The 55,758-nt window shown below is 62.4% G+C and carries 53 protein-coding genes (1 of these 53 only partly in view); 32 read left to right on the top strand and 21 right to left on the bottom strand.

Annotated features, from left to right (window positions below):
* Positions 1-204: 204 nt before the first annotated feature.
* Both AC07VU_RS03775 and AC07VU_RS03780 read right to left on the bottom strand, forming a co-directional pair.
* The gene (locus AC07VU_RS03775; RefSeq protein ID WP_102678778.1) at positions 205-1,425 is read right to left on the bottom strand and encodes a CaiB/BaiF CoA transferase family protein; all 1,221 of its coding nucleotides are present in this window, start codon (positions 1,423-1,425) and stop codon (positions 205-207) included.
* A 13-nt stretch (positions 1,426-1,438) separates the two neighbouring features.
* Entirely contained in the window at positions 1,439-2,620 is a 1,182-nt protein-coding gene (locus AC07VU_RS03780) for an acyl-CoA dehydrogenase (RefSeq protein ID WP_007924234.1), read from the bottom strand.
* Positions 2,621-2,777: 157 nt separating this feature from the next.
* On the opposite strand from AC07VU_RS03780, the gene AC07VU_RS03785 reads away from it, so the two are divergent.
* From AC07VU_RS03785 to AC07VU_RS03835, 11 genes are all read left to right on the top strand, one after another.
* The gene (locus AC07VU_RS03785) at positions 2,778-3,677 is read left to right on the top strand and encodes a LysR family transcriptional regulator (protein WP_009046306.1); all 900 of its coding nucleotides are present in this window, start codon (positions 2,778-2,780) and stop codon (positions 3,675-3,677) included.
* A 451-nt stretch (positions 3,678-4,128) separates the two neighbouring features.
* Entirely contained in the window at positions 4,129-5,250 is a 1,122-nt protein-coding gene (locus AC07VU_RS03790) for a Re/Si-specific NAD(P)(+) transhydrogenase subunit alpha (protein WP_274305161.1), read from the top strand.
* Positions 5,251-5,265: 15 nt separating this feature from the next.
* On the top strand, positions 5,266-5,589 hold the full coding sequence (locus AC07VU_RS03795) for an NAD(P) transhydrogenase subunit alpha part 2 (protein ID WP_495029537.1): 324 nt from the start codon (positions 5,266-5,268) through the stop codon (positions 5,587-5,589).
* Complete coding sequence (locus AC07VU_RS03800; RefSeq protein WP_053263268.1) at positions 5,589-7,025, top strand: NAD(P)(+) transhydrogenase (Re/Si-specific) subunit beta; 1,437 nt, start codon at positions 5,589-5,591, stop codon at positions 7,023-7,025. Before AC07VU_RS03795 ends, AC07VU_RS03800 begins: the two co-directional genes overlap by 1 nt.
* A 180-nt stretch (positions 7,026-7,205) precedes the next feature.
* A complete protein-coding gene (gene scpC, locus AC07VU_RS03805; protein ID WP_457275345.1) occupies positions 7,206-8,699 on the top strand; it encodes a succinyl-CoA:acetate CoA-transferase ScpC in 1,494 nt (497 codons plus the stop codon).
* A gap of 319 nt (positions 8,700-9,018) precedes the next feature.
* On the top strand, positions 9,019-9,234 hold the full coding sequence (locus AC07VU_RS03810) for a DUF1127 domain-containing protein (RefSeq protein ID WP_007924247.1): 216 nt from the start codon (positions 9,019-9,021) through the stop codon (positions 9,232-9,234).
* A 277-nt stretch (positions 9,235-9,511) separates the two neighbouring features.
* Complete coding sequence (locus AC07VU_RS03815) at positions 9,512-9,721, top strand: DUF1127 domain-containing protein (protein WP_274305159.1); 210 nt, start codon at positions 9,512-9,514, stop codon at positions 9,719-9,721.
* 163 nt (positions 9,722-9,884) lie between these two features.
* On the top strand, positions 9,885-10,202 hold the full coding sequence (locus AC07VU_RS03820) for a DUF2388 domain-containing protein (RefSeq protein ID WP_007924251.1): 318 nt from the start codon (positions 9,885-9,887) through the stop codon (positions 10,200-10,202).
* Positions 10,203-10,308: 106 nt separating this feature from the next.
* A complete protein-coding gene (locus AC07VU_RS03825) occupies positions 10,309-10,617 on the top strand; it encodes a DUF2388 domain-containing protein (protein WP_274305158.1) in 309 nt (102 codons plus the stop codon).
* 27 nt (positions 10,618-10,644) lie between these two features.
* Complete coding sequence (locus tag AC07VU_RS03830; RefSeq protein WP_007924254.1) at positions 10,645-10,965, top strand: DUF2388 domain-containing protein; 321 nt, start codon at positions 10,645-10,647, stop codon at positions 10,963-10,965.
* Complete coding sequence (locus tag AC07VU_RS03835; protein WP_457275343.1) at positions 10,962-12,923, top strand: DUF7844 domain-containing protein; 1,962 nt, start codon at positions 10,962-10,964, stop codon at positions 12,921-12,923. The genes AC07VU_RS03830 and AC07VU_RS03835 overlap by 4 nt, the downstream gene beginning before the upstream one ends.
* An 80-nt stretch (positions 12,924-13,003) precedes the next feature.
* Here AC07VU_RS03835 and AC07VU_RS03840 read toward each other — a convergent pair whose 3' ends face one another.
* Positions 13,004-13,405 (bottom strand): GFA family protein, encoded by a 402-nt coding sequence (locus AC07VU_RS03840; protein ID WP_495029538.1) that lies wholly within the window; start codon positions 13,403-13,405, stop codon positions 13,004-13,006.
* Between the two features lie 344 nt (positions 13,406-13,749).
* On the opposite strand from AC07VU_RS03840, the gene AC07VU_RS03845 reads away from it, so the two are divergent.
* From AC07VU_RS03845 to AC07VU_RS03885, 9 genes are all read left to right on the top strand, one after another.
* Positions 13,750-15,057: a CitMHS family transporter gene (locus AC07VU_RS03845; protein WP_007924260.1), complete on the top strand. Its 1,308-nt coding sequence runs from the start codon at positions 13,750-13,752 to the stop codon at positions 15,055-15,057.
* Positions 15,058-15,145: 88 nt separating this feature from the next.
* On the top strand, positions 15,146-15,913 hold the full coding sequence (locus AC07VU_RS03850; RefSeq protein ID WP_495029539.1) for a TerC family protein: 768 nt from the start codon (positions 15,146-15,148) through the stop codon (positions 15,911-15,913).
* A 215-nt stretch (positions 15,914-16,128) separates the two neighbouring features.
* On the top strand, positions 16,129-17,787 hold the full coding sequence (locus AC07VU_RS03855; protein ID WP_009041545.1) for a Na/Pi cotransporter family protein: 1,659 nt from the start codon (positions 16,129-16,131) through the stop codon (positions 17,785-17,787).
* Between the two features lie 56 nt (positions 17,788-17,843).
* On the top strand, positions 17,844-19,229 hold the full coding sequence (locus AC07VU_RS03860) for a M16 family metallopeptidase (RefSeq protein ID WP_495029540.1): 1,386 nt from the start codon (positions 17,844-17,846) through the stop codon (positions 19,227-19,229).
* A gap of 61 nt (positions 19,230-19,290) precedes the next feature.
* The gene (locus tag AC07VU_RS03865) at positions 19,291-20,322 is read left to right on the top strand and encodes a DUF5924 family protein (RefSeq protein WP_007924268.1); all 1,032 of its coding nucleotides are present in this window, start codon (positions 19,291-19,293) and stop codon (positions 20,320-20,322) included.
* 69 nt (positions 20,323-20,391) lie between these two features.
* Complete coding sequence (locus AC07VU_RS03870; protein WP_114761148.1) at positions 20,392-21,540, top strand: ABC transporter permease; 1,149 nt, start codon at positions 20,392-20,394, stop codon at positions 21,538-21,540.
* Positions 21,537-22,340: an ABC transporter ATP-binding protein gene (locus tag AC07VU_RS03875; protein ID WP_009041542.1), complete on the top strand. Its 804-nt coding sequence runs from the start codon at positions 21,537-21,539 to the stop codon at positions 22,338-22,340. Before AC07VU_RS03870 ends, AC07VU_RS03875 begins: the two co-directional genes overlap by 4 nt.
* A 1-nt stretch (position 22,341) precedes the next feature.
* The gene (locus tag AC07VU_RS03880; protein WP_495029541.1) at positions 22,342-23,280 is read left to right on the top strand and encodes an MlaD family protein; all 939 of its coding nucleotides are present in this window, start codon (positions 22,342-22,344) and stop codon (positions 23,278-23,280) included.
* A complete protein-coding gene (locus tag AC07VU_RS03885) occupies positions 23,277-23,909 on the top strand; it encodes an ABC-type transport auxiliary lipoprotein family protein (RefSeq protein ID WP_062824096.1) in 633 nt (210 codons plus the stop codon). The genes AC07VU_RS03880 and AC07VU_RS03885 overlap by 4 nt, the downstream gene beginning before the upstream one ends.
* A 79-nt stretch (positions 23,910-23,988) precedes the next feature.
* On the opposite strand, the gene AC07VU_RS03890 is transcribed toward AC07VU_RS03885, so the two are convergent.
* From AC07VU_RS03890 to AC07VU_RS03910, 5 genes are all read right to left on the bottom strand, one after another.
* The gene (locus AC07VU_RS03890) at positions 23,989-25,218 is read right to left on the bottom strand and encodes a nucleoside recognition domain-containing protein (protein ID WP_053263260.1); all 1,230 of its coding nucleotides are present in this window, start codon (positions 25,216-25,218) and stop codon (positions 23,989-23,991) included.
* Between the two features lie 99 nt (positions 25,219-25,317).
* Positions 25,318-26,649 carry a glutamate/aspartate:proton symporter GltP gene (gltP, locus tag AC07VU_RS03895; protein ID WP_007924276.1) on the bottom strand — a complete coding sequence of 444 codons (1,332 nt, stop codon included), beginning with the start codon at positions 26,647-26,649 and terminating at the stop codon, positions 25,318-25,320.
* Between the two features lie 738 nt (positions 26,650-27,387).
* Positions 27,388-27,852, bottom strand: a complete 465-nt coding sequence (locus tag AC07VU_RS03900) for an inhibitor of vertebrate lysozyme family protein (protein WP_495029542.1) — start codon at positions 27,850-27,852, stop codon at positions 27,388-27,390.
* Positions 27,853-27,854: 2 nt separating this feature from the next.
* Positions 27,855-28,019: a DUF1328 domain-containing protein gene (locus tag AC07VU_RS03905; protein WP_003177151.1), complete on the bottom strand. Its 165-nt coding sequence runs from the start codon at positions 28,017-28,019 to the stop codon at positions 27,855-27,857.
* A 71-nt stretch (positions 28,020-28,090) separates the two neighbouring features.
* Positions 28,091-28,378, bottom strand: coding sequence for a hypothetical protein (locus AC07VU_RS03910; RefSeq protein WP_277589936.1), 288 nt, complete (start codon positions 28,376-28,378; stop codon positions 28,091-28,093).
* 449 nt (positions 28,379-28,827) lie between these two features.
* Between AC07VU_RS03910 and algB the strand changes: the two genes are divergently transcribed.
* Complete coding sequence (gene algB, locus AC07VU_RS03915) at positions 28,828-30,174, top strand: sigma-54-dependent response regulator transcription factor AlgB (RefSeq protein WP_007924280.1); 1,347 nt, start codon at positions 28,828-28,830, stop codon at positions 30,172-30,174.
* A gap of 10 nt (positions 30,175-30,184) precedes the next feature.
* Complete coding sequence (locus tag AC07VU_RS03920; protein ID WP_150053032.1) at positions 30,185-31,972, top strand: KinB sensor domain-containing domain; 1,788 nt, start codon at positions 30,185-30,187, stop codon at positions 31,970-31,972.
* A 3-nt stretch (positions 31,973-31,975) separates the two neighbouring features.
* Here AC07VU_RS03920 and AC07VU_RS03925 read toward each other — a convergent pair whose 3' ends face one another.
* From AC07VU_RS03925 to AC07VU_RS03955, 7 genes are all read right to left on the bottom strand, one after another.
* Positions 31,976-33,598 carry an EAL domain-containing protein gene (locus tag AC07VU_RS03925; RefSeq protein WP_457275338.1) on the bottom strand — a complete coding sequence of 541 codons (1,623 nt, stop codon included), beginning with the start codon at positions 33,596-33,598 and terminating at the stop codon, positions 31,976-31,978.
* A gap of 69 nt (positions 33,599-33,667) precedes the next feature.
* Positions 33,668-34,450: an N-acetylmuramoyl-L-alanine amidase gene (locus AC07VU_RS03930; RefSeq protein ID WP_495029543.1), complete on the bottom strand. Its 783-nt coding sequence runs from the start codon at positions 34,448-34,450 to the stop codon at positions 33,668-33,670.
* A gap of 105 nt (positions 34,451-34,555) precedes the next feature.
* A complete protein-coding gene (locus AC07VU_RS03935; RefSeq protein ID WP_457275337.1) occupies positions 34,556-36,700 on the bottom strand; it encodes a GGDEF domain-containing protein in 2,145 nt (714 codons plus the stop codon).
* Positions 36,697-37,575, bottom strand: a complete 879-nt coding sequence (locus AC07VU_RS03940) for an endonuclease/exonuclease/phosphatase family protein (RefSeq protein WP_007924290.1) — start codon at positions 37,573-37,575, stop codon at positions 36,697-36,699. Before AC07VU_RS03940 ends, AC07VU_RS03935 begins: the two co-directional genes overlap by 4 nt.
* 13 nt (positions 37,576-37,588) lie before the next feature.
* Positions 37,589-38,218, bottom strand: a complete 630-nt coding sequence (locus AC07VU_RS03945; protein WP_007924291.1) for a thiol:disulfide interchange protein DsbA/DsbL — start codon at positions 38,216-38,218, stop codon at positions 37,589-37,591.
* Between the two features lie 195 nt (positions 38,219-38,413).
* Positions 38,414-39,019, bottom strand: coding sequence for a c-type cytochrome (locus AC07VU_RS03950; protein WP_009041529.1), 606 nt, complete (start codon positions 39,017-39,019; stop codon positions 38,414-38,416).
* A gap of 45 nt (positions 39,020-39,064) precedes the next feature.
* The gene (locus tag AC07VU_RS03955; protein ID WP_009041528.1) at positions 39,065-39,355 is read right to left on the bottom strand and encodes a c-type cytochrome; all 291 of its coding nucleotides are present in this window, start codon (positions 39,353-39,355) and stop codon (positions 39,065-39,067) included.
* Positions 39,356-39,546: 191 nt separating this feature from the next.
* Between AC07VU_RS03955 and yihA the strand changes: the two genes are divergently transcribed.
* Positions 39,547-40,188 (top strand): ribosome biogenesis GTP-binding protein YihA/YsxC, encoded by a 642-nt coding sequence (yihA, locus tag AC07VU_RS03960; RefSeq protein WP_053263255.1) that lies wholly within the window; start codon positions 39,547-39,549, stop codon positions 40,186-40,188.
* A 423-nt stretch (positions 40,189-40,611) separates the two neighbouring features.
* Here yihA and polA read toward each other — a convergent pair whose 3' ends face one another.
* Positions 40,612-43,410 carry a DNA polymerase I gene (polA, locus tag AC07VU_RS03965; protein WP_274305151.1) on the bottom strand — a complete coding sequence of 933 codons (2,799 nt, stop codon included), beginning with the start codon at positions 43,408-43,410 and terminating at the stop codon, positions 40,612-40,614.
* Positions 43,411-43,484: 74 nt separating this feature from the next.
* Between polA and AC07VU_RS03970 the strand changes: the two genes are divergently transcribed.
* Together AC07VU_RS03970 and AC07VU_RS03975 are read left to right on the top strand one after the other, a co-directional pair.
* Positions 43,485-43,772: a DUF2782 domain-containing protein gene (locus AC07VU_RS03970; RefSeq protein WP_007924295.1), complete on the top strand. Its 288-nt coding sequence runs from the start codon at positions 43,485-43,487 to the stop codon at positions 43,770-43,772.
* 62 nt (positions 43,773-43,834) lie between these two features.
* Positions 43,835-44,785 carry a homoserine kinase gene (locus AC07VU_RS03975; protein ID WP_274305150.1) on the top strand — a complete coding sequence of 317 codons (951 nt, stop codon included), beginning with the start codon at positions 43,835-43,837 and terminating at the stop codon, positions 44,783-44,785.
* Positions 44,786-44,858: 73 nt separating this feature from the next.
* Here the strand turns inward: AC07VU_RS03975 and AC07VU_RS03980 are convergent, their stop codons facing one another.
* The gene (locus tag AC07VU_RS03980) at positions 44,859-45,788 is read right to left on the bottom strand and encodes a zinc ABC transporter substrate-binding protein (protein ID WP_274305149.1); all 930 of its coding nucleotides are present in this window, start codon (positions 45,786-45,788) and stop codon (positions 44,859-44,861) included.
* 57 nt (positions 45,789-45,845) lie between these two features.
* On the opposite strand from AC07VU_RS03980, the gene zur reads away from it, so the two are divergent.
* Genes zur through AC07VU_RS04000 form a run of 4 tightly spaced genes read left to right on the top strand, consistent with a single transcriptional unit; the run spans position 45,846 to position 48,645 of the window.
* Positions 45,846-46,328, top strand: a complete 483-nt coding sequence (gene zur, locus AC07VU_RS03985; RefSeq protein WP_007924301.1) for a zinc uptake transcriptional repressor Zur — start codon at positions 45,846-45,848, stop codon at positions 46,326-46,328.
* The gene (gene znuC, locus AC07VU_RS03990) at positions 46,328-47,113 is read left to right on the top strand and encodes a zinc ABC transporter ATP-binding protein ZnuC (RefSeq protein ID WP_274305148.1); all 786 of its coding nucleotides are present in this window, start codon (positions 46,328-46,330) and stop codon (positions 47,111-47,113) included. Before zur ends, znuC begins: the two co-directional genes overlap by 1 nt.
* Positions 47,106-47,894 carry a zinc ABC transporter permease subunit ZnuB gene (znuB, locus tag AC07VU_RS03995; RefSeq protein WP_007924303.1) on the top strand — a complete coding sequence of 263 codons (789 nt, stop codon included), beginning with the start codon at positions 47,106-47,108 and terminating at the stop codon, positions 47,892-47,894. Before znuC ends, znuB begins: the two co-directional genes overlap by 8 nt.
* A 37-nt stretch (positions 47,895-47,931) precedes the next feature.
* Complete coding sequence (locus AC07VU_RS04000) at positions 47,932-48,645, top strand: PA5502 family lipoprotein (protein WP_274305147.1); 714 nt, start codon at positions 47,932-47,934, stop codon at positions 48,643-48,645.
* A 113-nt stretch (positions 48,646-48,758) separates the two neighbouring features.
* Here AC07VU_RS04000 and katE read toward each other — a convergent pair whose 3' ends face one another.
* On the bottom strand, positions 48,759-50,951 hold the full coding sequence (katE, locus tag AC07VU_RS04005) for a catalase HPII (protein WP_274305146.1): 2,193 nt from the start codon (positions 50,949-50,951) through the stop codon (positions 48,759-48,761).
* Positions 50,952-51,164: 213 nt separating this feature from the next.
* On the opposite strand from katE, the gene AC07VU_RS04010 reads away from it, so the two are divergent.
* From AC07VU_RS04010 to AC07VU_RS04020, 3 genes are read left to right on the top strand one after another with little or no spacing between them, the layout of a single operon-like run.
* The gene (locus AC07VU_RS04010) at positions 51,165-52,172 is read left to right on the top strand and encodes a methionine ABC transporter ATP-binding protein (RefSeq protein WP_007924306.1); all 1,008 of its coding nucleotides are present in this window, start codon (positions 51,165-51,167) and stop codon (positions 52,170-52,172) included.
* Complete coding sequence (locus AC07VU_RS04015; RefSeq protein ID WP_007924307.1) at positions 52,172-52,846, top strand: methionine ABC transporter permease; 675 nt, start codon at positions 52,172-52,174, stop codon at positions 52,844-52,846. Before AC07VU_RS04010 ends, AC07VU_RS04015 begins: the two co-directional genes overlap by 1 nt.
* 55 nt (positions 52,847-52,901) lie before the next feature.
* Positions 52,902-53,675: a MetQ/NlpA family ABC transporter substrate-binding protein gene (locus AC07VU_RS04020; protein WP_007924308.1), complete on the top strand. Its 774-nt coding sequence runs from the start codon at positions 52,902-52,904 to the stop codon at positions 53,673-53,675.
* A gap of 189 nt (positions 53,676-53,864) precedes the next feature.
* Here AC07VU_RS04020 and AC07VU_RS04025 read toward each other — a convergent pair whose 3' ends face one another.
* The 3 genes in view from AC07VU_RS04025 to AC07VU_RS04035 are tightly spaced (each overlapping or abutting the next) and all read right to left on the bottom strand, a layout consistent with a single transcriptional unit that may run on beyond the window.
* The gene (locus AC07VU_RS04025) at positions 53,865-54,500 is read right to left on the bottom strand and encodes an SCO family protein (RefSeq protein ID WP_007924309.1); all 636 of its coding nucleotides are present in this window, start codon (positions 54,498-54,500) and stop codon (positions 53,865-53,867) included.
* Positions 54,497-55,396, bottom strand: a complete 900-nt coding sequence (gene cyoE, locus AC07VU_RS04030; protein WP_007924310.1) for a heme o synthase — start codon at positions 55,394-55,396, stop codon at positions 54,497-54,499. The genes AC07VU_RS04025 and cyoE overlap by 4 nt, the downstream gene beginning before the upstream one ends.
* Positions 55,384-55,758: the 3' portion of a COX15/CtaA family protein gene (locus AC07VU_RS04035; RefSeq protein ID WP_277589930.1), read on the bottom strand. The gene runs 705 nt beyond the window's last position; only the last 375 of its 1,080 coding nucleotides appear in the window; its start codon lies off the right edge, out of view — the gene reads right to left on this strand; the stop codon is at positions 55,384-55,386. The genes cyoE and AC07VU_RS04035 overlap by 13 nt, the downstream gene beginning before the upstream one ends.

The raw sequence follows: 55,758 nt of genomic DNA on the forward strand, positions 1-55,758 counted from the left end.
TGTCGAAAACCGCGTAACTCGTTGAATCTCAAGGAGTTTTCCGTTTCGACTGCGCCGGAAGTGGGGCGAATTATAGACTTCCAGAATCTGCCGTCAACCCCTAATTTGCTTTTACTATGAATAAACCTGAAAACACCCCAAAAGGGGTGTTTTCAGGCCTCTTATATAGAAGGGATCAGATGCTCTCTATATAGAAGAGCGCATTCACACCACGCCCGAGGCTCGCAAGGCATCCACGGACTCGAGCTCAAGCCCCAGCACTCGCTGCAGAACCTGGGCGGTATGCTCTCCTAATAGAGGAGGCGCATGACGGTACTCGACCGGCGTCTCGGAGAGACGGATCGGACTCGCTACCTGAGGCACCAACCCCGCCAACGCATGAGGCAGCTCGATCGCCAACCCGCGTGCTTTGACCTGCGGGTCCTCGAACATCTGCGCCAGGTCGTTGATAGGGCCGCAAGGCACCCCCGCCTGCTCCAACTGGGCAACCCACTCAGCGGTGGTCTTGAACACCGTGGCCTGACGGATCAATGGAATCAGCACCGCCCGATTGGCAACCCGCAGCTTATTAGTCGCAAAGCGCGGATCGTCCGCCCACTGCGGCTGGCCCGCCACCTCGGCAAACTTGCGGAACTGCCCGTCATTCCCCACGGTAAGGATGAAATCGCCATCCGCCGTGGGAAAGTCCTGATAAGGCACGATATTCGGGTGAGCATTACCCAGGCGCTTGGGGGCGACTCCGGTGGTCAGGTAGTTCATCGCCTGGTTGGCCAGGCACGCAACCTGCACATCCAGCAACGCCATATCAATGTGCTGCCCACCGCCGTCATGCTGCCGGTGCGCCAATGCGGCAAGAATCGCCACAGTCGAGTACAACCCCGTCAGGATATCCGTCAATGCCACGCCGACCTTCACCGGCCCGGCGCCCTCATCCCCCTCGGGACGCCCGGTCAGGCTCATCAGCCCGCCCAATCCCTGGATCATGAAGTCGTAGCCGGCACGCTTGGCATAAGGCCCGGTCTGGCCGAAGCCGGTAATGGAGCAATAGATCAGGTTAGGGTTGAGCGCCTTCAGCGACTGATAGTCCAACCCATAGGCCGCCAGACCGCCAACCTTGAAGTTCTCGATCAGAATGTCGGACTTGGCCGCCAACTCGCGCACCAGGCGCTGACCTTCCGGCCGAGTGAAGTCGATAGTCACCGATTGCTTGTTGCGGTTGGCCGACAGGTAATAGGCAGCCTCCGTAGTGTTCTCGCCATAAGCGTCCTTGAGGAAAGGCGGCCCCCAGGCGCGCGTATCGTCACCATTACCCGGACGCTCGACCTTGATCACCTCGGCCCCCAGGTCCGCCAGGATCTGACCGGCCCAAGGCCCGGCCAGCACTCGCGACAAGTCCAGCACCCGCAAATGAGATAACGCGCCCATGGTCGTTCTCCTATCAGTAGAACGCCTGGATGCCGGTCTGCGCGCGCCCCAGGATCAGCGCATGGACGTCATGGGTCCCTTCGTAGGTGTTCACCACTTCCAGGTTGACCAGGTGACGGGCGATGCCGAACTCGTCGGAGATGCCGTTACCGCCCAGCATGTCGCGGGCCATGCGAGCGATGTCCAGCGACTTGCCGCAGGAGTTGCGCTTCATGATCGAGGTGATTTCCACCGCCGCCGTACCTTCATCCTTCATCCGGCCCAGACGCAGGCAGCCTTGAAGGGCGAGGGTGATCTCGGTCTGCATGTCCGCCAGTTTTTTCTGGATCAGTTGGGTAGCCGCCAGCGGGCGGCCGAATTGCTGACGGTCCAACGTGTATTGGCGAGCGGTGTGCCAGCAGAACTCGGCCGCACCCAGGGCGCCCCAGGAAATACCGTAGCGGGCAGAGTTCAGGCAGGTGAACGGACCTTTCAGACCCCGTACATCCGGGAAGATGTTCTCTTCCGGCACAAAGACGTTGTCCATGACGATTTCGCCGGTGATGGAAGCGCGCAGCCCGACCTTACCGTGAATCGCCGGAGCACTCAGACCTTTCCAACCTTTCTCCAGTACGAAGCCGCGGATATCCCCAGCATCGTCCTTGGCCCAGACCACGAACACGTCAGCAATCGGGCTGTTGGTGATCCACATCTTGCTACCAGTCAGGCTGTAACCGCCATCGACCTTACGAGCACGGGAAATCATCGCGCCCGGGTCGGAGCCATGGTTAGGCTCGGTCAGACCAAAGCAGCCGATCCACTCGCCAGAGGCCAGCTTCGGCAAATACTTCTGCTTCTGGGCCTCGGTACCAAATTCATTGATCGGCACCATCACCAGGGAGGACTGCACGCTCATCATCGAGCGGTAGCCGGAATCCACACGCTCCACTTCGCGGGCAATCAAGCCGTAGCAGACATAGTTCAGACCGCTGCCACCGTACTGCTCGGGGATGGTGGCACCCAGCAGGCCAACTTCGCCCATTTCGCGGAAGATCGCCGGGTCGGTCTTTTCATGACGGAAAGCTTCGAGCACACGCGGCGCCAGCTTGCCTTGAGCGAATTGCTCGGCACTGTCGCGCACCATGCGCTCCTCTTCAGTGAGCTGTTGATCCAGCAGAAGGGGATCGATCCAGTTGAAGCTTGCTTTACCGCCCATAAGTGAGTCCTCGTGAAGTAGGTCAACGTTCGTGGACTGATCCTAGGCCGGCTTTGCGGGCGCAGCAAACGAGGATTTCGCATACTGTTGTGCTAATTTCTCACTCCGTAACAGCCGCAAGCGGCTTTTAGCGATTCCATTAGTGAGATTGCCGTACATGCGCAGAAAGATCCCCAGCACTGCCGCCCTCATCAGCTTCGAAGCCGCCGCACGTCACGAGAGCTTTACCAAGGCGGCGCAGGAGCTTTCGCTGACACAAGGTGCAATTTGCCGACAGATCGCCAGCCTGGAAGAGTTTCTCGGGGTCGAGCTGTTCCGCCGGTCCCGACGCGGCGTCAAGCTAACCGAAGCCGGGCTCTCCTACAGCCGCCGCGTGGCGACTCAACTGGACGCGGTGGAACGCGACACGCTGTCCGTCATGGGCCAGCAGGGCGCCAACGTCATCGAGCTGGCGGTGGTCCCGACCTTTGGCACCCAATGGCTGCTGCCCCGACTCAAGGATTTTCAGCAGCGACACCCGGAAGTCACGGTCAACCTGACCAACCGCACCCGGCCTTTCCTGTTCGCCGATACCGACTTCGACGCCGCGATTTACTTTGGCGATGCCGACTGGTCGGGCACCCAATCCCATCGCCTGATGGGAGAAAACCCTATGCCGGTATGCAGCCCCGCAACCCTGGGCAACCGCACCCGGCTAAGCGCCGAAGAAATCGCCGAGTTGCCGCTGCTGCAACAGACCACGCGCCCCTATGCCTGGCGGCAATGGTTCAACTCACAGCACCTGAATATCCCGCGAGACATGACAGGCCCGCGTTACGAACTATTCTCCATGCTGGCGCAGGCCGCCATGCACGACATGGGCATCGCCCTGATCCCGCCATTCCTTATTCAACGGGAGCTGAGGGAAAAGCGCCTGGTGATCGCCAACCCCGAAGCACTAGCGAGCATCAAGGCGTATTACCTGATGATTCCCGAGCGCAAGGTGGAATCAGCGTCTTTACGGGCTTTTCGCGATTGGCTGGTGGAGCAGGCACAAAGCTACAGCCTTGAGAAATAGCGGGGCAGGGCAGCAAGCTGACTTAGTAGTCAGGAAAAATCAAACACTACAGATATAACTAAATGTCGCATTTAGGCAGGCTGTATCGATAAGCGGAACAACCGTCCTATAAGTGCCTAACCACGCGGCTTGTAGGGCTTTTTGAGGGCCATAAACGCCCATTCACATGAGCAATGTGAAAAATGTTTTATTTTCCGTCGAAATCCTTACAAGGCACGGCTTACAAGGGATTGAGCCCTACCCTTGCGACATTCGGTCACGGGGTGACTTGTAGTTAATTTTCCGTCACCCCTCATAATCCCTTGAAGGGCGTAATGTTCGCCTGCAAAATGCCGCGCCCCGCCTTGATTCTGGCGGGATCGTGCTGATCGGCCGCCCCAGCTGCACCATCCGTAGTGCGCTGGCCTTCTAAAAAAGATCGAAAGCAATAAGATCACGCAGGAGATTTGACGTGCACATTGGTGTTCCTCTCGAGACCCAAACGGGTGAAACACGGGTTGCAGCAACCCCGGAAACCATCAAGAAACTGATCGGCCAGGGTCATAAAGTCACTGTGCAGAGCGGCGCCGGCATCAACGCCAGTGTTGTCGACAGTGCCTATGAAGCGGCAGGTGCAACCATTGGCAGCGCCAACGATGCATTCGGCGCGGAGCTGATTCTCAAGGTCGTGGCTCCCAGCGACAGCGAACTGGCCCTGATCAAGAGTGGCACCGTCCTGGTGGGCATGCTCAATCCGTTCAGCAATGAAACCATTGCCAAGATGGCCGAGCGCGGCATCACCGCCTTCGCCCTGGAAGCAGCGCCGCGTACCTCGCGGGCTCAGAGCCTGGATGTGCTGTCCTCGCAAGCCAACATCGCCGGTTACAAGGCGGTGCTGTTGGCTGCCCACTATTACCCGCGCTTCATGCCGATGCTGATGACCGCCGCGGGCACCGTGAAAGCCGCTCGCGTACTGATTCTCGGTGCCGGCGTTGCCGGCCTGCAGGCCATCGCCACCGCCAAGCGCCTGGGCGCCGTGATCGAGGCCTCGGACGTCCGTCCGGCGGTCAAGGAACAGATCGAATCCCTGGGGGCCAAGTTCGTCGACGTGCCTTACGAGACCGATGAGGAGCGTGAATGCGCCGTCGGTGTCGGTGGCTACGCACGCCCGATGCCTGCCAGCTGGATGCAGCGCCAGGCCCAGGCCGTGCACGAACGCGCCAAGCAGGCCGACATCGTGATCACCACCGCCCTGATTCCAGGCCGCAAGGCGCCAGTACTGCTGAGCGCCGAAACCGTGGCCCAGATGAAGCCGGGATCGGTGGTCGTCGACCTCGCCGCGGCCCAGGGCGGCAACTGCCCGCTGACCGTGGCGGATCAGGTGGTGGTCGAGAATGGCGTGACCATCGTCGGCCCGACCAACCTGGCCGGCGCTGTCGCTGCCGACGCCTCGGCGCTGTACGCCCGCAACCTGCTGGACTTCCTGAAGCTCGTCTTCACCAAAGAAGGTCAGTTCGAGGTCAACCTAGAAGACGACATCGTCGCCGCGTGCCTGATGTGCCGCGACAGCCAAGTCATCCGTAAAAACGCCTAAGCAGGGATTCAGACGATGGAAGAGCTTATCTCCCCCGGTATCTACAACCTGATCATCTTCGTGCTGGCGATTTATGTCGGTTATCACGTGGTCTGGAACGTTACACCCGCACTGCACACGCCGCTGATGGCGGTGACCAACGCCATTTCGGCGATCGTGATCGTCGGCGCCATGCTGGCCGCCACCCTGACCGTGACGCCGCTGGGCAAGACCATGGGCACGCTGGCCGTGGCCTTGGCCGCGGTCAACGTATTCGGCGGTTTTCTGGTAACCCGCCGCATGCTTGAGATGTTCAAGAAAAAAGCCCCGAAAGCCGTGAAAGAAGAGGCGCCCAAGTAATGAGCATGAATCTGGTAACGACGCTCTACCTGATCGCGTCGATCTGCTTTATCCAGGCCCTCAAAGGCCTGTCGCACCCGACCTCCTCGCGCCGCGGCAACCTGTTCGGCATGCTCGGCATGGCCCTGGCGATCGTCACCACCGTCGGCCTGGTATTCAAGCTCGGCGCGGAGCTGGCGACCGTTGGCATCGGCTACGTGATCGTCGGCCTGCTGATCGGCGGCACCGCCGGTTCGATCATGGCCAAGCGCGTGGAAATGACCAAGATGCCGGAGCTGGTGGCCTTCATGCACAGCATGATCGGTCTGGCTGCGGTGTTCATTGCCATCGCCGCCGTGGTCGAGCCGCAGTCCCTGGGCATCGTCAAGCAACTGGGTGATGCAATTCCGGCCGGTAACCGCCTGGAGCTGTTCCTCGGTGCGGCCATCGGTGCCATCACCTTCTCCGGTTCGGTGATCGCCTTCGGCAAGCTGTCGGGCAAGTACAAGTTCCGCCTGTTCCAGGGCGCACCGGTACAGTTCGGCGGCCAACACAAGCTGAACCTGGTTCTCGGCCTGGCGACCCTGGGCCTGGGCGTGACCTTCATGCTCACCGGCAACCTCGGCGCCTTCGCCCTGATGCTGGTCCTGGCCTTCGTGCTGGGCGTGCTGATCATCATCCCGATCGGCGGTGCCGACATGCCGGTGGTGGTGTCGATGCTCAACAGCTACTCGGGCTGGGCAGCGGCGGGGATCGGCTTCTCGCTGAACAACTCGATGCTGATCATCGCCGGCTCCCTGGTGGGCTCGTCCGGTGCGATCCTGTCGTACATCATGTGCAAGGCGATGAACCGTTCGTTCTTCAACGTACTGCTTGGCGGCTTCGGCAACACTGCCGACGCTGGCGGCCCGGCGGGCGCGCAAGAGGCCCGCCCGGTGAAGTCCGGCTCGGCCGACGACGCCACCTTCCTGCTGACCAACGCCGACACCGTGATCATCGTTCCGGGTTACGGCCTGGCAGTCGCCCGGGCACAGCACGCACTGAAGGAGCTGACCGAGAAACTGGTACACCGCGGCGTGACCGTGAAGTACGCGATCCACCCGGTAGCAGGGCGCATGCCCGGCCACATGAACGTGCTGCTGGCCGAGGCCGAAGTGCCGTACGACCAGGTGTTCGAAATGGAAGACATCAACTCCGAGTTCGGCCAGGCCGACGTGGTGCTGGTGCTCGGCGCCAACGACGTGGTCAACCCGGCGGCGAAGAACGATCCGAAATCGCCGATCGCCGGCATGCCGATTCTCGAAGCGTTCAAGGCCAAGACCGTCATCGTCAACAAGCGTTCGATGGCCAGCGGCTATGCCGGCCTGGACAACGAACTGTTCTATCTGGACAAGACCATGATGGTGTTCGGCGACGCCAAGAAAGTCATCGAAGACATGGTCAAAGCCGTCGAATAAAACCTGCTCCAGCGCAACACCCAAGACCTCAGCCTTTAGTAGGCTGGGGTTTTTTATTTCCCGCACAAACCCGACAAAAGGCTCTAAATCGCGGCCTTTCATTCGACCTTGGTAGCGGGACGAATTTTTTTGAAATCACTAGACTGCGCATCTTGCTTCCGCTGCCCGAGATAACAATCCATGTACCGTGATCGTATCCGCTTGCCTTCGTTGTTGGATAAGGTGATGAGCGCCGCCGACGCTGCCGCTCTGATTCAGGACGGCATGACCGTCGGCATGAGCGGTTTCACCCGCGCCGGCGAAGCCAAGGCCGTGCCCCATGCGTTGGCCGAGCGCGCCAAGGTAACCCCACTGAAAATCAGCCTGATGACCGGCGCCAGCCTGGGCAATGACCTCGACAAGCAACTCACCGAGGCCGGTGTCCTGGCTCGACGCATGCCGTTCCAGGTCGACAGCACCCTGCGCAAGGCGATCAATGCCGGCGAGGTGATGTTCATCGACCAGCACCTGTCGGAAACCGTGGAACAGTTGCGCAACCAGCAGCTCAAGCTGCCGGACATCGCCGTCATCGAAGCCGTGGCGATCACCGAGCAGGGCCATATCGTGCCGACCACCTCGGTGGGCAACTCCGCCAGTTTCGCAATCTTCGCCAAGCACGTGATCGTCGAGATCAACCTGGCGCACAACCCGAACCTGGAAGGCCTGCACGACATCTATATCCCGACCTACCGGCCGACCCGCACGCCCATCCCGCTGGTGAAGGTCGACGACCGTATCGGCAGCACCGCCATCCCGATCCCGGCGGAGAAGATCGTCGCTATCGTCATCACCAACCAGGCGGACTCGCCATCCACCGTCTCGCCCCCTGACAGCGAAACCCAGGGCATCGCCAATCACCTGATCAACTTCTTCAAGCAGGAAGTGGACGCTGGCCGCATGAGCAACAAGCTCGGCCCGCTGCAGGCAGGCATCGGCAATATCGCCAACGCGGTGATGTGCGGCCTGATCGAATCGCCGTTCGAAGATCTGACCATGTACTCCGAAGTGCTGCAGGACTCGACTTTCGACCTGATCGACGCCGGAAAGCTGAGCTTCGCCTCAGGCAGCTCGATCACCCTGTCGAGCCGCCGCAACGCCGATGTGTTCGGCAACCTGGAGCGCTACAAGGACAAGCTGGTACTGCGCCCGCAGGAGATCTCCAACCACCCGGAAGTGGTGCGTCGCCTGGGCATCATCGGCATCAACACCGCCCTGGAGTTCGACATCTACGGCAACGTCAACTCCACCCACGTCTGCGGCACGCGGATGATGAACGGCATCGGTGGTTCGGGTGACTTCGCGCGCAACGCGCACCTGGCGATCTTCGTCACCAAGTCCATTGCCAAAGGCGGGGCGATTTCCAGCGTGGTGCCGATGGTCAGTCACGTCGACCACACCGAGCACGACGTCGACATCCTGGTGACCGAGATCGGCCTGGCCGACCTGCGTGGTCTGGCGCCACGGGAGCGGGCACGGGTAATCATCGACAACTGTGTACACCCGGACTATCGCCAGGCGCTGAATGACTACTTCACCGCCGCCTGCGCCCTGGGCGGTCACACGCCGCACATCCTGCGCGATGCCCTGCGCTGGCACATGAACCTGGAAGAAACCGGGCGCATGCTCGCTGTGTGATGGGTACAGTCGATGGCTGACGCAAGCACAGTTGCGTCAGCTCATCGATAACCCTTAAACACTTGTCAAAAACTGTACTGCTGTACCGGTCTTTTACCCCCTCAAAACCCTACCTTTTTCAAGAAAACATCCGGAATCGCACCTAAATGGTGCCGACAGGTACAGTTGCATCATTTCCGAACAGTACAGCACCTATAAACAGTTAACTGGTCCCTCACAATACAGATGAACTGTATCTAGAGAGACTGGCGCGAGAGGAGGATCATGGGCACCAGTTAAACCACTACCTAATCCCGCCACAAGCGGAAGGATGCACACCATGGAACGTACACTCAGTTCCGAACTGTTCTTCGAAGACAAAGCTGCAAAAACCCAGGCTTCCCTGCCTCTGCGCGTTCTCGCCAACCTGATGCTGTGGCAGCGCCGCATCTCCAGCCGCCACCAACTGGCTCGCCTGGATTCGCGTCTGCTGGCTGACGCAGGTATCAGCGAAGCTCAACGCTACGAAGAGCTGAGCAAGCCGTTCTGGCGCTAAGTTAGCGTCGCTGGCTCTGACCCATCGGGTCCACCGCCAGCACCCCGAATTGAAAAAACAAAACCCGTCGCGGGCAACCGCGACGGGTTTTGTCGTTTAAGGCCTGACAATGCCGGAAGCCGCCGGTACAGAAAGGGCATGGCCCGACAGATACAGTTTAAATATAAATTAAACTGAACCAGTACAATTTCATGCCGGTGTATCTGTATGCGTGCCTGCATGAATAGCAACATGGTGTCCCAAGTCCCTGACTTCGGCCTGCCGAAAGGACCGCACCATGAACCACATACCAGGACGTATCGCACCTCTCAGCTTTTCCCATCCTCAGATAAGCGTGTGGAAACGCTTGTACCGCGCCTTGTACCAGATGCAGCAGAACGCCCGAACACGTCGGGTGCTGGCGGGGCTCAACGATCAGCAATTATCCGATGTAGGTATCAGCCACAGCGATCGCATGGCCGAACTGGATAAGCCCTTCTGGCGCTAGTTCGCACCAGGACAGCAGAAGAGGGCTATTCGAACAGATGGGGTGGGCCTAATATCCGGTAGCGTGTAGCGATTTTCCTGAAGGGGCGTCTGATTCATCTGCCCCACAGTGACTACCTGGTGCCCACTCAGCACCACCCTATCTGTTATCAAGGAGTTTACCTATGTCCCGTCTTCGCCTGCTCAGCGCTGCTGCCTTGCTGGCCTTGGCCTCCAACGCCCACGCCTCCAGCTTTATCGTTACCACCGATGCGGTAGTTGGCGCACTCAAGGCCACTTCCGATGCGACTTCCGACGTCACATCCTCGTTCCGTGACAACAAAATCGTGCGCGCCGCTCGTGACGACGCCGCCAGTTTTGTCGCTACCGAAGGCGCCATTCGCGGTGTGAAGCTGGAAAGCGCGTTTGACCACATCCGCCAGCAGTTGCCACAACTGAGCGCTACTGACGCCCAGCTCGCTCAGGCCATCCTGACGATCTGACTTCCGCTCCGGTGACGGGTGCGCCAACGCACCCGAAACCCTGGGCGCTGGCTCTCGCCCGGGCATTGCGCTAGCCTTGCCGCTGGTTTTTCAGCTGTCGAGACTCATGCGTTTTTTCAGATCCTTGCTTACCGTCCCTTCGTTGATTGCCCTGTGTTGGACTGGCTCGGCCGCTGCTTTTGACCTGAGCACGCAAGGCCTGGTCATCACGGGCTACGCCACCAGCAAAGTGACCTCCGCGCCTTTCGACAACAAACGCGTACTGGCGGCCCAGGATGATGCCGCGGCGTTCATTGCCACTGACGGCCACCTGCGCGGAGCCCGGCTGGAATCAGCCCTGAAATACCTGCGTAAAACCCAGCCACAACTTCATGTCGGCGACCTTGAACTGGCGCAGGCAATTCTCGTCCAATAACTATCCCTGTCATCCCGGAGTCGTTCCATGCGTAGCCCGCTGATTGCTGCCACCCTTGGCCTGTTGCTGTTGGCTGATGTGGCCCAGGCGCAAACCCTGGTAGCCACCAGTAACATCATCGTTCGAGCCTTTGGTCGTACCATCGATTTCACCTCGGACACCACCACCTCCATCCGCGACTCGAAAATCGTACGTGCCGCCCATGACGACGCCGCCAGCTTCGTCGCCAGCGACGGCGATATTCGTGGCGCCCAACTGGAAGCCGCCTTCGATACCTTGCGTAACCGTGTGCCGCAAGCCCGCGGCGCCAGTGATCAGGTGCTCGCCGAAGCCATCCTCGCACTGTGAGGCCGCTCGCCGCCTGGCTGCTGGGCGCAGCGCTGTTACTCCTGGGCAACAGCGCTCAGGCCGGTCTGCAACTGCGGCTCAAGACCGAAGGCTTGAGCCCGGAGCAGCAGCACGCCAGCCAGGTGCTGCTGGATGAAGCGATGCAAGCGCTGCCGCCGCGCTTCATCGAACAACTGGACCGTCGCATCGATGTCGGCTGGACCGACGACATGCCTCACAACGCCTACGGCCAGGCATCGTTGGTCGACGAACTCGACCTGAATCGCAAACTGCTGGCCAGCCTCACCGACGGCAGCGCGGCCACCCAGAAAACCCATCGTCCCCATGGCACCGTGCGCCGGGAAATGCTCGCCACCGTGCTGCATGAACTCACCCATATTTATGACCGTTCGCGCCTGTGGTCGGGTGCCGAACGCACGCTGATCCAGCGCTGCAGTCGCCAGAACAGCGCCTCGGGCCTGATCGGGCTGCCGGACCAGTGCCGCGGCCAGACCGCGCGCCGCTTCACCCTCAGCGACGACCCGCGCCTGCTCGACCTCGCCGGCTGGCCGCAATACGTCGGCCGCCGCGGCGAACGCGAGCAGTACAACCGCCAGGTCGCTCGCAGCCCGGATATCTACGAAACGACCAACCCCAAAGAGTTCGTCGCGGTGAACATGGAGTACTTCCTCCTGGACCCGAGCTACGCCTGCCGCCGACCGGCACTGTACCGTTATTACCAGGAACACTTCGGCTGGGCGCCGAAGGCCAAGGACACCTGCGCCCAGTCCTTCGCCTTCCTCAACGCCGGCAACGACTTCGCCAAGCAGCCGCTAGGCAAGGTCGACCCGGAGCGGGTCTATGCCGTGGATTACCTGCTGGCCGAAGCCAACCAGAACTGGGTCAGCCGCTGGGGGCACAGCATGTTGCGCCTGGTGATCTGCGCACCTGGCCGGCCGCGCGGGCCGGATTGCCGACTGGACCTCGAGCAGCACCTGGTGCTGTCCTACCGCGCCTTTGTCGGTGACGTGCAGCTGTCGAGCTGGGACGGCCTGGTCGGCAAATACCCGTCCCGCCTGTTTATCCTGCCATTGGCCCAGGTCATCGATGAATACACCAAGACCGAGCTGCGCAGCCTGGCTTCGGTGCCGCTGAACCTGTCGCGCAACGAGATCGAAGAAGTGGTCGAGCGTGCCGCCGAGATGCACTGGAGCTACGACGGCAACTATTACTTCCTGTCCAACAACTGCGCCGTGGAAAGCCTGAAGCTGCTGCGCAGCGGCAGCAACAATGCCCAGCTCACCGGGCTCGACAGCATCATGCCCAACGGCCTGCTGGAAGTGCTCAAGGGCCGCGGCCTGGCCGACACCAGCGTATTGGACGATCCTCGCGAAGCCTTGCGCCTGGGGTATCGCTTCGACTCCTTCCGCGACCGCTACCAGGCGATGTTCGAGGTGTTGAAAAAGCACCTGCCGATCAAACAGAACAGCGTCGAAGACTGGCTGTCCCTGAGTGCCGCGCAGCGTCGCCAGTGGTTCGACCAGGCGGACCTGCGCACCAGCGCCGCCTTGCTGCTGCTCGAACAGGCGAGCTTCCGGCGCCAGTTGCTGCTGGCCCAGGATGAGGTCAAGCAGCGTTATCTGGGGGCTCGCGAGCTGCAGAACGGCGGCATGGACAAGGCCAACAAGACTCTGCAGGAAATCCTCGCCAACAGTGGCTTCCTCAGTCGCCCGGCCGAACTGCTCGGTAGCAGCGGTTATGGCTTGCCGCAGCCGAGCGAATGGCAACGCCTGGAAGCGGAAAGCAGCCTGCGCCAGAAACAGCTGCAAGCCCTGACCGGCGATCTGGACAAGGAGGTGCGCGCATTGCTGGAGCCGAGCCGCGCTGCCGAAATCGCCGCCAACGAGGCCAACCTGAAACAGCTCGGCGAACATCTGCGGGCCCTGCACAAAGCCGCGGGCGGGCTGGAACTGCCCTGACGTCAAAAGCTTCGCAGGCAAGCCTCGCTCCTACGAGAATGCGCAGGAACGAGGCTTGCCCGCGAAGCGATCCCACAACCTTACAACGTCTCCTCGGCCTCTCCCGGCAACTGCTCATCCAGGTGCAGCCAGGGCAAACGGCTGTCGGTCCAGATATGCCGCTCGGCCGGCGCCAGCTCCGGATGGTCCAGGGTGGCGATGGTCACATCGATGCTGTCTGGGCTCAATTGGGTGACCAGCGCCAGATGCGCCCCGCAGTTCGAGCAGAAATACCGCGCACAACCGGGCGAAGAGTCGTAGCGGGCTGGCGTCCCGGCCAGCCATTGGAAAGCCTGGCGGGGCAGGGTGATCCAGGTAGTCACCAGGCCGCCGCTGACCCGTCGGCAGATCGAACAATGGCAATGGGCAATATCGCGCAGCGGCCCGCTGAACTGATAACGCAGCTGGCCGCAGTGGCAACCGCCGGTGTGCAACAGGCTCATACGAGGACCTCCCATCGAATGGCAGCGGAAAACTCCGTCAGCAGGCCGATCTGGTTGTTTTTTAACCGCACGTCGGCTTGCGACGCATCTGATCATTGCTTTCTACAACGAAAGGTAGCTGAAAGCTTCCGCGATTAGGATCGCCTCCACTGCCGGCAACAGACCGGTTGGCCAATGGGCGTTTTTGCGCCTCCAGGCCCAATTAACAACAACAATGGTGATTCTGATGTCCGTTCGTACCCGCCTTTTCGTCCCGCTTCCTCCAGCCCGTCCCGCGCTTCCCGTTCTGCGCTGACCCCATCCGGTTCGCCATTCCCTAGCCGCGCTACGCCTGGAGTATTCCCATGCTGACTTTCCTTGGCTTCGCCATGGTCATCACCTTCATGTTCCTGATCATGACCAAGCGCCTGTCCGCGCTGATCGCCCTGATCATCGTTCCAATCCTGTTCGCGCTGTTCGGCGGCTTTGCCCCGAAGATCGGCCCGATGATGCTCGAAGGCATCACCAAGCTGGCACCGACCGGCGTGATGCTGATGTTCGCCATCCTGTATTTCGCCTTGATGATCGACTCCGGCCTGTTCGACCCGGCCGTGCGCAAGATCCTCAAGCTGGTCAAGGGTGACCCGCTCAAAGTCTCGGTCGGTACCGCCGTGCTCGCGCTGGTGGTGTCTCTGGACGGCGACGGCGCCACCACCTACATGATCTGCGTGGCGGCCATGCTGCCGCTGTACAGCCGCATCGGCATGAGCCCGCGGATCATGGCCGGCCTGATCATCCTGGCCGGCGGTGTGATGAACATGACTCCCTGGGGTGGCCCGACCGCCCGTGCCGCCAGTGCGCTGCATGTCGACCCGTCGGACATCTTCGTGCCGATGATCCCGGCGATGCTGGCCGGCGTGGTGGCAATCCTGGCGATCGCCTACATGTACGGTAAGCGCGAACGTGCGCGCCTGGGCGAACTGCACCTGCAGGGCGACGAGATCGACCACAGCGAAATCAGCGTTTCGCAGTTCCCGGATGCTCGTCGTCCGAAGCTGATCTGGTTCAACGGCGCCCTGACCTTCGCCCTGATGTGCGCACTGATCGCCGGCCTGTTGCCGCTGCCTGTGCTGTTCATGGTGGCCTTCAGTATCGCGATGATCGTCAACTACCCGTGCCTGCAACAGCAGAAGGATCGCGTCGCGGCCCATGCCGGCAGCGTGCTGGCGGTGGTCGGGCTGATCTTCGCCGCCGGTATCTTCACCGGCATCCTGTCCGGTACCGGCATGGTCGATGCCATGTCCAAGAGCCTGCTGGCGGTGATTCCGGATGCACTGGGCCCGTACCTGGCGGTGATCACCGCGCTGGTGAGCATGCCGTTCACCTTCTTCATGTCCAACGACGCCTTCTATTACGGTGTGTTGCCAGTCCTCGCCGAGGCCGCCAGTCACTACGGCATCACCGCGGTGGAAATGGCACGTGCCTCGATCGTCGGCCAACCCGTCCACTTGCTGAGCCCGCTGGTACCATCCACCTACCTGCTGGTAGCCCTGGCCGGTATCGAGTTCGGCGATCACCAGCGCTTCACCCTCAAGTGGGCAGTGCTGGTTTGCCTGTGCATAATGTTCGCCGCCTTGCTGATGGGGATTTTTCCGCTGTTCAGCACTCTATAAAAAGCAATTGACTCACCGCGCCGGCCGCTAGACTTCGTTCTCGGAAATCTCGACTGGCGCGGTACAACACTCGCTCAAAGGAATACACATGGAATGGCTGACCAACCCGGAAATCTGGGTTGCCTTCTTTACCCTGACCGCCCTGGAAATCGTCCTGGGTATCGATAACATCATCATGATCTCGATCCTGGTCAGCCGCATGCCCAAGCACATGCAGGCACGGACCCGGATTTTCGGTCTGGCGCTGGCCATGATCACGCGGATCCTCCTGTTGCTGTCGATCACCTGGGTCATGCGCCTGACCGCCGACCTGTTCGTGGTCTTCGGCCAGGGTATTTCCGGGCGTGACCTGATCCTGTTCTTCGGTGGCCTGTTCCTGCTCTGGAAGAGCTCCCAGGAGATGTACCACGCCCTGGAAGGCGAGGACGAAACCGCGGAAGAGCCAGGCGGCAAGGGCGGCAACTTCCTCTACACCATCATCCAGATCGCGATCATCGACATCGTGTTCTCCCTGGACTCGGTGATCACCGCCGTCGGCATGGTCTCCCATGTACCGGTCATGGTCGCGGCGATCATCGTCGCGGTGCTGGTGATGATGCTGGCTTCGGGCACCATCAGCGAGTTCATCGACAAGCACCCGTCGCTGAAAATGCTGGCGCTGTCGTTCCTGCTGGTGGTCGGTACCGTACTGATCGCCGAGGCGTTCGAAGTGCACGTGCCAAAAGGCTACGTCTACTTCGCCATGGCCTTCTCGCTGGCGGTGGAGGCGATCAACATCAAGATGCGCACTGCCATCGCGAAAAAGAAAAAGCAGCAGGAGCCGGTGAAACTGCGTAAGGACATCCCGGGTCAATAACCCGAGAGCGCAGCAGGAAAAGGGGCTTTCGAGCCCCTTTTTCACGCCCGCGAAAAGACGTTTTTTTCATGACAGTTTTGTTTCAATCGCCGCATCAGCTATGCGATGCTGGCGCACAGACCGTTAGCCAACTACAGCTTAAGTACAGAACGTAGAACAACGCGCGGCACCGTTAACTTGCCCCTCTGGGGCGCTATTCACCACAGGGGGCCGTTATGCTCACCCTGCTCAATTTGCTGTCCGCCGTGGCCTTGCTGATCTGGGGCACGCATATCGTCCGCACCGGCATCCTGCGGGTCTATGGCTCGAACCTGCGCCACCTGATCGGCCAGAACATGGCCAAGCGTCCGTTGGCTTTCATCGCCGGGATCCTGGTCACCGCCATGGTCCAGAGCAGCAACGCCACGGCGATGCTGGTCACCTCGTTCGTCGGCCAGGGGCTGATGGCCCTGACACCCGCCCTGGCGACCATGCTCGGCGCCGACGTCGGCACCGCGCTGATGGCCCGGGTGCTGACCTTCGACCTGTCCTGGCTGTCGCCGCTGCTGATCTTTCTCGGGGTGATCTTCTTCCTGTCGCGCAAACAGACCCGCGCCGGCCAGCTCGGGCGGGTAGGGATCGGCCTGGGGCTGATCATCCTGGCCCTGCAATTGATCGTCGAGGCCGCCGCGCCCATCACCCATGCCCAGGGCGTGAAAGTCCTGTTCGCCTCGCTGACCGGCGACATCCTGCTCGACGCCTTGATGGGCGCGTTGTTCGCCATGATTTCCTACTCCAGCCTGGCGGCCGTGCTGCTCACCGCGACCCTGGCCGGAGCCGGCGTGATCAGCCTGCCGGTGGCCATCGGCCTGGTGATCGGCGCCAACATCGGCAGCGGGGTGCTGGCCTTTCTCAGCACCAACATGCAGAACGCCGCCGGCCGCCAGGTGGCGCTGGGCAGCCTGCTGTACAAGCTGATCGGCCTGGTGCTGATCATTCCGGTGCTCGACCCGCTCGCCCACTGGATGGACAGCCTGGACTTCAGCCCGCAAGAAGTGGTGATCGGTTTCCACTTGCTCTACAACACCCTGCGTTGCCTGGTACTGCTACCGACGGTCGGGCCGATGGCCAAGGTCTGCACCTGGTTGCTGCCGGAACGCCCGGAAACCAATGGCCGGGCCAAGCCTCGCCACCTCGATCCGACCGCCCTGGCCACCCCCAGCCTGGCCCTGGCCAACGCGGCGCGGGAAACCCTGCGCATCGGCGACCTGGTCGAAACCATGCTCGAAGCCGTGCGCGATGTGCTGCACGGCAAGCAGACCGCGATCACCCAGGAAATGCGCAACCTCAACGACGATGTCGAAGTGCTCTATAACGCGATCAAACTCTACCTGGCGCAGATGCCCCGGGAAGACCTGGGCGAACAGGACAGCCGGCGCTGGGCCGAGATCATCGAACTGGCGATCAACCTGAAACTGGCCAGCGACCTGATCGAACGCATGTTGCGCAAGGTCCAGCAGCAGAAGACCGCGCAGCGTCGCTCCTTTTCCGAAGTCGGCCTGGAAGAACTGGCCGGCCTGCATGAACAGTTGATCGCCAACCTGCGCCTGGGGCTTTCGGTATTTCTCAGCGCCGATCCGGAAAGTGCCCGGCAGCTGCTGCGGGAAAAGCGCCGCTTTCGCGCTCAGGAACGTCGCCTGGCCCATGCCCATGTCAGCCGTCTGCAACGTAAAATCGTCCAGAGCATCGAGACCAGCTCGCTGCATCTGGAACTGATCGCCGATATGAAGCGCTTGAATTCGCTGTTCTGCGGCAGCGCCTACGTGGTGCTGGGTTCCTCCGAAACTGGCGCGCTCGCCGTGGACGATATGGCTGACATCACCCATTCACCCTGAACGTCCACAGTTACCCGAAGTCTGTAGAACTTACGCCCGTCGTAAGGAAGCCCGTTATGCGTTGCCTGTTATTCGCCTGTCTGCTGCTCGGATCAGCCCATTCGTTTGCCCTGGATCGCTTCCAGGTCGAGGGCTACATGCTGCCCAACGGCCTGCAGTTGCTGCTCAAGCCGGGCAACGTGCGCGGTCACGTGGCGATTCGCCTGGTGGTCGGGGTAGGGCTGGACGACTTCGGCTGCGCCGACAAGGAACTGCCGCATGTGCTCGAACATCTGCTATTCAGCGGCATCGACGCCAGCGGCGAGGGTGGGCTGGAGGAACGCATGCAAGCCCTGGGCGGCGAGTGGAATGCCTACACCAGCAATGCCGACACCACGTTCGTCATCGAGGCTCCGGCGAAAAACCAGCGCAAGGTGCTGGACCTGCTGCTGGCCCTCTTGACCCGTACCGAGCTCGACGACAACGCATTGCAAACGGCGAAACGGGTGGTCGAGCGCGAGGACGGCGGGCATTACTCGCACCTGCAACGCTGGCTGGACCGCCAGGACCTGGGCCACACCGCCAGCAATCAGCTGGCGGTGGAGCTGGGCCTGAAGTGCGCCGAACGGGCCGAGGTCGATCAACTGACCCTGGAACAGCTGGAGCAGCTGCGCAAGAACTGGTACGCGCCGAACAACATGACCCTGATCGTCGTCGGCGACCTTGATCGCCTGCTGCCGGCCTACCTGGAACGCAGCTACGGGGCGCTGGAACCGGTGGAGCCCAGCGAGCACCAGGGCCTGCCGGACATTCAACAAACGGCCGCCGCCGAGCGCAGCCTGATCCACGGCTGGGTCGGCGACAGCGCCAAGCTGCACTGGCTGTTCCCCGAGCCGACCCTCGACCGGCAGCACGATGAAACCTTCGATCTGCTCAAGGATTACCTGGACTGGGCGCTGTATCAGAAACTGCGCCTGCAGCATGAGCTGTCCTACGGGCCGAACAGCGAACGCGAGGTGTTCGGCGGCGTCGGCTTTCTCAGCCTGAATGCCGACCTGGAGCGCGCGGACGTGTCCCAGGCCCGGCAAGCGATCGACGAGCTCAAGGCGCAGTTGCTCAAGGACGGCCTGGAGCCGGCGACCTTCGCCCGTCTGCAACAGGCCGCCATTGCTCGCCAGGCCTGGGCGGTACAGGGCAATAGCGCCCTGGCGGACTACTACTGGGGCGCCTTGAGCGACTACGCGGACGGGCGTTTCAGCGATCCGGCCAAGCGCCTGCAAGCCGTCAGCCTGAAGCAGGCCAACCAGGCCATGCGCCAACTGCTGGAACAGCCCGGCTACCTGCGGATCGAAAAACCGCTGCTGAGCTATGCGGCCTTGAGCGGGCTGATCCTCGGCGCACTGCTATTGATTGTTCTGGCGCTGTTCGGCGGGCGGGCTTATCGCAAACGAATCCGTGCCTGATGCGTCTTTTGTCATGCTAAACCGTTATTCTGTCGGGGATTTTTTCTAGTGTGATCGCCGAATGCCAAACCTGACTCATTACATGCAGCGCATCCTGGAACTGATGAAGCGCTACCCAGGGGTCATTGCGCTCGGCGGTTTCATTTCCGGTGTCGGCAGTTTCATCCTGGTGGACCGCCAACAGGGCCTGGCCACCTGGATCGCCGTGATCATGCTGGTGAGCTGGATCTGGCTGATGCTGGAAAACAGCCTGACCCAGCTGTTCACCAAGATCTTCAAGCGGGAAATCCCCCAGCCGCTGCTGCGTTACGCAACGCAGATGATTCACCAGGAAAGCCTGTTTTTCGTCCTGCCGTTCTTCTTCATCACCACTGCCTGGAACAGCGGGCAGCTGGTATTTACCGGCCTGCTGGGCGCCTCGGCGCTGGTCTCGATCATCGACCCGCTGTACTACAAATGGCTGGCCCCACGCCGCTGGCTGTTCCTCGCCCTGCACACCCTGACGCTGTTCGCCGCCTTGCTGACCGCGCTGCCGATCATCCTGCACCTGACCACCGCGCAGAGCTTCAAGCTGGCCCTGGGCATCGCCATGCTGCTGTCGTTCCCCAGCCTCGCGTCGATCTTCCCGATCCGCAACCTGCGCGGCGCGCTGATGCTGCTGGGCATGACCCTGGCCATCGGCGGCACTGGCTGGCTGCTGCGCTCCTGGGTTCCGCCGGCGACCTTGTGGATCGCCGAGGAAGCCATCAGCACCCAGTTGCAGGACCGCACCCCCGGCGCCAGCCTCAAGGAGGTCAGCGCCAACGACGTGCGCAGCGCCGGGCTGTATGCCTACACCGCGATCAATGCGCCGCGTGGGCTGGACGAGCGTATTTATCACGTCTGGCAATTCAACGGTAAAGAGGTCGACCGGGTGGCCCTGGACATCCACGGCGGGCGCAAGGAGGGCTACCGCGCCTGGTCGCACAAGCAGAACTTCCCCGGTGATCCGACCGGCAGCTGGCAGGTCCGGGTGCTGACCGAAGACGGGCAGGTGATCGGCGTGCTGCGCTTCAAGATCACCGGCACCAACGGGCAAGACTCAGCACCTTAGTACAAGGCAAAGTCGTCTCGATCGTGGTATTACGTAGCACTGCGTAAAAACCATGCAAGCACGGAGCTTATGACTCAGAGCACGACGGCCGGCAGTGCCCAACTGGATACGTCGAGTTCCCCCTCGCGGTTGCGAGTCGCGGGGGACTGGACGCTCGTCCATTACACCGAGCTCAAGCACCTCTGCGAAAAGCTCACCGGACAGTACGACACCAGCACTCACATCGACCTCAACGGTCTCGGCGCCCTGGATACCGCGGGCGCCTCGCTGTTGGTCGAGCTGCTGGGCTCCGAGCGTCTCGGCCAGTCCACCGAACACCCCGATTGCACCTTGTCTTCGGCCGACCGCGCGCTGCTGCAGACCGTCTACTGCTCGCTGACCGACTTCTGCGTACCGCTCAAGGAGCCGGAAATATCGGTCGGCATCCAGTTGCTGACCCGGATCGGCAAGGCGGTCGACGCCATCTGGCAGGACAGCCTGAAGCTGCTGGGCTTCGTCGGCCTGATCCTCGAAACCCTGGCCCGCGGCCTGCTGCGCCCCAAGCGCTGGCGCATCACGCCGATGGTCGCGCATATCGAGCAGACCGGCCTCGACGCCGCGCCCATCGTCGCCTTGCTGACCTTTCTGGTGGGCGCCGTGGTGGCCTTCCTCGGCGCCACGGTGCTGCAGAGTTTCGGCGCCAGCATCTTTACCGTGGACCTGGTGGCGTTCTCCTTCCTGCGTGAGTTCGGTGTGCTGCTCACCGCGATCCTCATGGCCGGGCGGACCGCGAGCGCCTTCACCGCGCAGATCGGCTCGATGAAGGCCAACGAGGAAATCGACGCCATCCGCACCCTGGGCCTGGACCCGATGGAGCTGCTGGTGCTGCCCCGGGTCCTGGCGCTGCTGGTGGCGCTGCCGATGCTGACCTTCCTGGCGATGCTCTCGGGGATTGTCGGCGGCGGGGTGGTCTGTGCGCTGTCACTGGATATCTCGCCGGCGATGTTCCTCGCCTTGCTGCAATCGGACATCGGCGTGCAGCACTTCCTGGTGGGCATGGTCAAGGCGCCGATCTTCGCCTTCCTGATCGCCGCCATCGGCTGCCTGGAAGGTTTCAAGGTCAGCGGCAGCGCCGAATCCGTGGGCGCCCACACCACCTCCAGCGTGGTGCAATCGATCTTCGTGGTGATCGTCCTCGATGCCGTCGCCGCGCTGTTCTTCATGGAGATGGGCTGGTGAACCGTTCAACCCGTCCGCCCGCCGAGGCGGTGATCGAAGTCCGTGGCCTGTGCAATCGCTTCGGCCCGCAGAGCGTGCACGAAAACCTCGACCTGGACCTGTACAAGGGCGAGATCCTCGCGGTGGTCGGCGGTTCGGGCAGCGGCAAGTCGGTGCTGCTGCGCAGCATCATCGGCCTGCGCCAGCCCAGCGCAGGTTCGGTGCGGGTCTTCGGCCAGAACCTGCCGAGCCTGGCGGAACATGAGCGCTCGCTGATCGAACGGCGCTTCGGCGTGCTGTTCCAGAAGGGCGCGCTGTTCTCGTCGCTGACCGTGACCGAAAACGTCGCCCTGCCGCTGATCGAGCATGCCGGCCTGAGCCGCGCCGATGCCGAGCACCTGGCGGCGGTGAAACTGGCGCTGGCCGGGTTGCCGTTGTCGGCGGCCGACAAATACCCGGCCTCGCTGTCCGGCGGCATGATCAAGCGCGCCGCCCTGGCCCGGGCGCTGGCCCTGGACCCGGACATCCTGTTTCTCGACGAACCCACCGCCGGCCTCGACCCGATCGGCGCCGCGGCTTTCGACCAATTGATCCTGACCCTGCGTGACGCCCTGGGCCTGAGCGTGTTCCTGGTTACCCATGACCTGGACACGCTGTACACCATCACCGACCGGGTGGCGGTGCTGGCACAGAAAAAGGTGCTGGTGGCGGATGCCATCGACCAGGTCGCCGAGACCGACGACGCCTGGATTCACGAATACTTCCATGGCCCTCGCGGCCGCGCGGCGTATCAGGCCGCTACACAGCTCAACGAGGTATGACATGGAAACCCGAGCCCATCATGTACTGATCGGCCTGTTCACCGTGATTGTGGTGGTCGGCGCCCTGCTGTTCGGCCTGTGGCTGGCCAAGTCCAGCGTCGACACGGAGTTCAAGGACTACGAGATCATCTTCAACGAGGCCGTCAGCGGCCTGTCCAAAGGCAGCGCCGTGCAGTACAGCGGGATCAAGGTCGGCGATGTGGTCAGCCTGCGCCTGGACCCGAACGACCCGCGCCGGGTCCTGGCGCGGATCCGCCTGAGCGGCGAAACCCCGATCAAGGAAGATACCCAGGCCAAGCTGACCCTGACCGGCATCACCGGGACCTCGATCATCCAGCTCAGCGGCGGTACTCCACAAAGCCAGCCGCTTCTGGGCAAGGACGGCAAACTGCCGGTGATCGTCGCTTCGCCATCGCCGATCGCCCGCCTGCTGAACAACAGCGAAGACCTGATGACCAGCGTCAACCTGCTGCTGCACAACGCCAACAGCATGTTCTCGCCAGAGAACGTCGAGCGCATCGGCAACACCCTCGAACACCTGGAACAGACCACCGGAGCCATCGCCGAACAGCGCGGCGACGTGCGCGTGGCCATGCAGCAACTGGCGTCCATCGGCAAGCAGGCCAGCGCCACCCTGGAACAGACCACCGCACTGATGCGCAACGCCAACGGCCTGCTCAACGAGCAGGGCAAGCAGATGTTCGGCAGCGCCGAGCTGGCCATGCAATCGCTGGAACAGAGCAGCGCCACCATCAACAAACTGCTGACCGACAACCAGGACTCGCTGAACAGCGGCATCCAGGGCCTCAATGGCCTGGCGCCGGCCGTGCGCGAGCTGCGCGATACCCTGAGCTCGCTGCGGGCCATTTCGCGTCGCCTGGAAGCCAACCCCAGCGGCTACCTGCTGGGCAGTGACAAGAACAAGGAGTTCACGCCATGAAGCGTGCCTATCGCCCATTCGGCCGGCTGGCCCTGGCCGCCGGATTCGCCTTGAGCGGCGCCTGCTCGATCCTGCCCCAGGCCGACCCGGTGGATATCTATCGCCTGCCCACGGCCCAGAGCGCCACAGCCCGGCCTCAGGGCCACGCGCAGCCCTGGTCCCTGCGCCTGACCAAACCCCTGGCGAGCGACGCCTTGAACAGCGCGAGAATCGCTGTGATCCCCCAAGGCGATGTGATCAGCAGCTACAAGGACGCGCGCTGGAGCGATCCGGCGCCGGTGCTGCTGCGCAATCGGCTGCTGGACGGATTCCTCGCCGATGGCCGGGTGCAGTTGCTGGGCACCGACGACAGCGATGTGCAGACCGATCTCGAACTGGGCGGCAACCTGCAGGCATTCCAGAGCGAATACCAGGGCAAGGCAGTGGCGGTGGTGATCCGCCTGGATGCGCGCCTGGTGCGCGGCTACGACCAGAAGATCCTGGCCAGCCAGCGCTTCGAAGTGCGCCAGCCGCTGAACGATACCAAGGTGCCGGCGGTGGTCGCCGGGTTTGGCCAGGCCGGGGACGCCTTGAACCGGCAGGTGGTGGAGTGGACGGTGAAGCAGGGCAGCCAGCTGGTCAGGCGCTGATGGCCTCATCGCGGGCAAGCCTCGCGCCTACAGGATGGTCCTGGTAGGCGCGAGGCTTGCCCGCGAGTCGTTCCGAGCCTTAACCGAAGAACCAGTAGCACACCGCAATCGCCGCCACCACGCCGGCCAGCTCGGCCAGCAAGGCGCAGCCGACGGCATGGCGCGCCCGCTGGATACCGACCGAGCCGAAGTACACCGCCAGCACATAGAAAGTGGTCTCGGTACTGCCCTGGATCGTCGCCGCGGCCAACGCCGGGAAACTGTCCACGCCCTGGGTCTGCATGGTTTCGATCAACATGGCCCGCGCGGCGCTGCCGGAGAAGGGCTTGACCAGGGCCGTCGGCAGGGCATCGACGAAGCGTGTGTCCCAGCCAGCCCATTCCACCAGATACCGGATGCCGTCCAGGCCGAAGTCCAGGGCGCCGGAAGCGCGCAGCACGCCCACCGCGCAGAGCATGGCCACCAGATACGGCAGCAGGTTCTTGGCGACGTCGAAACCTTCCTTGGCGCCCTCGACGAAGGCCTCGTAGACCTTGACCTTGCGCAGCGCGCCAATCACCAGGAACAACATGATCAGGCCGAACAGGGTCAGGTTGCCCAGGATCGACGACAGCGACGCCAGCGCGGTGGCCGACAGCGTGGCGAGCAAGGCCATGAAGCCGCCCAGGGCCAGGGCGCCGGGAATCAGGTAGGCCAGCACCACTGGGTCCCACAGGCGCAAGCGCTGCATCACCGCGACCGACAGCAGGCCGACCAGGGTCGAGGCGCTGGTGGCCAGCAGGATCGGCAGGAACACCAGGGTCGGGTCGGCGGCGCCTTGCTGGGCGCGGTACATGAAGATGGTCACTGGCAGCAGGGTCAGGGACGAGGCGTTCAGCACCAGGAACAGGATCTGCGCGTTGCTCGCCGTGGTCGCGTTGGGGTTGAGGTCCTGCAAGGCGCGCATGGCCTTGAGGCCGATCGGCGTGGCGGCGTTGTCCAGCCCCAGGCCATTGGCCGCGAAGTTCAGGGTGATCAGGCCGATGGCCGGGTGCCCGGGCGGCACTTCCGGCATCAGGCGGGTGAACAGCGGGCCCAGGGCCTTGGCCAGCCAGTCGACGATCCCGGCCTTTTCGGCGATCCGCAAAAAGCCCAGCCACAAGGTCAGGGTGCCGAACAGCAGCACCATCACTTCCACCGACAGCTTGGCCATGGCGAAGATGCTTTCCACCATCGCCGCGAAGATCCCGGCGTTACCGCCGACCAGCCACTGCGCCAGCGCTGAAACGGCCGCCACGATGAAGAAGCCAAGCCACAGGCCATTGAGCATCAGTTATTCCCCCAGAAGATGCGGCGAATGATAGCGGTGCGGACAGAAACGACAAACCCCGGATTGACCGGGGTTTGTCGATGATGACGGCTACAGCTGTCAGCCTTTGGTGACTTCACCGGCCGGTAGCGGCTCCTTGCTGCGCCAGTGCGGCAGGGAATTCCAGTAGCGCTGGCCCTTGGCGTCGTCGTACATGCCTTCCCAACGCGCGATGACCAGGACCGCCAGGGCGTTGCCGATCACGTTCAGCGCGGTACGGGCCATGTCCATGATGCGGTCGACACCGGCGATGAAGGCCAGGCCTTCCAGCGGAATGCCCACGCTGCCCAGGGTCGCCAGCAGCACCACGAAGGACACGCCCGGTACGCCGGCGATGCCTTTGGAGGTGACCATCAGGGTCAGGACCAGCAGCAGTTGCTGGCTGATCGACAGGTCGATGCCGTACAGCTGGGCAATGAAAATCGCCGCGATGCTCTGGTACAGGGTCGAACCGTCGAGGTTGAACGAGTAACCGGTCGGTACCACGAAGCTGCAGATGGCTTTCGGTGCACCGTAGGCTTCCATCTTCTCGATCACTCGCGGCAGCACGGTTTCCGAACTGGCGGTGGAGTAGGCCAGCACCAGCTCATCCTTGAAGATGCGCATCAGCTTGATCACCGAGAAGCCGAACAGGCGAGCGATCAGGCCCAGGACCACGAAGGCGAAGAAGGCGATGGCCACATAAACCAGGATCACCAGCTTGGCCAGCGGCAGCAGGGAGGCGAAACCGAAGTTGGCCACGGTCACCGCGATCAGGGCGAATACGCCGATCGGCGCGTAGTTCATGATCATGTGGGTGACTTTGAACATGCTTTCCGAGACGCCCTGGAACATCTTCACCAGCGGCTCGCGCAGGTCGGCCTGCAGGCTCGACAGACCGAGGCCGAACAGCACCGAGAAGAAGATGATCGGCAGCATCTCGCCGCGAGCCATGGCCGCGAAGATGTTCGATGGGATCAGGTTGAGGATGGTTTCGATGAACGCGTGTTCATGCTGTACCTCGGCGGCGGTCGCCTGGTACTTGGAAATATCCACGGTACCCAGGGTGCTCATGTCGATGCCGGCGCCCGGGTGGAACACGTTGGCCAGCACCAGGCCGACCAGGATCGCGATGGTGGTGACGATTTCGAAGTAGATGATGGTCTTCAGGCCAATACGCCCGAGTTTCTTCGCGTCGCCCACGCCGGCGATACCGACGATCAGCGAGGAGATCACGATCGGGATCACGATCATCTTGATCAAGCGGATAAAGATATCGCCCGCAGGTTGCAGGACGTTGCTGATCCACCAGGCTTTTTCGGCACTGAAATGGTTGAGCAGCGCACCAATTGCAATCCCCAGCACCAGACCGATGAGGATCTGCCAGGCGAGGCTTAGTTTTGCCTTCTTCATATCATTACCCTTACTTCAGTTGGACTCGGGCTAATGCGCGAACTGGAACGCTCAATGGCGGAAAAGTCTGTGCATCGGCCCCCGTATAAGGTCGCCCCGAGCGAGCATTTACGGCTCTCTGCAGGCGAAAAAAGGCGCAACTATTCCGACGCAAGGGGGGCGCGTCTAATGCCGTAAACGCCTACCCTATGCCGAATCGGCATGAGTTTTTCTAAACGAAACGGGCGTCCCAACCGGTTCGAATGCGACATTTCGGCCTGACCATCTGCCGTGAAACGGCCATTTCAGGCGGCATTCAGCGTTTTTGAGTGGGTTCGAAATGACCTTCGAAAGAAGGGAAAGTTCTTACGTTAGAACCAGAAATCTCATCTGGAAAAAGCCAAAAGTTTCTCGATGTACGGTCGCAAGGAAACACCGTGAAACGGTTAGGCCACACATATGGGAATGGTTGCCGCGCCCCCCGCCTGAAAAAGCAGGCCACCGCTCTGCCACAAAGGTTTGTGGCATTCAAACACGACGCAAGTCGTCAAGCCTGAGCGCTTGGCGAACTTGCGCCGCAGTTTTTCCTGACCCGGCCCTCGCGGAGGCACTCCCTGTACCCCTAGGTCACTCCGATCCGGTTTCGATCAGAACGTCCCGGCCCCCTGGTCATGCGTGGCCCCTCCTCAGGGCGGTGCAACAGAAAGCAAGGCCCGGGTGGGCGCCTGCTTTCCATGGTCGAACCTTCGAACAGCCAACTCAGTACCAGTTCGGGTCCTTTTTCAGCTGTTCCTTGAGCAAGCCCTGCATGCCAGCGTCCGGCTTGCCGAGAAAGCGGTATTCGGCATGGCGGGTCGGCGACTTGTCAGCGGGCAGGCCCGCCGGCACTTCGACCAACATGGCGTAGGCGTCTTTCTTGTCGAAACTGAACGCCACGATCAGGCGCTGGTTGCGACAGGTATCGCGGGTTTCGCAAAGCGGACCGACCAGGTACTTGTCACCGTCTTCTTCCACCGCATTCATCTGCTGCGCGTCACCGGACAGGTTCATCACCCATTCCGGCAGGCGCTCTTCCTTTTCGACGACTTCCTGCCAGGTTTCACGGTATTGCGGGTCACTGTTCAACAACTCGTTGACCCGGGTCTGACCGTCGTTGGCCGCCATCGCCGTGGCCGCGCCGCCCAGCAACAGGACGGCGGCCAATGTTTTCAAAGAAACGCTCATGTTCAACCTCGACCACGACGGCCAAAGAAGAAGGAAGCGATGAACATCACCAGGAAAACGACAAAGAGAATCTTGGCGATACCCGTGGCGGTGCCCGCGATACCACCAAAGCCCAGTACCGCAGCGATGATGGCAATGATCAGGAATGTGATTGCCCAGCTCAACATGGTCATTCTCCTTACGCTTCTATTTAGAGGTACTGCCTAGCCGGCCCGCCGTTGCGCACCGACTGTCCTGCCTAGAACACCCAGCGCTCCTGATAAGCCGTGTCGGTAGCAGGCTGAGCCTGGTCGACATCCATCAGAAGCATCGGGGCGGAATCGGCAAACCGAGTGCTGACTGCACTGAAGTGGGTTTGAGTGGGATGAGAAACCGGCAACCTCACAGCTTCTTGCTGCTGGCCTTGCTCCCAACGTGAAAACTGCTGACCGCCAATCAAAGTCACCAGCAATGCCAGGCTGGCGAACAATCCCTGCTGCAGATGCAGGGACGAAACAGACAATGGGGCGAGACGTTGGCGTTTCATCCGGAAGCTCCTCCCATGGGGGTCATTGTTCTCAACGCTTGTTGCTGTGCCTGCGGCTTGTTCAACCGAGCCTGATCAGGTTGTTGCAGCCTGCATGCCAGCTTTCATTTTTAGAAAAAACCAAATAAAAACAATGGCTTGTAATCAAATCGGGAGGTTTTCAATACGCCATCCTGCACGATGCCGCCCTGGATACCGTGCGAATTGCACGATCGGCCCGGTACTTGAGGAAAAAAGCGCAGCTGAAAATGCATGGAGTACAGTGGCGAAATCGGGAAAGGACTGCGGGCAAGACCTGAAATCAGTAAAAAACCTATTGTTTTCAATCGATTAGTAATAGCCCCCGGAGATAACTAATCTGCACGCCTGGAAATCGATCAGAATTAACCATGCAACTTGCCCGATTTTTCCGGGACTAAATAAGATCACTCACTTCAGGAGCCTCGGACATGGAATCAGCACCGGAAAATCAAGGCCGCATTCTTCTGGTAGATGATGAGTCCGCGATCCTTCGTACCTTCCGTTACTGCCTGGAAGACGAGGGCTACACCGTCGCCACGGCCAATAGCGCCGCTCAGGCCGATGCCTTGCTGCAACGCCAGGTGTTCGACCTGTGTTTCCTCGACCTGCGCCTGGGCGAGGACAACGGCCTGGACGTACTGGCCCAGATGCGCATCCAGGCCCCCTGGATGCGGGTGGTCATCGTCACCGCCCATTCGGCCGTCGACACCGCGGTGGACGCCATCCAGGCCGGCGCCGCCGACTATCTGGTCAAGCCCTGCAGCCCCGATCAACTGCGCCTGGCGACCGCCAAGCAGCTGGAAGTCCGCCAGCTCTCGGCACGCCTGGAGGCCCTCGAAGGCGAAGTACGCAAACCCAAGGACGGCCTGGACTCGCACAGTCCGGCGATGAAAGTGGTGCTGGAAACCGCCCGCCAGGTCGCCGGCACCGACGCCAACATCCTGATCCTCGGCGAGTCCGGCACCGGCAAGGGCGAGCTGGCCCGGGCCATTCATGGCTGGAGCAAGCGCGCCAGGAAATCCTGCGTCACCATCAACTGCCCGTCGCTGAACGCCGAACTGATGGAGAGCGAGCTGTTCGGTCACAGCCGCGGGGCCTTTACCGGCGCCAGCGAAAGCACCCTTGGCCGGGTCAACCAGGCTGACGGCGGCACGCTGTTCCTCGACGAGATCGGCGACTTCCCGCTGACCCTGCAACCCAAGTTGCTGCGGTTCATCCAGGACAAGGAATACGAGCGGGTCGGCGACCCGGTGACCCGCCGCGCCGACGTGCGTATCCTCGCCGCGACCAACCTCAACCTCGAGGACATGGTGCGCGACGGACGCTTCCGTGAAGACCTGCTGTACCGCCTGAACGTGATCACCCTGCACCTGCCGCCGCTGCGCGAACGCAGCGAAGACATCCTGACCCTGGCCGACCGTTTCCTGGCGCGTTTCGTCAAGGAATACGCCCGTCCCGCCCGCGGCTTCAGCGACGAGGCACGCGAAGCGCTGCTCAATTACCGCTGGCCGGGCAATATCCGCGAGCTGCGCAACGTGGTGGAACGCGCCAGCATCATCTGTCCCCAGGAAAAGGTGGAGATCAGCCACCTGGGCATGGCCGAGCAACCGACCAACAACACCCCGCGCATCGGCGCTGCCTTGAGCCTGGACGAGCTGGAGAAAGCCCATATCGGCGCCGTGCTGGCCACCAGCGATACCCTCGACCAGGCCGCCAAGACGCTCGGCATCGATGCCTCGACGCTGTACCGCAAACGCAAACAGTACAACCTGTGAGCCGCCCCTCATGAAGTTAGCGATGAAACTGCGCACGAGACTGTTTCTGAGCATCTCGGCGCTGATCACCGTGGCGCTGCTCGGCCTGCTGCTCGGGCTGGTCAGCGTGATGCAGATGGCCAAGACCCAGGAAGCGCTGATCCGCGACAACTTCATTACCCTGGACCTGGGGCTCAAGCTGCGACAGACCCTGGGCGACCAACTGCTCATCATGCTCAACCACAACCCTGACCGGACGGCGCTGGACGACTCCAGGCAGGAATACCTGGCCCTGCTCGAGCAGGGCATCGAGCATGAACGGCAAAACAATGTGCATAACGGCTTCACCCAGGCACGCGACGACTACCAGCGTTTCTTCGAAGCCTTCGAGCGCGCCGACGGGAGCTCGGCAGGGGTCAATGGCAATACCGAACTGACCCACCGCTTCAATACCCTGCGCAATGGCTTGATCGGCGAACACAAGCAGGCCCTGGACAACATCAATGACATCGAACACCAGGCCCGCAATCGCGCCTTGCTGATCGCCGGCCTGCTTGGCCTGGTCGGGCTGGCCGTGCTGATCATCGGCTTCATCACCGCCCACGGCATCGCCCGGCGCTTTGGCGGCCCCATCGAAGCGCTGGCCAAGGCCGCCGACAATATCGGCCAGGGCAACTTCGACGTGACCCTGCCCCTGTCTGCGGCTGCCGAGATGAACTTGCTGACCCGGCGCTTCGGGATCATGGCCCAAGCCCTGCGCGAGCATCAGGCCACCAATGTCGACGAACTGCTCGCCGGCCAGCAGCGCCTGCAATCGGTGCTCGACAGCATCGACGACGGTTTGCTGATGATCGACCGCCAGGGCCACCTGGAACACCTCAACCCGGTAGCCCAACGTCAGCTGGGCTGGGACGAGGAACGCCTCGGACAAGGGCTGGGCAGTGCCCTGCAGCGACCGGAACTGGACGAGCAACTGCAACTGGTATTGCGCGGCGGCACCCTGGAACGGGCGCCGGAAGACCTCAGCGTCGAGGTCGATGGCGAATCGCGCCTGCTGACCTACAGCCTGACCCCGGTCAGCCATCCCCAGGGGCATATCCTCGGCGCGGTGATGGTGCTGCACGACGTCACCGAGCAGCGAGCCTTCGAGCGTGTGCGCAGCGAGTTCGTATTGCGTGCCTCCCATGAATTGCGCACCCCGGTCACCGGCATGCACATGGCGTTCGGCCTGTTGCAGGAACGCCTGCGCTTCCCAGAAGAGTCCCGCGAAGCCGACCTGCTGAACACCGTCAACGAAGAAATGCAGCGCCTGATGCAACTGATCAACGACCTGCTGAACTTCTCGCGTTATCAAAACGGCCTGCAGAAACTCACCCTGGCGCCTTGCACCCTGGAAGAGCTGCTGGAGCAGGCGCGCAACCGCTTCATCGGCGCAGCCACGGCGCAGGGCATCGAGCTGCGGGTGGAGCTCCAGGCGCCGTTGCCGCGGCTGCACGCTGACCGCATGCAACTGGAGCGGGTGCTGGACAACCTGATCGACAATGCCCTGCGGCATACCGCCAAGGGTGGCTTGATCCGCTTGCAGGCCCGTAGGCATGGCGAGCGGGTCATCATCAGCGTCGAAGACAACGGCGAAGGCATCGCCTACGGGCAACAGGGGCGGATTTTCGAACCCTTCGTCCAGGTCGGACGCAAGAAAGGCGGGGCCGGCCTGGGCCTGGCGCTGTGCAAGGAAATCGTGCAACTGCACGGCGGGCGCATGGGCGTCTATTCACGGCCCGGGCAGGGAACCCAGTTCTATCTGGCCTTGCCCCTCTAGGGGCTAGGCCCCGTCATCCAGGCGCCGCGGCCCCAGGCGGCGCCCGCGGGAAATCAGGTCGATGAACTGCACCGCGCTCAGCGCATGGGCGAACAGCCAGCCCTGGCCAAAACGCACGCCCTCGCTGCTCAGCAGCAACGCCTGATCCTCGAACTCGATGCCCTCGGCAATCACCTTGAGCTGCAGGGCATGGGCCATGCGAATGATGTGCGGGGCGACGCCGCTGCTGGCGGCGTCATGCCCCAGGGCATCAATGAACGCCTTGTCGATCTTCAGGTAATCCACCGGCAGGGTCTGCAGGTATGCCAGGCTGCAATAACCCGTGCCGAAGTCGTCAATCAGCACCTGATGGCCAACATCCCGCAAGGCTTGCAGGTTATGCCGAGCGACCACCACATCGATCAGCCCGCGCTCGGTGACTTCGAAAGCGATCTGCCGCGCCGCCACCCGATGCAGCGCCAACAGGCGCGCCATCACTTTGCCGATCCGCGGCACCATGACATCGCAGGCCGCCAGGTTGACCGAGATATACAACTGCGGGTTGGCCCGCAACAAATGCCCCAACTGTTCGAGCAGGCGTTGCAGGACAAAATCAGTGATCGGGCGGATCTGCCCGGTGTTCTCCGCCATGGGAATGAACAGGTCCGGGCTGGTCAGGGTGCCGTCCGGACGACGCCAGCGCAGCAGGGCCTCGGCGCCGACGCACTGGCGCGTTCGCAGATCGAAGATAGGTTGATACAGCACCTGCAGCTCGCCGCGGCGCAGCGCCCCCTGCAATTCGGCACCCAGGGATTGGCGCTGCCCGGCCAGTTGAAAGGCCAGGCCGCCGATAAAGACCGCCAGCACCAGGCTGCTGGGCAGCAGCCACCACCACCCCTCGAAGATTTCTCGCCGCATGTTGCTGCGGGGGGTGACGAGCACCATCTGATACTCCGGATTGCTGGTGGGCATCCGGTAGATCAATTGGTCCTGGGTCACCAGCAACGGGTTGCGTCCCATGGGCGGCCACGGTTCGGTCGGCGGCCAGCCCAGCGCCGGCCCCAGCACCGGGATGGCCCGCGAGCCATGGTCGAGAACCACCATCAGGCTGCTGTTGGCGGGCAGGTCGACCATGTCGGTCAGGTGCCCGCGAGACGTCGCCACGCGAAAGTTACCGCGCCCGAGCATCAGCGCCGCGCGGTTTTCATTGGGTTCGGTAGAAGTGTTCAGCCAGTAGCTGTAGGTCGGGCCGCGGATATCCGGCGGTCGCATCACGGCCAGGTTGTCCTGAAGCGGCCAGTTGGTGCAGGCCTGGGCGGCATCGATATAGGCCGCTTCATAAATGAAGCGGTAACTGAAGCTGATCTGCTGCAGGGTCACGACCATCTCGGGGCTGCATTCGCGCAGGGGCTGCGCCTCGAGTACGTCCAGGCCTTCACGCAACTGACCGAACAGTTGCTCCAGGCGTTCGAGAAAACGCTGGCCCTGGGCATTCATCTGCTCGCTTTCGCGCAGTTGCGCCTCGTGCATCGCAATGCCCAGGCTCGCCGCCAGCAGCAGGGCCGCACTCAACACAGCCGCACACATCGCCAACAGCCAGGGGCGATAGAACCAACTGCGTAGGGGTTCGCGAGCGGCCAGCATCATTGGATATCCGAGGGTTACCAATGAGTTATAGCTACTGATTGAGAAAAAACCCTGACCGTCGGGCGGGCGTCAGTATTTTGTCTGGTTGAGCACCTGCAGGATCGCAGCGCTTTCTGCATCCGGCTGGCCGTCGAAACGCGACGGCCGGTAATGCATCTGGAACGCGGCCAGCACGTGACGGGTCGCCACATCCAGTTCGCCAGTCTGCGGCGTCTCATAACCCAGGCGCGCCAGGCCTTGCTGGAACCAGGCGATGCTCGGCAACTGCGCGGCAAAGAATGCCTGCTGGCGCGCCACCGCCTGGGCGTTCGGCCACCGGCCCAACCCGGCTTCGGCCAGACGCTTCCAGGGGAACAGCGGACCCGGGTCGAGCTTGCGCAGGGGAGCGATATCACTGTGGCCAATGATGTGCTGTGGCGCGATGTTGTTGCGCTTGCTGATGTCCTTGAGCAGCACGATCAGGCTCTGGACCTGCGCTTCGCTGTAGGGATACCAGACACGCCCGGTGGGCAGGTCGCGAAAGCCCGGGTTGACGATCTCGATCCCGATGGAACTGGAGTTCAGCCAGGTACGGCCTTGCCACTGGCTCTCGCCGGCGTGCCAGGCGCGGTATTGCTCGTCCACCAGTTTGTAGATGGTCGCCGCCTTATTGTCGCCGATCAGGTAGTGGCTGCTGACCTGGCCATGGGTCAGCAGTTGCAGGGAGCGCTCCATCGAGGCCGAGGTGTAATGCACCACCACGAACTGCACTCGCTCATCGAAGTTGACCGAAGGATGGCTGGTATCGAAACGCGGACCGCTGGCGCAACCGGCCAGCAATAGAAGGGACAAAGCGAGGACAAGAACTTTCATGGCGGAAGGCAGTACGCTGGAGAAAATAATGCAACAGTGTAACGTACTGCCTTTGCGGAAAACCGGCGAAAACACCGGTTTATACAAAATGGAACAAATTATGCGTCAGCCCAGTTCCACCCGGTTGCGCCCCGCCTCCTTGGCCCGATAGAGCGCCTGATCGGCTCTCTTGAGCACCAGGTCGCTGCGTTCTCCCGGCTTGAAGGCACTCATGCCGATGGACATGGTGATGGTCACCCGCTCGCCCTTGAAGTGAAACGGACAGGCTTCGATGGCCGCCCGCAAGGTTTCCGCCAGGCGCGCCCCGACCGGCCAGGTGGTATCGGGTATCAGCAGGACGAACTCTTCACCGCCGAAACGGGCGATGAAATCGTTGCCGCGCAGGCGCTTGCGCAGCACGCCGGCGATGATCTTCAGCACCTTGTCGCCGGCTAGGTGACCGTAGTTGTCGTTGATGCGCTTGAAGTGGTCGAGGTCGAGCATCGCCAGCAACAAGGTGTTGCCGTGCTGCTGCCACTGCGCCACTTCATGCTCCAGACGCTCGCTCCAGGCCGCCCGATTGGGCAGGCCGGTGAGGGGATCGATCAGCGCTTTCTGCCGCTGTTCTTCCAGGTGCTCGCGGTAGCCCTGGGCTTCCTGCTCCATGCTCGACACCCGCTCGGCCAGGCTTTGCAGGCGCGCAGCCACTTCCTTTTCGCGTTCGTCACGCTGCTTCTGGTGATGGTCCATGGTGCCAAGCAGGCCTTCCAGGTGGCTTTCCAGCACCTGCTTGAGGTCGTCCAGATCCGCCGCTTCCTGAACGCTGCTTTGCAGGCCATCGACCTGCTCGCGAATCTGCGTGTCCATCTCCCGCGCCGCCGAACTGCTGTCGGCATGGCCCTCGCTGGCGGCCTGCAGGTTGCTCTGGAAGGATTCCAGGCGCTCGTTGAGTCGCTTGAGATACGCCTCGAACTCATGCTGGCCGCTGTCGGTGATCGCCAGCATCAATACCGCCAGATCGTCGAGGATCGGCAGCAATTCGTACCAGTTCAACCCATGTTGCAAGCGATCGCGCATGGACTCGGCTTGCGGCCGATGACGTTCTGGCAAGCTCAGGTCATCCAGAAGGCCGAGCAGGGTATGTTCGATGTGCTTGGCCACCGAACTGTAGGAGGGTTCAGGCGTGTCGGGCAGGGCATACAGCACATCCTGCTCGGCCTGCTGCGGGTCGATCGCCGCCAGCGCCTCGGCCATGGCCGCCGGCAACGGCAAGCGATCGAGCAGCACAGGCGCCGGGGCTGTCTCGGCGAGTGCGGCAACGATCAATTCGTCCGGGTTGGAAAGAGCAACCGCAGCTTCGACAGTCGAAGGCTGCACGGCCGGCGGCACTTCAATGGATTCAGCCGCGGCTGGCGACGGCGATTCCTGTGAATCCAGCAGCGGCGGGGCCGGCTCGACGGCGATGGTTTTCTCCGACTCCAGCACCGGCGGTACAAAGGCTTCGACCTGGGCAGCCGTGGTTACCTCGGGCAGTGCTTGCGGTTGTGGCTCGGGCGGCTGGCTGACAGCAGCGAGCTCCTCGACCACAGGCGCAGGGGCTTCGGACGGCCGTGCGGGCGCGACTTCGACACGAGGCGGGGGCGTTTCAACCGCAGCGCTTTCAGCCGTTGCCAGTGGCTGTACCGCAACCGGGCTCGCCACCACCGCAGGCATTTCGGCCGTGGACAGGGCAGGCGCGTCGTCAGCGTCACGACCACCAAACAGACGCTGCAGCAACCCTGGGCGGGGCAGCTCCGCGGGGTTCTCCAGCTGGCTCAGCGCCTTGCCTTGCAGGCCGCTCAGTTCACCCAGCAACAGTGGAATTTCCCGGGCTTGGCCGACGCGACCATCCAGTTGCTTGGCGAAGTTTTTCAGCGGACGACTCACCTCGCGAGGCAACGGCAGCTTCTGCAACTGGCTGACCAGCGAGGTCAGGGCCGTGCTCATTTGCTCGATGCGGGTCTCGCGGCGCTGCTCGGAGTCCAGCACGGCTTTTTCCAGGCGCGGCAACAGGGCCGCCAAGGCCGCGTCCATATCGTCGGTGCGTACCACCTCGCGCATTTCCTTCATGCACTGATCGACAGCGCGATCAGTACCTTCGGCCGCCAGCGTGCTGCGCACCAGGCCACGGCGAAGCAGGTCGAGGCGGGCATTCCAGCGTCGCTCGAGTTTTTCCTGTTGTTCGATACTTTTGAGGTACTTCTCTTTCCAGCGCTGGGCGTCGTCGCTCATTCATGGGTTCCGCGAGGGGCAGGACTCAGCGCGGGCAATGCATCGGCCGTGAGCGAACCCGGCAGACGAATCTCTACCGCGACCGGCAGGTGATCGGAAATCGGTTGGGCCAGGACTTCGACCCGCTCCAGCGTCAGGCTGGGGCTGAGCAAAATATGATCAAGACAGCGTTGTGGGCGCCAGCTGGGGAAAGTCGCTTCCAGTTGCGGCGCCAGCAGACCGAGATCGCGCAACGGCGAATGTTCCAGCAGATCGCTGGCGTGGGTATTCATGTCGCCCATCAGCACCTGATGCTTGTAGCCGCCGATCATCTCGCGGATATAGGCCAGTTGCCGGGTACGCGTACGGGCGCCCAGGGCCAGGTGCATCATCACCACCACCAACGCCTCGGGACCATCGCCGAAGCGCACGAGGATCGCACCACGCCCCTTGGGGCCGGGCAGCGGATGATCTTCGATCGCCCAGGGACGCAGGCGGCTGAGCACGCCATTGCTGTGCTGGGCCAGGCGGCCAAGGTTGCGATTGAGCTGTTGGTACCAGTAGGGGAAGGCGCCGAGTTGGGCCAGGTGCTCGACCTGGTTGACGTAGCCCGAACGCAGGCTGCCGCCATCGGCTTCCTGCAGGGCGACCAGATCGAAGTCGCCCAGCAGATCGCCGATCTTTTGCAGGTTGTCGGCGCGCCCGTTGTGCGGCAGCAGGTGCTGCCAGCCACGGGTCAGGTAATGCCGATAACGTTCGGTACTGATACCGACCTGGATATTGAAACTGAGTAGCCGCAGACGGCTGTCTGCCGGCAGGCCGGAGGACGCCACATGGTGCTCGTTGACCCGCGGATCATGCAGGCCAACGATACGTTCCGTACCCCAACGTCGCATGGCAGGAGCTCGCTTACTTGGCCGCCCGCTCTTTGGCGATCAGCTGGTCGGCGACGCTCAGGGCACCTTCAGGACCACCGGCGGTGCCCAGGTCGAAGCGGTACTTGCCGTTGACGACCATGGTCGGTACGCCAGAGATCTGATAGGCCTGGGCCTTCTTCTTCGCGTCCTCGACCTTGCCTTTGACGGCGAACGAATTGTAGGTGCTCAGGAATTTGTCCTTGTCGACGCCTTCGCCGGCCAGGAACTCGGCCATCTCTTCAGGAGTGGCGAGTTTCTTGCCGCCATGGATGGCTTCGAATACCGCTTTGTGGACCTTGTGCTCGACACCCATGGCTTCCAGGGTGATGAACAGTTGACCGTGAACGTTCCAGATACCGCCGAACATGGCAGGGATGCGCACGAAGTTGACGTCGGCCGGCAGTTTTTCAGCCCATGGGTTGATGGTCGGCTCGAAGGCGTAGCAGTGTGGGCAGCCATACCAGAACAGCTCGACCACTTCGATCTTGCCAGGCACCGCAACCGGAACGGCGCTGCTCAGCTCTACATATTGTTTACCGGCTTCAAGGGGCTCGGCGGCTTGAGCAGTCATGCCAAACAGGCTGGCGGTGACGAGAGCGGCGCTGAGAATCAGATTACGCATGCTTTACTCCTGAACAAGTAAGGTCGCCTCGCGCGGCCTGTTCGCAGACAGGTCATGGCAGGGCTTGAGTTCGCTAGTGTAGCGGCAGACGCCATAAAAAAGGGCGGCCTGAGCCACCCTTTATGCTTTCATCGACAGATTAATCGATCATTAACGTTGCGCAAGATAGACCCTTTCGCAACATGATCGCCGGCCTCAGTGCAGGCCCTGGATATAGCTGGATACCGCTTCGATGTCCTTGTTGCTCAGCTTGGCGGCGATGCTGCGCATGATCATGGTGTCGCCGTCGTTGGTGCGGTTGCCTTCGCGGAAGTCGGTCAACTGCTTGGCTACGTACTGAGCATGCTGGCCACCCAGGTGCGGGAAGCCGGCAGCGGCGTTACCCGTGCCATTTGGCGAGTGGCAACCGGTGCAGGAAGGCATGCCTTGATCCAGCTTGCCGCCACGGAACAACTCTTCACCGCGAGCCACGACTTTCGGGTCTGCCGCGCCGACGCTGCCTTTCTGGCTGGCGAAGTAGGCGGAGAGGTCGGCCAGGTCCTGGTCGCTCAGGTTGGTCAGCAGGCCGGTCATTTCCAACACCTGGCGCTTGCCGGACTTGATGTCGTGCAACTGCTTGTTCAGGTAACGCTCACCCTGACCCGCCAGCTTTGGAAAGTTAGGCGCCATGCTGTTCCCATCCGGACCATGGCAAGCACCACATACAGCGGCTTTCGCCTGACCGGCAGCAGCGTCGCCTGCAGCATGGGCGACACCTGTGATGCCCAAGGTCAACAGCAGACTCACGAGTAATTTGTTCATCAGCTAATCCAACTACGGCTAAGGGTTAAGAGTTATGGACCGGGATCACTCGCTCATCCAAAGGATGATGGCTCGGTAATCCTCGGCACTGCAGTCCATGCACAAACCACGCGGCGGCATCGCCTTGAAACCCTGGGTCACGTGTTGCACCAGCGTCTCCATACCTTGCGCCAGCCTCGGCGCCCAAGCTCCCTGGTCCCCCTTGCGGGGAGCCGTTGGTAGTTGGCCGGAATGACAAGCCCCACAAACACGGTTGTACACAGCTTCCGGATCCTGTGTAGCCTGAGCGCTGTAAAGCGGTATCAGGACGCCGGCAGCCAGCAGCCATTTCGTCATAAAACGACCTTTTCAGGGTTGAGAGCGTGCTGCGTTCTAATGCGCAATCAAGGTCTATCGCTCTCGTGAACTTCATCCTACGCTGGGACAAAGCGCACACAAAATCTGCGGCATTATATACTGGCGCTACTGAAACGGAAACGACACCGCTCGCCGCGTCCATTCTCGGCACCGCCCCTATCGGAAATCCCATGCAACTCAAAAATCCCATTCTTGGTCTGTGCCAACAGTCCACTTTCATGCTCAGCGCCGCCAAAGTCGATCAATGCCCCGACGACGAAGGCTTCGAAGTGGCCTTCGCCGGGCGTTCCAACGCTGGCAAATCCAGCGCCCTGAATACCCTGACCCATGCCAGCCTGGCACGCACCTCGAAAACTCCGGGCCGTACGCAGCTGTTGAACTTCTTCAAGCTAGACGACGATCGCCGTCTGGTCGACCTGCCGGGTTACGGTTACGCGAAAGTGCCGATCCCGCTCAAGCAACACTGGCAGCGTCACCTGGAAGCCTACCTGGGCAGCCGCGAGAGTCTGAAAGGGTTGATTCTGATGATGGACATCCGCCATCCGATGACCGACTTCGACCTGCTGATGCTCGACTGGGCCGTCGCCAGCGGCATGCCGATGCACATCCTGCTGACCAAGGCCGACAAACTGACCTACGGCGCGGCCAAGAACACCCTGCTCAAGGTGCAGTCGCAAATCCGTAAGGGCTGGGGCGACAACGTCACCATCCAGCTGTTTTCGGCACCAAAACGCATGGGCCTGGAAGAGGCCTACACTGTACTGGCGGGCTGGATGGAACTGGCGGACAAAGGCGCCGAAACCGAGACCTGAAAGACATACGCAAAACTGCCTGTGGTGTGATCAGGCAAGGCAAAAACTGGCGGAAACGGCTGGAGTCGCATTCGACTTTAGGGACCTAAATGAGCATTTCCCGCCAGTTTTTAACGCAGCATGATCGCGCCACAGGCAGTTTTGGGGCAAAAAAAACCCCGGACTTCGTATGGGGAGGGGAAGTTCGGGGTCCAAGTTCCGGACCGCTAGGGCGGGGTCCAGATATCTGCCAACACTTAACACAACATAGGAGCATCGAAGGGCTTCACCAGCCATTCAGTTACTCTGAGTGGGCTTTCACTGATTAAGTTCCGGGAGGTTTCAAAAACTATTGGCAATAGTCGATGAAATTTTCCGCACTAATAGCTCTTCGCTAGCCTTCGCCGCGGCACTATGCCGCGGCCAAAGTACTGCCTTCTCGCCTCAGTGCGCCTCATCCCAGTTACTGCCCACCCCGACTTCGACCAGCAGCGGCACATCCAGGATCGCGGCATTGCTCATGTAGCCGCGAATCTCCTCGCTCACCTTGTCCACCAGGTCTTCGCGCACTTCCAGCACCAGTTCGTCGTGCACTTGCAGGATGACCTTGGCATCCAGGCCTGAGGCCGTCAGCCAGTTGTCTACCGCCACCATGGCCTTCTTGATGATGTCGGCCGCCGTGCCCTGCATCGGTGCGTTGATCGCCGTACGTTCGGCACCGGCGCGTTCCTGCGGCTTGTTGGAGTTGATCTCCGGCAAGTACAGGCGGCGGCCGAACAGGGTTTCCACATAACCCTGTTCCGCGGCCTGGGCGCGGGTGCGGTCCATGTATTCGCGCACGCCGGGGTAGCGGGCGAAGTAGGTGTCGATATAGGCCTTGGCAGTCTTGGTATCGACGCCGATGTCCTTGCCGAGCTTCTGCGCGCCCATGCCATAGATCAGGCCGAAGTTGATCGCCTTGGCACTGCGGCGCTGATCGGAACTGACGTCCTTGAGCTCGACCTTGAACACTTCGGCCGCGGTGGCCGCGTGCACGTCGAGGTTGTTGCGGAAGGCATTCAGCAGCCCTTCGTCGCGGGACAGGTGCGCCATGATCCGCAGTTCGATCTGCGAATAGTCCGCCGCCAGCAGCTTGTAGCCAGGCGGCGCGATGAAGGCCTGGCGGATGCGCCGGCCTTCGGCGGTACGCACCGGGATGTTCTGCAGGTTCGGATCGCTGGAAGACAAACGCCCGGTAGACGCGACTGCCTGGTGATAGGAGGTGTGGATTCGCCCGGTACGCGGGTTGATCTGCTCCGGCAGGCGGTCGGTGTAGGTGCTCTTGAGCTTGCTCATGGAGCGATACTGCATCAGCACCTTGGGCAGTGGGTAGTCATCCTCGGCCAGCTTGGCCAGCACTTCTTCAGCGGTGGACGGCTGGCCTTTGGCAGTCTTCTTCAGCACCGGCAGGCCGAGCTTGTCGTAGAGGATGACTCCCAGTTGTTTGGGCGAACCCAGGTTGAATTCTTCGCCAGCGATCTCGAAGGCTTCACGCTCCAGCGCCACCATCTTGTCGCCCAGTTCGATGCTCTGCACGCCCAGCAGGTCGGCGTCCACCAAGGCACCCTGGCGCTCGATCCGTGCCAGTACCGGCACCACGGGCATTTCGATATCGCTGAGCACGCTGGCCAGGCTCGGAATCGCGGCCAGTTTTTCATGCAAGACCTGATGCAGACGCAGGGTCACATCGGCGTCCTCCGCCGCATAAGGTCCGGCCTGCTCAAGAGCAATCTGGTCGAAGGTCAGCTGCTTGGCGCCCTTGCCGGCGATGTCCTGGAAACTCACGGTGGTGTGGCCCAGGTATTTCTCCGCCAGGCTGTCCATGTCATGCCGGGTGGCGGTGGAGTTGAGCACGTAGGACTCGAGCATGGTGTCGAAGGCGACACCACGCACCGTGATGCCGTTGGCCTGATCGCCGCCGATGGCGCAGTTGGCCAGGATATTCATGTCGAACTTGGCGTGCTGGCCGACCTTGAGTTTGTTCGGGTCTTCGAGAATCGGCTTCAGGGCCCGCAGGACGGTGTCGCGATCCAGCTGCTCCGGCGCGCCGATATAAGAGTGGGTCAGCGGAATATAAGCCGCTTCGTTGGCCTGCACGGCGAAGGACAACCCCACGAGCTGCGCCTGCTGGGCATCGATACCGGTGGTTTCGGTATCGAAGGCGAACAGCTTGGCGTTCTTCAGCTTTTCCAGCCAGACATCGAAACGCGCCTGATCGAGGATGGTTTCGTACTGAGCTTCGACAACCACCGGCACTTCGATCTCGACCTGAGTCAACAAGTCGGCCATCGGCTCAGAGGCGGCGACACTCAGTTCCAGACGCTTGGCATCGCGCTGCAGCTCGTCGAGCCAGCTCTTGAACTCCAGCAGGCTGTACAGCTCGACCAGTTTGTCGCGGTCCGGTTCGCCCAGGTGCAGGTCGTCCAGGCCGATATCCAGCGGCACATCGACCTTGATCGTCGCCAGCTGATAGGAGAGGAAAGCCATCTCCTTGTGCTCCTCGAGCTTGGCCGGCAGGGTCTTGGCCCCGCGAATCGGCAGGCTCGGGACGATATCGAGCTGGGCATACAGCTCGTTCAGGCCACCGTTGACCCCCACCAGCAGGCCGGAAGCAGTCTTCGGGCCGATGCCCGGCACACCCGGGATGTTGTCGGAGGAGTCGCCCATCAGCGCCAGGTAATCGATGATCTGCTCGGGAGCGACGCCGAATTTCTCCTTCACGCCCTCCACGTCCATGCTGCTACCGGACATGGTGTTAACCAGCGTAATGTGCCCGTCCACCAGTTGCGCCATGTCCTTGTCGCCGGTGGAGATCACCACCGGCCGGTCGGCCGCCGCGCTGCTGCGGGCCAGGGTGCCGATCACGTCGTCCGCCTCGACGCCCTCGACGCACAGCAGCGGAAAGCCCAGGGCGATCACGCTGGCGTGCAGCGGTTCGATCTGCACCCGCATGTCGTCGGGCATGCTCGGGCGATTGGCCTTGTAGGCGGCGTACATATCATCGCGGAAGGTCCCGCCCTTGGCGTCGAACACCACGGCGAACGGGCTGTCCGGGTACTGCTTGCGCAGACTCTTGAGCATGTTCAGCACGCCCTTGACCGCACCGGTCGGCATGCCTTTGGAAGTGGTCAGCGGGGGCAGCGCGTGGAAGGCGCGGTACAGGTAGGACGAACCGTCCACCAGGACGAGGGGGGCTTGGCTCATGAGCAGGATCAACCTTTTCGGCGGGTCCGGCGCTAGAATAGCGGGACCGTTGACGACAAAGGGACAAGGTTATCATGCGCACACTAAATCGCTTGCTGCTGGCCAGCCTGATTGCAATCGCGCCGATGGCCGTGATTGCGGCGGAGGATGCGCCATCGGCGGATCCGGAAGTAACCATTCGCACGGAAGGCGACAAGACCATCCAGGAGTACCGCCAGAACGGTTTCCTGTACGCCATCAAGGTCACACCGAAGGTCGGCAAACCCTACTTTCTGGTGCGCGCCGACGGCTCCGATGGCAATTTCATTCGTTCTGACCAGCCGGATATGCTGATTCCGGCGTGGAAAATTTTCGAGTGGTAAACCACTCCTAACTTCAACCGGCGCTGGCTCGACAGCGGCGCCCGTACTGGCAGTTTTTAACCATGTCTGTGTTTACTCCCCTGGCTCGGCCCGAGCTGGAAACCTTTCTCGCCCCTTACGGGCTCGGCCGCCTGCTTGACTTCCAGGGGATTGCCGCTGGTAGCGAAAACACCAACTTCTTCATCAGCCTGGAACAGGGCGAGTTCGTCCTGACCCTGGTCGAGCGTGGCCCGGTCCAGGAAATGCCGTTCTTCATCGAACTGCTGGACGTGCTGCACGACGCCGACCTACCGGTGCCTTACGCCCTGCGCACCACCGACGGCGTGGCCCTGCGCGAGCTGGCCGGCAAGCCGGCGCTGCTACAGCCGCGCCTGGCCGGCAAGCACATCAAGGAAGCCAATGCCCAGCATTGCGCGCAGGTCGGCGAGCTGCTGGCTCACCTGCACCTGGCGACCAAGGACAACATGATCAAGCGCAAGACCGATCGTGGCCTGGACTGGATGCAGGAAGAAGGCTCGCAGATGCTGTCCCATCTCGACCCGCAGGCGCGGGACTTGCTGCAGCGGGCCCTGGATGAAATCGACGAGCAGAAGGTGAAGATCCTCGCGCTGCCTCGGGCCAACATCCACGCCGACCTGTTCCGCGACAACGCGATGTTCGAAGGCACGCACCTGACCGGGCTGATCGACTTCTACAACGCCTGCTCCGGGCCGATGCTGTATGACGTGGCGATTGCCCTGAACGACTGGTGTTCCGACGCCGACGGCCTGCTCGACGGCTCGCGCGCCCGGGCCCTGCTGGGCGCCTACGCGGCCCTGCGCCCGTTCACCACCGCCGAGGCCGAGCTGTGGCCAACCCTGTTGCGGGTGGCCTGCGTGCGCTTCTGGCTGTCACGCCTGATCGCCGCCGAGTCCTTCGCCGGACAGGACGTGCTGATTCACGACCCGATGGAGTTCCAACTGCGCCTGGCCCAGCGCCAGCAGGTCAGCACGCCATTGCCGTTCGCCATCTGAAAGCATCGCGGGCAAGCCCGCCCCTACGTTCTCTTGTAGGAGCGAGGCTTGCCCGCGATAGCGTCAGCCGTCTTTACAACGACTCCAGGCAACCCGCCAGATCGTTGCCCAGCTTCTCCAGCACCTGCTCATAACCCCGCGCCGTGGCCGGGGTGTAGCCGCCCAGCGCATCGAGTTCCGCCAGCTTCACCGGCAAACCCGCCACCAGGGTTTCGGCCAGGCGCGGGCGCAATGGCGGCTCGCTGAACACACAGGTCTTGCCGACCTGCTGCAAGCGCGCGCGCATTGCCGCTACGTGCTGCGCGCCCGGCTGCACTTCGGCCGCCACGCTGAACACGCCCGCATGCTTGAGCCCATAAGCGTCTTCGAAGTAATCGAAGGCTTCATGGAAGACGAAATAAGGCTTGCCGACGATTGGCGCCAGGCGGGCTTTCAAACGGGCATCCAGGGCATCCAGGCGCTGGTCGAAGGCCTTGGCGTTGCTCTGGTAACGCGCGGCGTTGGCCGGGTCCGCGGCGCTCAGGTCGGCCGCCATGCGGTCGGCGATGACCCGCGCGTTGACCGGCGACAGCCACAGGTGCGCATCGAGGCTGCCTGGACGATGATCGTGGTCATGTTCGTCGGCTTCTTCAGCATGCGAGTGGTTATCTTCGGCGAAATGACGGAGTTTCAGACCTGGCAGGTCCTGCACCGCCAGCGCTGGCAGCGTGCGGCCCTTGAGGACCCGCGGCAGGAAGCTCTCCATGTCCGGGCCGATCCAGTACAGCAACTCCACCGACTGCACCTTGCGCACATCGGAAGGACGCAGCGCATAGTTGTGCGGCGATGCGCCCGGCGGCAGCAGGACCTCGGGCACGGCGATGCCGTCCTGGACGGCGGCGGCGATCAATTGCAGGGGTTTGATGCTGGTCAGGACCCGGACTTCGGCCTGGGCCGAGCTGATCACGAACAAACTGGCGGTAAAAGCGACAAAAAGGGCAAAAAGTCGAGACACGATGACCACTCGAAGAGGCAAGAACGGGTAACATAATAACGTCTCTCACCATTATCGTCGCCGCTCATGCCTAAAACCCCCCTTGCCAGTCGCCCCCACGACCACTCTCACTGCGTACACAGCGCACTGTCCGAGGCCGATGCCCTGTGCGCCCGCCAAGGCCTGCGCCTGACCGCCCTGCGTCGGCGGGTGCTGGAACTGGTCTGGCAAAGCCACAAGCCGCTGGGTGCCTACGACATCCTCGCCGTGCTCAGCGAACAGGACGGTCGCCGCGCCGCGCCGCCAACCGTGTACCGCGCCCTGGATTTCCTCCTGGAAAACGGCTTGGTGCACCGCATCGCCTCGCTCAACGCCTTCGTCGGCTGCAATCACCCGGAACACGCGCACCAGGGCCAGTTCCTGATCTGCCGCGTCTGCCACGCCGCCATCGAGCTTGAACAGAAATCCATCAGCGACGCGATCATCAGCAGCGCGCGCGATGTCGGCTTCGTCGTCGAAGGCCAGACCGTCGAAGTGGTCGGCCTCTGCTCGGGTTGCCAGGGGGCTTGATGAGCAATGCCTTGATTCGCCTCGACCAGGTCGCGGTGACCTTTGCCGGGCAGACCGTGCTGGACAACATCCAGCTCAGTGTCGAGCCTGGGCAGATCGTCACGCTGATCGGCCCCAACGGCGCCGGTAAGACCACCCTGGTGCGCGCCGTGCTCGGCCTGCTCAAGCCAGACAGCGGCAGCGTCTGGCGCAAGCCGAAGCTGCGGGTCGGCTATATGCCGCAGAAGCTGCACGTCGACCCGACATTACCGCTGTCGGTGCTGCGCTTCCTGCGCCTGGTGCCGGGCGTGGACCGCGCGACAGCCCTGGCTGCACTGAACGAAGTCGGCGCCGAACAGGTGATCGACAGCCCGGTGCAGAGCATTTCCGGCGGCGAGATGCAGCGTGTACTGCTGGCCCGTGCCCTGCTGCGCGAGCCGGAATTGCTGGTACTGGACGAGCCGGTACAAGGCGTGGACGTCGCCGGCCAGGCCGAGCTGTACAGCCTGATCACCCGCTTGCGCGACCGCCACGGTTGCGGCGTGCTGATGGTCTCCCACGACCTGCACCTGGTGATGAGCACCACCGACCAGGTGGTCTGCCTCAATCGCCACGTGTGCTGCTCCGGCCACCCGGAACAGGTCAGCGGCGACCCGGCCTTCGTCGAGCTGTTCGGCCAGAATGCGCCAAGCCTGGCGATCTATCACCACCATCACGACCACGCCCACGACCTGCACGGTTCGGTGGTCACCGGGGCCGCGGCCAGCCACGTTCATGTTCACGGAGATAGCTGCAAGCATGGCTGATTTTCTGTTGTACGCCCTGCTCGCAGGCCTGGCGCTGGCGCTGGTGGCAGGTCCCCTCGGATCGTTCGTGGTCTGGCGGCGCATGGCCTATTTCGGCGACACCCTGTCCCATGCCGCTTTGCTCGGCGTGGCCCTGGGCTTTCTGCTGGATGTCAGCCCGGCAGTGGCGGTGACCGTCGGCTGCCTGTTGCTGGCGGTGCTGCTGGTCACCCTGCAACAGCGCCAGCCGCTGGCTTCCGATACGTTGCTGGGGATTCTCGCCCCCAGCACCCTCTCCCTCGGGCTGGTGGTACTAAGCTTCATGCATGACGTGCGGATCGACCTGATGGCCTATCTGTTCGGCGACCTGCTGGCGATCAGCCCCGGCGACCTGGCGTGGATTCTTGGCGGCAGCGCCGCGGTCCTGCTGCTATTGGTAGCCCTGTGGCGGCCGTTGCTGGCGATCACCGTGCACGAGGAGCTGGCCAGGGTCGAAGGCTTGCCGGTGGCGTCGCTGCGCCTGGCACTGATGCTGTTGATCGCGGTGGTGATCGCGGTGGCGATGAAGATCGTCGGGGTCTTGCTGATCACTTCGCTGCTGATCATCCCGGCGGCTGCGGCCCAACGTCACGCCCGTTCCCCGGAGCAGATGGCGCTGGGCGCGAGCCTGCTGGGCATACTCGCGGTCTGTGGTGGGCTGGCGTTGTCGTGGTTCAAGGACACCCCCGCAGGGCCGTCGATCGTGGTCACGGCGGCCGCATTGTTTCTGCTGAGTTTTGTCCTGCCCCGTCGAGGGGTGTAGACTTGCTCGCTTTTTGCGCAATTAGAGAGTCGCAGGAATGAAGCCGTTCGCCTCCCGTTATCTGCTCCTTGTCGCATTTTCCATGCTGCTGGGCGCCTGCCAGAGCACGCCGCCGGCTGAAGTGCCCGACGCCCGCGCCACGGCCATCGCACAGCTGCAGCAAAATATCGCCAGCAGCGAACTGGCCACCGCCGAAGACCAGTTGAGCGCCTTGCAGGCCCAGTCGCCCAACGACCCGCAGCTCGAGCAATACCAGCGCCAGTTGGCCGAAGCCTACCTGCAGCGCAGCCAGATCGTGTTGCAAAAGGGTGATGTCAACGCCGCCGCTACGGCCCTGAGCCGCGCCCGCGCGCTGATGCCCAAGGCACCGGCCCTGACCGGCGGCGTCGATGGCGCCATCACCCAGGCCCGTAAAGCCGAGCTGGAAAAAGCCGAAGCCGCGCTCAAGGCCGCTGAAGCCCGGCCGCCAGCCAAGCTGATCGACCCGGCCGCCGAGAGCACCACCATTGCGCTGAACCTCAGCGATATCAAGCAACTGCGTCGGCAACTCGATGCGATCGCCGCCGATGTGGTGAATTACCAGTGCGACGTGAGCATCCAGGCGCCACGCACCGAAGATTACCCTTGGCTGAAGACCCTGCTGAGCAAGCGAGTGAAAAAGCTCAACGGCGAGTTCGACCTGCAGATCGAGCGGCAGATCCTGCGCCACATCCCGGCACAGATGGTGCTGACGCCACGCAAACCCCAATAACGCCACCTCTGTAGGAGCGAGCGGGCGGCGATCCGACTTGCCCGCGATCAACGCTAACGCGGTACCAAACCCTTTCGCACGCAAGCTGTGCTCCTACAGAAGCGTCAGCAGCATCAGGCCGGAATCGCCTTGGCCTTCGGCTCCCGCTCCCAGACCCGGTGATGGGCAATCGCGTTGAAGAACGCCTTCAACGCCTTGGCATCCCCGCCGACGATCAACCCCGCATCCACTTCCAGCTTGAGTACATCCAGCAACTGCTTGGCCTCGCCCTGCAAGGCAATCGCCTTGAGGTGCTTGTAGGCTTCGAGCAGGTAATGCAGGGCCACTCCATCGCCGCTCAAGGCCTGTATCGACTTGGCGCCACCCGGCACGAACACCGCGTCGAACGCCACTGACGGCAGCCCTTCCATGGAAGCGTCCACCGGCAGGGTCTTGCCATCCGCCGTGGTCACGGGCGCCGAGGTCGGGCCCAGCAACCTGGCGTGGGCGCCTTCGGCTTGCAGGGCCTTTTTCAAGGCGTCGATCGCCATGCCGTCGACCCCGTTCGCCGCCAGGATCGCCACTTTGCGGGTCTTGATATCCCCCGACAGCAGGTTGGCCTGGCTCAGGGCCGGCGAGTGATCGGGGGTCAGTTCAGGCACCTCGACAGTGCCCGCCTTGGGCACCGGCAAGCCCAGGTTCTGTGCGACCCGCCTGGCCAGTTCGAGATCGATATTGGCCAGGATCTCGTTGACCTGCCGCGCGCGGATCCACTCGCGCTCGACCTTGCCCAGCTCGAAGCTGTAGGCGGCGATGATGTGTTCCTGCTCATGCGTGCTCATGCTCTTGAAGAACAGTCGCGCCTGGGAGAAGTGGTCGCTGAAGGACGGGCTGCGCTGACGGATCTTGTGCGCGTCGATGCGTTCGCTGTAGCTCTCGAAACCGCCATCCTCGGCCGCGGGCGGCGTCTCTTTCGGCCAGCCGCCATCGATGGAGTTGGGCTCGTAGGAGGCCCGCCCCTTGTCGATGGTGGTGCGGTGCATGGCATCGCGCTGGCCGTTGTGGAAGGGCGCCAGCGGGCGGTTGATCGGCAGTTCATGGAAGTTCGGCCCGCCAAGTCGGCTGATCTGCGTATCGGTGTAGGAGAACAGCCGGCCCTGCAGCAGCGGATCGTTGGAGAAGTCGATGCCCGGCACGATATGCCCCGGGCAGAAGGCAACCTGCTCGGTCTCGGCGAAGAAGTTGTCCGGGTTGCGGTTGAGCACCATCTTGCCCAGGGGCGTGATCGGCACCAGCTCCTCGGGTATCAACTTGGTCGGGTCGAGGATGTCGAAATCGAACTTGTGCTCGTTTTCCTCGACTATCACCTGCACACCCAGTTCCCACTCCGGGTAATCGCCGCTCTCGATCGACTCCCACAGGTCGCGGCGATGGAAGTCGGTGTCCTTGCCCGCCAGCTTTTGCGCCTCGTCCCAGACCAGGGAACAGGTGCCCACTGTCGGCCGCCAGTGGAATTTGACGAAGCTGGAGGTGCCTTCGGCATTGATGAAACGAAAGGTGTGCACGCCAAAGCCCTGCATGCTGCGCAGGCTTTTCGGAATCGCCCGGTCGGACATGGCCCAGATCACCATGTGCGCCGATTCCGGCTGCAGCGACACGAAGTCCCAGAAGGTGTCGTGGGCCGAGCCACCGGTGGGGATCTCGTTGTGCGGCTCGGGTTTGACCGCATGGACGAAGTCGGGAAACTTGATCGCGTCCTGGATGAAGAACACCGGCATGTTGTTGCCCACCAGGTCGAAGTTGCCTTCGTCGGTGAAGAACTTCACGGCAAAACCGCGCACGTCGCGCACGGTGTCGCCAGAGCCGCGCGGCCCCTGCACCGTGGAGAAACGCACGAACACCGGGGTCTTCTTGCCCGGATCACGCAGGAAGCCAGCCTTGGTCAGGGCCGAATGATTCTCGTAGGCCTGGAAGTAACCATGGGCGCCGACACCACGGGCATGGACGATACGCTCCGGGATCCGCTCATGGTCGAAGTGCGTGATCTTCTCCCGCATGATGAAGTCTTCCAGCAGCGAGGGCCCGCGGGCGCCGGCCTTCAGGGTGTTCTGGTTATCGGCGACCTTGACCCCCTGGTTCGTGCGCAACGCCTGTTCGGTGGCGTCGGAGCGGAAGGTCTCCAGGCTGTGCAGCTTGCTGTTGGTGTTGCCGCGATCCAGGGTATCGGTCCCGGCCAGCTGGCTTTTCGGTGCGCTTGGCTTCTTGCTGCTCATCAGGCAAAACTCCTCGTTGGCGAAGTCCCGGCGGGGCGGGGCTTCATCGGGCAAAATCGCCAGGCACGGCACCTGGCTTTTTTCGAGTGGCTTATTGAGTGACTGATGAGGTTTGGCGCCGTTCCTTTTTTATGACCTTTGATCGCGTTATTGCCAAATCGAAGGATGAATACAAAATAAATGCTAAGAACCTCTATACGGACAGGCTAAAATGCGCGCCCGGCTAACCGCTGATCCTTTTCTAACGCGCCCCACAAGGTTCGCTACGTGATCGAGTTTCAAAACGTCCATAAAACCTACCGGGTCGCCGGTAAGGATATTCCCGCCCTGCATCCGACCAGCCTGAAGGTCGAGAACGGCCAGGTATTCGGCCTGATCGGCCATTCCGGCGCGGGCAAAAGTACCCTGCTGCGCCTGATCAACCGCCTGGAAAACCCCAGCGGCGGCAAGATCGTCGTCGACGACGAGGAAGTCACCGCCCTGGACGCCAACGGCCTGCGTCGCTTCCGCCAGCAGGTCGGGATGATCTTCCAGCACTTCAACCTGCTGGCCTCCAAGACCGTGGCCGACAACGTCGCGCTGCCGCTGACCCTGGCCGGCGAGCTGTCGCGCAGCGCAATCGACCAGCGCGTGGCCGAGTTGCTGGCCCGCGTCGGTCTGTCCGATCACGCCAAGAAATACCCAGCCCAGCTGTCCGGCGGGCAGAAGCAGCGCGTCGGCATCGCCCGCGCCCTGGCGACCAAGCCGAAGATCCTGCTGTGCGACGAAGCCACCAGCGCCCTGGACCCGCAGACCACCGCGTCGGTCCTGCAACTGCTGGCCGAGATCAACCGTGAACTGAAGCTGACCATCGTGCTGATCACCCATGAAATGGACGTGATCCGTCGCGTCTGCGACCAAGTGGCGGTGATGGATGCCGGGGTGATCGTCGAGCAGGGGTCGGTGGCCGAGGTGTTCCTGCATCCCAAGCACCCGACCACCAAGCGTTTCGTCCAGGAAGACGAGCAGATCGACGAAAGCGAACAGCGCGACGACTTCGCCCACGTGCCAGGGCGCATCGTGCGCCTGACTTTCCAGGGCGACGCCACCTACGCGCCGCTGCTGGGCACCGTGGCCCGCGAAACCGGGGTGGACTACAGCATCCTCGCCGGCCGCATCGACCGCATCAAAGACGTCCCTTACGGGCAACTGACCCTGGCTATCACCGGCGGTGACATGGAGGCGGCCTTCGCCCACTTCACCGCGGCGGATGTCCACATGGAGGTGCTGCGCTAATGGAACTGCTGACAAGTTTCTTCGCCAATATCGACTGGTACGAAATCTGGCTGGCCACCGGCGACACCCTGCTGATGCTCGGTGGCTCGCTGCTGTTCACCGTGCTGCTGGGCCTGCCCCTGGGCGTGCTGCTGTTCCTCTGCAGCCCGCGCCAGCTGCTGGAGCAGAAGAGCCTCTACGCCCTGCTGTCGCTGCTGGTGAACATCCTGCGCTCGCTGCCGTTCATCATCCTGCTGATCGTGATGATCCCGTTCACCGTGCTGATCACCGGTACTTCCCTGGGTGTCGCCGGGGCGATCCCGCCCCTGGTGGTCGGCGCCACGCCGTTCTTCGCTCGCCTGGTGGAGACCGCCCTGCGCGAAGTGGACCGCGGCATCATCGAAGCCACCCAGTCCATGGGCGCGACCACCCGGCAGATCATCACCAACGCCCTGCTGCCGGAAGCCCGTCCGGGTATTTTCGCGGCAATTACCGTGACAGCGATTACCCTTGTTTCCTACACCGCCATGGCGGGTGTGGTAGGCGCGGGCGGTCTCGGCGACCTGGCGATCCGCTTCGGTTACCAGCGCTTCCAGACCGATGTGATGGTGGTCACCGTGGTGCTGTTGCTGGTGCTGGTTCAAGTTCTGCAAACCGTCGGCGACAAGCTGGTGGTGCACTTTTCCCGAAAATAAGTCGGCCCTGGCCGGCAGGCGTCCGGCACCGGGCGCCTCACAAGGAGCTAGCTGGATGAAAAAACTACTCGTCGCTTTCGCCGCCGTTGCCGCGTTCTCCGCGCACGCCGCTGACACCCTGACTGTGGCCGCCACTCCGGTGCCTCACGCCGAGATCCTCGAATTCGTGAAGCCGGCGCTGGCCAAGGAAGGCGTGGACCTGAAGGTCAAGGTCTTCACCGACTACATCCAGCCGAACGTGCAGGTCGCGGAAAAGCGCCTGGACGCCAACTTCTTCCAGCACCAGCCGTACCTGGATGAGTTCAACAAGGCCAAGGGCACCCACCTGGTAAGCGTTGCCGGCGTGCACCTGGAGCCGCTGGGCGCCTACTCCAACAAGTTCAAGAAGCTCGAAGAGCTGCCGGGCGGCGCCAACGTGGTGATCCCCAACGACGCCACCAACGGCGGCCGTGCCTTGCTGCTGCTGGCCAAGGCCGGCCTGATCAAGCTCAAGGATTCCAACAACATCCTGTCCACGGTCAAAGACATCACCGAGAACAGCAAGGACCTGAAATTCCGTGAGCTGGAAGCCGCGACCATCCCGCGCGTGCTGACCCAGGTCGACCTGGCGCTGATCAACACCAACTACGCCCTGGAAGCCAAGCTGGACCCGTCCAAGGACGCCCTGGTGATCGAAGGCAAGGACTCGCCTTACGTGAACATCCTGGTGGCCCGTCCTGACGACAAGGACTCGGACGCCATGAAGAAACTGGTTGCCGCCCTGCACAGCCCCGAAGTAAAGCAATTCATTCTCGAGAAGTACAAAGGCGCCGTGGTACCGGCGTTCTGATCGGTTGCAGAAACACAAACGGGGCGCCTTGAGGCGCCCCGTTTCGTTTCAGTTGCCTGCCGAGTTCCCTGTAGCCGCTGCCGCAGGCTGCGATCGGCTCCGCAGGAGACGTGCTCTTGAGGCCCTCGGAAGGCGCTACGCGCCTTATCGCAGCCTGCGACAGCGGCTACAGGATTCAGGCGTCCCGGGTTACTTGCGCTGCAACATCACCGGCAGCTGGGCCACCAGTTTCTGGTTGTTCAGCGGCGCGCGGATGAAGCCGCGCTGGGTGCCGTCCGGGCCGATCACCGCGAGGTTGCCGCTGTGGTCGACGGTGTAGTTGGGCTTGCTGGTATCGGCCGGAATGAACGGGATGCTCACCGCGTTGGCGAGCTTCTGCACGTCCGCCACCGAGGTCGCGGTCAGGCCCTTGAAGTCCTTGTCGAAGTAGCCCAGGTACTGTTTCAACTGCTGCGGCGTGTCGCGGTTCGGGTCGACGCTGACCAGCACCACCTGCAGGTTATCCACCGCCTCCTTGGGCAACTCGCTCTTGATCTGGCGCAGCTGGGCGAGGGTAGTCGGGCAGATGTCCGGGCAGAAGGTGTAGCCGAAGAACAGCAGGCTCCACTTGCCCTTGAGCTCATTGAGCACCACCGGCTGGCCTTCCTGGTCGGTCATCTTCACATCCGGCAGGGTGCGGCTCTGGGGCAGCAGGATGATCCCGGCGTCGATCAACGCGGTCGGATCCCCCTGGTTCTTGCCGGTCAGCACTTTGTTGACGGTGAGCCCCAGCACCAGGGCCACCAGCGCCACGAGAATAAAGACGGTTTTCTGAGTTCGAGTCATAGGTTCAACAATAGGTAGTGGTCTACGAGCAGCGCGATAAACAGCAGGAACAAGTAATAAATAGAGTACTTGAAGGTGTTGATCGCCGCGTGCGGCCGACTGCCACGGTACAGCACCCAGGCCCATTGCAGAAAGCGCGCGCCCAGGCCCAGGGCACAAATCAGGTAAAGCATGCCGCTCATGTGGATCGCATAAGGCAGCAGGCTGACCGCCAGCAAGGCGCAGGTGTAGAGCAGGATATGCACCTTGGTGTAGTGCTCGCCGTGGGTCACCGGCAGCATCGGGATATCGGCCTTGGCGTATTCCTCCTTGCGGTGAATGGCCAGCGCCCAGAAGTGCGGCGGGGTCCAGGCGAAGATGATCAGCACCAGCAGCAGCGGTTCGGCGGTCACATGGCCGGTGGCCGCGACCCAGCCCAACAGCGGCGGCGCGGCCCCGGCCAGGCCGCCGATCACGATGTTCTGCGGGGTCGCCCGCTTGAGGAAACCGGTGTAGATCACCGCATAACCGAGCAACGACGCCAGGGTCAGCCAGGCGGTCAGCGGGTTGGTGAACGCCAGCAGCAAGGCTTGCCCGGCGATGGCCAGCAGCAGGGCGAAACCCAGCGCCGCCGCCGGCGACACCCGGCCTTCGGCCAGCGGCCGTTTGTGGGTGCGCGCCATAACTGCATCGATCCGCCGGTCCACCACATGGTTCACCGCCGCCGCCGCGCCGGCGCACAGGGCGATACCCAGGTTGCCAAACACCAGCACCGTCCACGGCACCCCGGCGCGAGTGGCGAGGAACATGCCCACCAGCGAGGTGATGAGCATCAGCACCACCACCTTGGGTTTGGTCAGCTCCAGGTAGTCACGCCAGATCGCCTGGCGGTGACGCTCGCCGATCAGAGTCGCCATGGCATCTCTCCTTTTATGGTTATGGGCCCGGCAGCGTGTTTGCGCGGGCTCAGCCGCCAGCCCAGCGGCAGGTGCGAGCGGGCGCGGACCAGGCTGGTGCGGGCGTGATAATTGACCAGCACCAGGGTCAGCAGCAGCGCCGCGCCGCCGGCGTTATGCGCCACGGCCACCGGCAGCGGCAGGTGGAACAGCACATTGCTCATCCCAAGGCCGATCTGCGCCGCCAGCGCCACCAGCACCAGCCCGGCGAGGCGGGTCATGCCCACATGCTTGAGTTGCCAGGCCAGGCCGAGCAACACCAGGGTCACCAGCAACGCGCCGATGCGATGGGTCAGGTGGATGGCCGTGCGCGCGTCGCTGTC

This window comes from Pseudomonas sp. GW821-FHT02B10 (genome assembly GCF_059421865.1).

What these genes read in the sequence shown, in the direction of transcription:
- AC07VU_RS03795 (WP_495029537.1), top strand. Translation starts at nt 5,266, where the DNA reads ATGGAAGAGCTTATCTCCCCCGGTATCTACAACCTGATCATCTTCGTG.
- AC07VU_RS03840 (WP_495029538.1), bottom strand. Translation starts at nt 13,405, where the DNA reads ATGAGCCTGTTGCACACCGGCGGTTGCCACTGCGGCCAGCTGCGTTAT.
- AC07VU_RS03920 (WP_150053032.1), top strand. Translation starts at nt 30,185, where the DNA reads ATGAAGTTAGCGATGAAACTGCGCACGAGACTGTTTCTGAGCATCTCG.
- AC07VU_RS03940 (WP_007924290.1), bottom strand. Translation starts at nt 37,575, where the DNA reads ATGCGACGTTGGGGTACGGAACGTATCGTTGGCCTGCATGATCCGCGG.
- AC07VU_RS03975 (WP_274305150.1), top strand. Translation starts at nt 43,835, where the DNA reads ATGTCTGTGTTTACTCCCCTGGCTCGGCCCGAGCTGGAAACCTTTCTC.
- AC07VU_RS03910 (WP_277589936.1), bottom strand. Translation starts at nt 28,378, where the DNA reads ATGAAACGCCAACGTCTCGCCCCATTGTCTGTTTCGTCCCTGCATCTG.
- AC07VU_RS03825 (WP_274305158.1), top strand. Translation starts at nt 10,309, where the DNA reads ATGCGTTTTTTCAGATCCTTGCTTACCGTCCCTTCGTTGATTGCCCTG.
- AC07VU_RS03845 (WP_007924260.1), top strand. Translation starts at nt 13,750, where the DNA reads ATGCTGACTTTCCTTGGCTTCGCCATGGTCATCACCTTCATGTTCCTG.
- AC07VU_RS03905 (WP_003177151.1), bottom strand. Translation starts at nt 28,019, where the DNA reads ATGTTGAGCTGGGCAATCACATTCCTGATCATTGCCATCATCGCTGCG.
- scpC (WP_457275345.1), top strand. Translation starts at nt 7,206, where the DNA reads ATGTACCGTGATCGTATCCGCTTGCCTTCGTTGTTGGATAAGGTGATG.
- AC07VU_RS04015 (WP_007924307.1), top strand. Translation starts at nt 52,172, where the DNA reads ATGGAACTGCTGACAAGTTTCTTCGCCAATATCGACTGGTACGAAATC.
- znuB (WP_007924303.1), top strand. Translation starts at nt 47,106, where the DNA reads ATGGCTGATTTTCTGTTGTACGCCCTGCTCGCAGGCCTGGCGCTGGCG.
- zur (WP_007924301.1), top strand. Translation starts at nt 45,846, where the DNA reads ATGCCTAAAACCCCCCTTGCCAGTCGCCCCCACGACCACTCTCACTGC.
- AC07VU_RS03775 (WP_102678778.1), bottom strand. Translation starts at nt 1,425, where the DNA reads ATGGGCGCGTTATCTCATTTGCGGGTGCTGGACTTGTCGCGAGTGCTG.
- AC07VU_RS03810 (WP_007924247.1), top strand. Translation starts at nt 9,019, where the DNA reads ATGGAACGTACACTCAGTTCCGAACTGTTCTTCGAAGACAAAGCTGCA.
- AC07VU_RS03880 (WP_495029541.1), top strand. Translation starts at nt 22,342, where the DNA reads ATGGAAACCCGAGCCCATCATGTACTGATCGGCCTGTTCACCGTGATT.
- AC07VU_RS03900 (WP_495029542.1), bottom strand. Translation starts at nt 27,852, where the DNA reads ATGAGCGTTTCTTTGAAAACATTGGCCGCCGTCCTGTTGCTGGGCGGC.
- gltP (WP_007924276.1), bottom strand. Translation starts at nt 26,649, where the DNA reads ATGAAGAAGGCAAAACTAAGCCTCGCCTGGCAGATCCTCATCGGTCTG.
- AC07VU_RS03800 (WP_053263268.1), top strand. Translation starts at nt 5,589, where the DNA reads ATGAGCATGAATCTGGTAACGACGCTCTACCTGATCGCGTCGATCTGC.
- AC07VU_RS03870 (WP_114761148.1), top strand. Translation starts at nt 20,392, where the DNA reads ATGACTCAGAGCACGACGGCCGGCAGTGCCCAACTGGATACGTCGAGT.
- AC07VU_RS03815 (WP_274305159.1), top strand. Translation starts at nt 9,512, where the DNA reads ATGAACCACATACCAGGACGTATCGCACCTCTCAGCTTTTCCCATCCT.
- cyoE (WP_007924310.1), bottom strand. Translation starts at nt 55,396, where the DNA reads ATGGCGACTCTGATCGGCGAGCGTCACCGCCAGGCGATCTGGCGTGAC.
- AC07VU_RS03830 (WP_007924254.1), top strand. Translation starts at nt 10,645, where the DNA reads ATGCGTAGCCCGCTGATTGCTGCCACCCTTGGCCTGTTGCTGTTGGCT.
- AC07VU_RS04025 (WP_007924309.1), bottom strand. Translation starts at nt 54,500, where the DNA reads ATGACTCGAACTCAGAAAACCGTCTTTATTCTCGTGGCGCTGGTGGCC.
- AC07VU_RS04000 (WP_274305147.1), top strand. Translation starts at nt 47,932, where the DNA reads ATGAAGCCGTTCGCCTCCCGTTATCTGCTCCTTGTCGCATTTTCCATG.
- AC07VU_RS03855 (WP_009041545.1), top strand. Translation starts at nt 16,129, where the DNA reads ATGCTCACCCTGCTCAATTTGCTGTCCGCCGTGGCCTTGCTGATCTGG.
- AC07VU_RS03970 (WP_007924295.1), top strand. Translation starts at nt 43,485, where the DNA reads ATGCGCACACTAAATCGCTTGCTGCTGGCCAGCCTGATTGCAATCGCG.
- AC07VU_RS03820 (WP_007924251.1), top strand. Translation starts at nt 9,885, where the DNA reads ATGTCCCGTCTTCGCCTGCTCAGCGCTGCTGCCTTGCTGGCCTTGGCC.
- AC07VU_RS03785 (WP_009046306.1), top strand. Translation starts at nt 2,778, where the DNA reads ATGCGCAGAAAGATCCCCAGCACTGCCGCCCTCATCAGCTTCGAAGCC.
- AC07VU_RS03850 (WP_495029539.1), top strand. Translation starts at nt 15,146, where the DNA reads ATGGAATGGCTGACCAACCCGGAAATCTGGGTTGCCTTCTTTACCCTG.
- AC07VU_RS03935 (WP_457275337.1), bottom strand. Translation starts at nt 36,700, where the DNA reads ATGAGCGACGACGCCCAGCGCTGGAAAGAGAAGTACCTCAAAAGTATC.
- AC07VU_RS04020 (WP_007924308.1), top strand. Translation starts at nt 52,902, where the DNA reads ATGAAAAAACTACTCGTCGCTTTCGCCGCCGTTGCCGCGTTCTCCGCG.
- polA (WP_274305151.1), bottom strand. Translation starts at nt 43,410, where the DNA reads ATGAGCCAAGCCCCCCTCGTCCTGGTGGACGGTTCGTCCTACCTGTAC.
- AC07VU_RS03950 (WP_009041529.1), bottom strand. Translation starts at nt 39,019, where the DNA reads ATGAACAAATTACTCGTGAGTCTGCTGTTGACCTTGGGCATCACAGGT.
- AC07VU_RS03780 (WP_007924234.1), bottom strand. Translation starts at nt 2,620, where the DNA reads ATGGGCGGTAAAGCAAGCTTCAACTGGATCGATCCCCTTCTGCTGGAT.
- algB (WP_007924280.1), top strand. Translation starts at nt 28,828, where the DNA reads ATGGAATCAGCACCGGAAAATCAAGGCCGCATTCTTCTGGTAGATGAT.
- AC07VU_RS03930 (WP_495029543.1), bottom strand. Translation starts at nt 34,450, where the DNA reads ATGAAAGTTCTTGTCCTCGCTTTGTCCCTTCTATTGCTGGCCGGTTGC.
- znuC (WP_274305148.1), top strand. Translation starts at nt 46,328, where the DNA reads ATGAGCAATGCCTTGATTCGCCTCGACCAGGTCGCGGTGACCTTTGCC.
- AC07VU_RS03890 (WP_053263260.1), bottom strand. Translation starts at nt 25,218, where the DNA reads ATGCTCAATGGCCTGTGGCTTGGCTTCTTCATCGTGGCGGCCGTTTCA.
- yihA (WP_053263255.1), top strand. Translation starts at nt 39,547, where the DNA reads ATGCAACTCAAAAATCCCATTCTTGGTCTGTGCCAACAGTCCACTTTC.
- AC07VU_RS03885 (WP_062824096.1), top strand. Translation starts at nt 23,277, where the DNA reads ATGAAGCGTGCCTATCGCCCATTCGGCCGGCTGGCCCTGGCCGCCGGA.
- AC07VU_RS03955 (WP_009041528.1), bottom strand. Translation starts at nt 39,355, where the DNA reads ATGACGAAATGGCTGCTGGCTGCCGGCGTCCTGATACCGCTTTACAGC.
- AC07VU_RS03945 (WP_007924291.1), bottom strand. Translation starts at nt 38,218, where the DNA reads ATGCGTAATCTGATTCTCAGCGCCGCTCTCGTCACCGCCAGCCTGTTT.
- AC07VU_RS03860 (WP_495029540.1), top strand. Translation starts at nt 17,844, where the DNA reads ATGCGTTGCCTGTTATTCGCCTGTCTGCTGCTCGGATCAGCCCATTCG.
- AC07VU_RS03925 (WP_457275338.1), bottom strand. Translation starts at nt 33,598, where the DNA reads ATGATGCTGGCCGCTCGCGAACCCCTACGCAGTTGGTTCTATCGCCCC.
- AC07VU_RS03865 (WP_007924268.1), top strand. Translation starts at nt 19,291, where the DNA reads ATGCCAAACCTGACTCATTACATGCAGCGCATCCTGGAACTGATGAAG.